The following is a 57263-nucleotide window of genomic DNA, read 5'->3' as shown; positions in this document are numbered from 1 at the left end:
TGGCGCTATCTGCGAAATGGTGGTCATCTGCGGCTTGGCGGCCTGGACCATTTCAGGGCAAGCCAGCGGTCAAACAGACCGTCGACAACACGACGCCTCCGAAGAACATGATAGATTCGAGAGTTTTCTTCCACCTTTGAGGGTTGAACACGTCGAGGATCAGGCCACCGCTGACGCCCGCAAACGCCGCGAACAGGAAGCCGACCAACGGGAGGCAGAAAATCTTGTCGTTCAGCAGAGCCTAGAAAAGTCGGCAAAAGCTACGAATGCTGCCACTGAGGACATGCGGGACTACGCGCTCTACTCTACATATCTCGTCGGCATCGGAACGGCTCTCCTCTTCTTGACCCTCGCGCTTACCTGGCAAGCTAACCGCGCAGCCATGACTGCAGTCGAGGTTACGCGAGATATCGGCAGAAGGCAGGTTAGGGCCTATGTTGGGGTGACGCACACAAAGGCCGAGCACCGGAGCGACGGCAAACAAGCCGAGGATATCAACTTCATCATCATCCTCACAAACGCCGGAGCAAGCCCGGCAAGCGACGTGTCCATATGGGGAACCTGCCTCTTTTGCGAGAACTTTCCCGAGGATTATTTGATCAAGGACGGTGAAGCGGGAAGCCAGAACTCGATAGCTTCCGGTGCCGAACTCAAGGTTGAATTCAGTACCTACGACAGGCACTGCCCTATCGAAGCGGTGCAGGCTCTCAGAGCCCGGACGACACGGCTTTGGGTGTGTGGGGTGGTTGAGTACGTTGACGTCTTTGGCTGTAAGCAGAACACTGGTTTTCGCTTTGAGGTCGAGCCCGGCCCGAGGAGATATCCAGCTTTGATACCATGCAGCCGCGGTAACTACTGCAGCTAGCGAGCATGAAGTAGGTAAGGAGCGATCAGCCTCCGTTCACGCTTTGCATCCCACACACAACGCCCGCCCCGCTGGCGGGCTTTTCCATGCCCGCGCAGAGCTCCACAGGACGGGACTTAGCGGCGCCGCAGCGTCGTGATCCATAAATAATGTACGTTAGTCGTTGACTATCCATTTTATGTGGTTCACAGATTGTCACACCCTGTTGGAGACAAAGCTGTGAAAATCTCGTTCGCGCCAGTCACACCGATCTCGCCGACGAAAGCACATCATCTTCCGCCCCTCGCCTCTGTGCGCCGTGCGAACTTCGAGCACCCGGCCCGCCGCGCCCTGGTGCCCTCGACTCTGACGAAGCGCAGCCACCCCGATCTGACCGGCTTCCTCGTCGGATGCGTCACGCTGCTGCTGGTTCTCTTCCTCGTCACTGCTGCCGGGAAGCACATCCAGGACCGCGCCGCGCAGACCGTGGCGCAGGGGTTGGCCATGCGCGGCATGTGACCCCCTTCCCATGTAAGGAACCCGATGAACGCCATCCCCTCCCTCCACACTCCATCGCGCGAAAGGAAGCCCATGGCTGGCGCTGAACTGAACTTCCTCGAATTCATCCAGAGCTTCCGCCGCGGCGAATTGCTGGCCGAGGGCGACAGTCTGCTCAACGAGCTGGTCGACGCGGTGAAGCTCACCGGCGGCAAGGGCGCCATCACATTGGTGCTTCCGCTGGTCATGAACAAGGCGGGGCAGCTCGAATGCCAGCCCACCATGACGGTGAAGAAGCCGCGCCGCGCGATCGGCACCGGCATCTACTACGCGACCGACGATGGCCGCCTGAGCCGCCGCGATCCGAACCAGCACGAGATGTTCGACGAGCTCGGCAACCGCCGGGACCGCGACGGCTGACCTCTTCAACAACTGGAGTGACCCATGAAATCCCCGACACCCTCGACCAACCCGTCGGCGCCTCCCGAGGTACTTGCCATGGCGGCTGATCCACGCGCAGCCCTCGATGCGGCAATCGACGGCGCGCGCCTCGCAAGCCCGGTGATCGTCGGCATCGACGGCCGCAACCACGTCATGCTGCCCAATGGCTACCAGCTGAAGGACATCACCGACCCGCACCGGGTGCTGCCGCGCCCCATGCAGCGCGTCACCGTCGACGATCGCGCCTCGCTCACCGCCTATGCCAACCGCTTCCGCACCGAGGCCTCGCTGATCGTCGCCGATTATGACGCCGGCACCATCTCGGTGCATGTCGACTGGCACCCGCACAACGAGCACGAGGACCATGGCTTTGCCGGACCGCTGAACCACACCTGCACGCTGAAGATCCTGCCGTCCGAGGAGTTCACGCGGTGGAACGCCTTCGAGGGCAAGTTGCACAGCCAGGCCGAGTTCGCCGCCTTCCTCGAGGAGAACTCGATCGACATCGCCTTCCCTGAGGCTGCGACGATGGTCGAGATCAGCCGCGATCTGGAAGCAACGCAGAGCCTGTCCTTCAAGAGCAGCACGAGGCTGGAGACCGGCGACCGGTCTTTCCGTTTCGAGACCGACACGCGCGTCGAGAACAATGTCGTCGTCCCGCGCGAGTTCATGCTGAACATCCCGCTCTTCAACGGCGAACGCCCTGTGGAGCTGAAGGCGGCCTTCCGCTTCCGCCCGACCGGCGCCGGGTTGCAGCTCGGCTTCGAGTGGCGCCGGGTCGAATACCAGCGCCGCGCCTACTTCGCCGAGATTGCCACGCTCGCATCCGACGAGACCGGCCTGCCAGTGATCATGGGCCGCGCCCACTGACGGCATCCCGGGCGCGGCGGGGCCTCCGCGCAACCTCCCCGTTGGAAACTACCCCGGCCAGCGCGCCGGGGGCTTTTCCCGCCCCATGACTTTTCGGACACGAGCCCTGCGCGGGCTGGCATCCCGAGAGCCACAGGAGACATTGATGTTTCACGCCACCCCCACCCCGCTCGACCGCGCCGACGAAGCCCTGCAGCAGCTCGCCGCTGCCTGGCGCGCACAGTCGCTTGGCCGGGACCGCGAGACGGACGAGGCAAAAGGATGACTTCAGTGGTGCAAGTATCCGGCCGCCGCAGCGCTCTTCAAGAAGGCCCATCGCGCGTCATCATGATCAATTCGCCCATGGGCCGCGTCGAGACACGCGAGAAGCCCGTCGCACAAAGGTCCCGAGACCTCATGAGCAAGAACAAAGTGAACAGCTTCCAGAGAAGAGCGAATAACGTAAATCACGCCCTCCCTGCCGACCTTGAGGGTAACAGAATTCGTCCAACGGCCCGGAAGAGAGAGATTTTTTGCCTTCATGGAACATTTGTAGAGCACTCAGTCTCAAACTCCACCATTCCAACCGGGCGCAGTGCCAAAATTTCGGCGCAGCCGCAGCGGGCCGTCGATGCATGACGCCCTCCACCCCGACCCGCGCCCGATGATCATCGACAGCTTCGCAGGCGGCGGCGGCGCCAGCACCGGGATCGAGCTAGCCCTCGGGCGGTCGCCCGATGTGGCGATCAATCACTCTGAAAAGGCGCTGGCTCTGCATGCCGCGAACCATCCCGAGACGTTGCACCTAGACAGCAACATCTGGGACGTGGACCCGCTCACCGTTACAGCAGGCTGCCCGGTCGGGCTGCTCTGGGCCTCGCCTGACTGCAAGCATTTCAGCAAGGCCAAGGGCGGCGCCCCGCGCGACCGCAACATCCGCGATCTGGCATGGGTGGTCGTTCGCTGGGCCGAGGATGTGAAGCCCGACGTGATCTGCATGGAGAACGTCGAGGAGTTCCCGACCTGGGGCCCGGTCGACAATGACGGCCAGCCGATCAAGGAGTTCGCCGGGCAGACCTATGAGCTCTGGCTGAAGCGGCTGCGCAAGGCGGGCTACCGCTGCCGGAGCCGCGAGCTGCGGGCCTGCGACTATGGCGCCCCGACGATCCGCAAGCGCTGGTTTTTCATCGCCCGCCGCGACGGGCGCCCGATCGTCTGGCCGAAGCCGACGCACGGCGATCCCAACAGTGCGGCGGTGAAGCGCGGCAAGCTGTTGCCGTGGCGCACTGCGGCGGAGTGCATTGACTGGTGGCTGCCCTGCCCCTCGATCTTCGACAGCTCGGCCGAGGTCATGGCGAAGCACGGGCTGCGCGCCATCCGCCCGCTGGCCGGGAACACGCTGGCCCGGGTGGCGCGCGGGATCTCCCGTTATGTACTGCAGGCCGACAGACCCTTCCTCGTCAATCTGACCCACGGCGCGCGGCTCGAGGATCTGGCTGACCCCTTCCGGACGATCACCGGCGCGCACCGCGGGGAAAAGGCGCTCGTCGCGCCATCCATCACACGCTTCAACAGCGGCGCGACTGGATCGGACTTGCGCGAGCCTGCTCCGACCGTGACGGCGAACAGCTACATCAAGCGCCCCGGCGGGGCGGCTCCGCTCGGCATCGTCGCGCCCTGTCTCGCCAGCCTCGCACACGGCGACAGCGGCGGGCGGCGGGAATACCCGCTATCCAAGAGCTTCGGCGTCGTCACCGCCGGCGGCGTCGCTCACGCCCTCGTCGCGCCGAACCTGATGAGCCTCAAGGGCACGGCGCGCCGCGACAGCGCCGCCAACGCGCCGCATCCGACCGTCCTCGCCGGCGGCGGGCACTCGGCCATCGTGGCGCCGGTGCTGACCTATGCGCAGCAGGGGGGCGGGGTGCGCTCGATCGAAGACCCGCACCACACGATCTGCGCAAGCCGCAAGGATCAGAACAGCATCTTCATCCCGACGCTGATCCAGACCGGCTACGGCGAGCGAGAGGGACAAGCACCGCGCGCCCTCGATCTGCACCAGCCTCTCGGCACCGTCGTCGCCGGCGGCGTGAAACACGCGACCGTCGCCGCATTCATCGCGCAGCACAATAACGACAGCCGCCGGATCGGGGGCGTGAACCCGGGCCGCCCGGCGACCGAGCCTTTAGCCACGATCACTGCGACCGGCAGTCACCAGATGCCCGTCGCCGCGTGGTTCGCAAAATACTACGGCACCGGCGACGGCGCCCGCACCGACGAGCCACTGCACACGGTGACGGTCAAGGATCGCATGGGGCACATGCAGGCGACGCTCGACGCCCCGCCCTTCGCCCCAGAGCACGAGGCCCGCGCGCGCGAGGTGGCCTCGTTCCTGCGCGAGCAGGGCGCCTGGGATGGCGGCGAGTTCGTTACGCTCGAGATCGACAGCGCGACCTTCGTGGTTGTCGACATCGGGATGCGGATGCTCAGCCCTCGCGAGCTTTTCAATGCGCAGGGCTTCCCCGCCGACTACGTGATCGACGGCGTCTGGGACAAGCGCGAGAGCGACTGGCACTGGCGCGGGTTCTCGAAGGACGTGCAGGTCAGCTGCTGCGGGAATTCTGTCTGTCCGCCGCTGGCCGAGGCGATCGTCACAGCCAACTGTAGGCATCTGGCGGTGGAATGCGCAGAGGCGGCGGCATGACCAACACCGCCGTCACCGCAGCGCCCGAGGCCAGCCCTGTTCAGGAAGCCTATAGTCCGTTTCCGAACCGGCTCTCGTACGGAGCAGATCGGGTGTTCATCCCGAACGTCCGCAGGCGAGCAGCATCCCCTCCCCATTTGATCTCGAGTGTCAGTCTTCGACCTCTGGGTGTTGCGGAGGCGTTCGCGCAGATAGTGAGCCGCTTTATCACGGCCTCGCCTTGCAGTCGGTCTGAGAAATTCGGCATCGTGGCGTCGAAGCCACTCAGCACCTTTTCGGTTATGCAGGTCACCTCGTGGAGCATTCCCGTTCTGAACGCTTCATTCGCCAATGCATCCGAACCCTGCCGCGGATGCCAATCGTCGCCACACCATAGGGCCGCCCGTCCGTCTGGATGTAGTGCCAGCAGATCTACGCCCTCAACGATAAAAAACCGCATTATGAGCCCCATCTTCTTTGCGTCGCGAGCTTTACCGTCAGCCTCCAATGGTGGCGCAAATAAGGCTGAAGCACGGAATTCGCTCATGTTGAGAAAATTTTGGGTGCAAGGCGTCGGTTTAGAAATCGCGCTGAGGCAAACGCGGTTAGAGAACCCTTATGCCAGCCTCGCGCGCAGCTTCTATAAACGCCAGTCGAGCGTCCGAGGGAGCCGCTTCTCCGCCGAGAACAGCCGCGATTATGGAAAGCGCCTCCGCCACCTTCGGACCTTTGACGTCAGCAGCCACCACGGCAAAAACCTGTGCAGCTTCGAACGCGGACTCGATTTCAAAAGGCAGGTCACGGCTCGTGATCTTAACCGTCACGGGATCCCCCCAGCAAATATTAGGCATCGGCCCTCCGACAGAACACACTTCACGTGGAAGCGAGCGCAGACAGGGTCTTTCGCTGGTGAGCAGCTCGCTGAGGATAAAGGACATCTACAACACGGATCTTCCTCCTCCTACGGAAAACTTCGTACCGGAGTTGAGATCTCGCAGCCTATAAAGCCCCGCCATGGCTTGGTCCGCTTGCCCTGCCGCCGCTGGGACGTGTCAGCAGGGGTCTGCAAATGTCCGATCTGGAGGGTCTGAGGATGGGAAATCAGCGCAGGATCGAGGTCACCGCCCTCCCCGCCGTCGTTGAGGCGCCCCCCAGGATCATCGCCTACGTCTCCTGCTCTCTGCTCTGCGAGATGCTGGACATAAGCAGCACGACAGCGTGGGAATGGGTGAAGAAAGGCCATCTTCCGAAGCCAGTGAAGATCGGCGGCTCCGCGCGCTGGAAGTGGGCAGATGTGGAAAAGCGGCTACAAGGAAGCTCGGGAGCGCCGGACGAGCCGGACGACCCGATTTTGAGGGCAAGCCGTGGCGGCTGATCTGAGGCTAGAACAATACGTGCAGCGCAAGCTGCGGCGCGCCCGGGAGTTTTTCTACTTCCGGGTGGTGCGCGATGGCCGCGAGATCAGGAAACCTCTTCCCCACCCATTCTCAGCGGAGTATCGCGAGGCCTATGACGCTGCCCACGCAGAGATCTTCGGCGTCCGACCAGGCGAAGCCACGAGCCCAACTGGCGTCGCTGAGCTGGTGCGGCAGCATCGTCTGAGTGAGAAGTACAAGCGCCTGCCCCCAGTCTCGAAATCCGGTCGCGAGCAAGCGCTCGAGCTGATGAAGAAACGATGGGGCCAGTTCGAGGCATCAGCCATTCGGCCCGTGCATGTGCAGGCTCTCTACGACAGCCTCTCAGAACGACCGGCGACAGCTAACCGCCGACTCGACGACATCAGCTCCGTGTTCAGCTGGGGGCGAACCCGCGGCTTTGCCGACGTCAACCCGTGCCGCAAGATCGAGCGGGTCACCAGCGAAGGATCGTACGAGCCTTGGCCGGAGGAGGCCCTGACGCAGCTGCTGGAGAAAGGCAAGCCGGAGATCGTCAAGGTAGCCTTGGTGGCCATCTACACGAGCCAAAGGCGCAGCGACTGCCTGCTGCAGCTGACCGACAGCGTCATCGATGGCGGTACATGGTATCTCAGCCAGGGAAAGACCGGCACATCGGTGCCGGTGCCCCTGCACCCGGTGGTGCTCGCGATCATTGACATGGAGCGCGCCGAGCGCAGGAAGGCGGGCATCGTGGACCCGCGCCGGCCGCTACTGACCAACTCCCGCGGGGCGACGTGGACGCCGAGCGGGTTCGGTGCGTCATGGCGCACTGAGATCATCCGGCTGAAGCTGCGCCCCGACACCGTAAGCGAATATGCCGAGGGAGCCTTCCGCCCCACTTTCCATGGCCTGCGCCACACCAATGCGACGATGATCGCCAATGCCGTGGCGCGAAACCCGGAAGTCTTTGGCGGCATCCAGCGGGTGAAATCCATGCTCGGTCACCTGTCCGAGAAGATGGCGAAGCACTATGCACGGCGAGCCGAGGCGGAGCACATGAACGCCGAAACGCTGCTGCTGATTCCGGAGATTGGGAACCGCCCGGCGTGGATTGGGAACCTTAACGACTAGCAGCCCGTAAGTGCTTGATTTTGGTGGGTCGTGACGGGATCGAACCGCCGACATTCTCGGTGTAAACGAGACGCTCTACCATCTGAGCTAACGACCCGGTGCGGGCGGGATAGCCGATCCGGGGCGGGCAGGCAAGACGGATTGCCGCTGCAGTCTGCCGCCGGATCCTGCGGCCCGGAGGGCTCGGAAAGGCTCGGGCGAGCGGGGCGGCAGGAAGGCCGGATGCCGCAGATGCCCGCTGTCTTCGGCTGTTGAGAGCAGCCCGACCGCAGCCATCATACGCCGTTTCGGGCCGAATGCGGGGCGTGTTCCCCGGCTCTGCCGTCGCAGTACCCGGCTGCGACGGCAGGAGCGCGAGCCGTCGAGACCCGAGCGCTCAGCTCTCCTGCAGCGCGGCGAGGCCTTTGCCGAGGATCGGCCCGGTCGGGCGCCCGGTGGGCGAGCCGCCCAGAGGCTCCAGCGTGATCTCGTAGAGCTGCTGACCGGCGGGGCGCGGCAGTGGCGGGCCCTCGAGCCGGGTGGCGGTGACGCCGGGCAGGACGCCAAGCGAGACCGGGCCCATCTCGGCAGAGGGCAGCGTCCAGACCTGCATCGTGCGGTCGGCGGGCACGGCGATATCGGCGAGGAAGCGCACCTCGGCCGTGTCATTGCCGTAATCCTCGACCACCGCCTGCGGCACGCCCTGATCGTCCATGAGCACGGCGATCACCACCGGCGCAGGGTCGGGCCGCTGCCAGCCGAGCACGGCTCCAGCCAAGAGCCCTACCGAGGCGGCCAGTGCCAGCGCGCCCCGCCGGAGCGGCGCGCCGGGCAGGTTCGCCGCCTGCGGCACGGCGGCGGCCTGCGGTTCGGCCGCGGATTGCGGTTCGGCGGCAATGGCAGCATGGACCCGCCGGGCAAAATCGGGCGGCAGCGCGGCTTCGGGGGCCGAGAGGTCGAGCGGCAGCAGCCGGTCGCGCGCCTGCGCCACCGCACGGGCGACACCCGGCTCCCGTGCCATGCGCGCCTCGAAGGCGGTCTCCTCCATGGGCTCCATCAGGCCGAGCACATAGTCGTCGGCCAGAGCGTCCAGTTCGCGCGGATCGAGGCTCATGACAGGCACTCCCGCAGCGAGGCAAGCCCGCGCCGGATCCAGGACTTCGCGGTGCCGAGCGGCACCTGCTGGCGTCCGGCGATCTCGCCATGGCTGAAGCCACCGACATGGGCCAGAAGGATCGCGTGGCGCGCCTCGTGATCGAGCCGCGAGAGGCAGTCGCGCAACCGGCCCGAGCCGGGCAGAAGCTCCCAGCCCTCCTGCGGCACGGCCTCCTGCCGCGCCTCCTGCAGGGCGGCGAGATCCTCGGGCGCGAGCGTGGTCAGCCGACGGCCGTCGCGCAGGATGTTGAGGCAGCGGTTGCGCAGCACGGCATAGATCCAGCCGCGCGCCGAGCCGTCCTCGGCCCGGAACTGCGCCGCCTTGCGCCAGATCTGCACTATCGCATCCTGGACCGCCTCCTCGGCCAGATCGCCGCGCCCCAGCATCCGCCGCGCCACGCCGAAGAGCCGCCCGCCTTCCAGCCGCAGGATCGTGTCGATCCCCTCCGCCTGCCCCGCCGCGCAGGCGGCGAGCGCCGATGTCAGCGCGCCCTGATCCTCGATGCGGTCGTGCTGCACCGTTCTTCGCCTCCCGTGCCGGTTCGTCCCCTGCATCGCATGCAATGCCGTCGCGGGTCCAGTTCGGTTCTGCATCGGATGCGCCTCATTGCCTCTTTCCCTGAAGACACCGGAGCGCAGCGAGCGGATGCAAAGTTTTTTTCGCCCCCGCTGCATCCAATGGCGGATCCGCCGTGTCTTCAGGTCATGACGGGCAGAAAGGCTGCCCCGAAAGCGATCAACCGAAAGGATTTTCGATGAAGACCCTCGCCCTGATGTCGACCGCCGCCCTGCTCTGCACCGCCCCTGCCGTTCTTGCCGCGCCTGCCGTCGCGCTGGTCGGAGACAAGACCCTCGTGATGTTCGACACCGAGACCCGCACCGTCTCGGGCAGCATGGACGTGACCGGCGTCGACAGCCTCGTCGGCATCGACCTGCGCCCCTCGAACAACACGCTGGTCGGCGTCACCCCCGAGAGCACCGTCGTCACCATCGACACGGGTACCGGGGCTGCGACCGAGCTGTCGAAGATGAACACGCCCCTGACCATCGGCGACGCGCCGGTTGTGGTCGACTTCAACCCGATGGCCGACCGTCTGCGCTACATGACCGGCACCACCAACCACCGGGTGAATGTCGACACCGGCGAAGTGACGGTCGATGGTAGCCTCGCCTTCAACGCGGCAGACATGCATGCGGGCGAGGCCCCGGCCATCGTCGCCGCCGCTTATATCAACAGCTACGGCAAGCCCGAGAAGACGGCGATGTATGACATCGACGCGACGATCTCGGCGCTGATCCAGCAGACCTCGCCCAATGACGGCACGCTGGCCGCCGTGGGCAAGCTGGGCCTTGCCGAGCCCGCCGGCACCTATGCCTTCGACATCCAGAGCAGCGAAGACCTGACCAACACTGCCTGGCTGGTGAATGGCGGCATGCTCTATACCGTCGATCTGGAAACCGGCGCCGCCACCGAGCAGGGCAGCATCGAAGGCCTCGACGGCGAGATCCGCGACATCGCGATCCTCCCCGCGATGTGATCCGGGGGGCGCGGGGAGAGGCCCCCTCTCCCCGCGCGACCCTGCCCTGAACAGCAAAACGCCCCGGTGATGAACCGGAGCGTTTTCTATGGATGGTGGGTGATAAGGGATTTGAACCCCTGACATCTTCGATGTGAACGAAGCGCTCTACCACTGAGCTAATCACCCGATGGCGGGGGGTTTAGCCTTAGTCTCGATCCTCTGCAAGAGGCTCTTTTGCAGCTTTTTGCTTCCCGGGCGACTTCGTTGCATCGGCCTTGGCCGACCCGCGCCGGAGCTTCAGCGTCATCATCTCGCCGCCGCTGCGTTCGTGCTGGCGATTGACCTTCAGCTTGCCGAAAGGCGGCAGGTTCAGCTCCTCGCCCTTCGACAGCGCCTCACCCAGAGCGATCAGCGTCGCCTCGACCACCTCGCGGATCTGCTTCTTGTTGCCGCCCGTCGCCTTGGCCACCCGCTCCAGCAATTGCTTCTTCTTCACCGTGGGGGCGATGACCTTCAGCGCAGGTGCGGCGGGCGGGGCCTTGGGAGCAGGCTGCGCAGCGGGCTCCGGCGCGGATGGCTCCGGTGCGACCGGCTCCGGCGGGGCGGGCGCCTTGGCAGCCTTTCGGCGGGCGGGTTTGGCGGAGGGGTCGGCCTTGAGCCCTGCGGCGCGCTTCTTGACCATGCGGCACTCCTGTTCTGCTGGCAGGCCGAGGCTAGGGCAGAACGTCAGGGCGCGGAAGCCGCCGGGGCAGCGGCAAATGGCGCAGCGGCGGCCATGAAAAAAGGCGCACCGGAGTGCGCCTTTTCCCGTCTCTCGATCCGGCTCAGTGGGCGGTCTGGCCGGCCGTGTTTTCCTGCTGCAGGCGGCGGGCGGCGGCGGCGGCTTCTTCGGCCGCCTCGTCCCATTCCACCGGCTCGGGCATGCGCACCAGAGCCTCGCGCAGCACCTCGCGGACGTGGCTGACCGGGATGATCTTCAACCCCTGCTTCACGTTGTCCGGGATCTCGGCCAGATCCTTGGCGTTCTCCTGCGGGATCAGCACAGTCTTGATGCCGCCCCGGAGCGCTGCCAGCAGCTTCTCCTTCAGCCCGCCGATCGGCAGCGCGTTGCCGCGCAGCGTCACCTCGCCGGTCATCGCGATGTCCTTGCGGACCGGGATGCCGGTCAGGACCGAGACGATGGAGGTCACCATCGCGAGGCCAGCCGAGGGACCGTCCTTCGGCGTCGCGCCTTCAGGAACGTGGACGTGGATGTCCAGCGTCTCGAAGCGCGGCGGCTTCACGCCAAGTTCCGGGCTGATCGAGCGGACGTAGGAGGCCGCGGCGTCGATGGATTCCTTCATCACATCGCCGAGTTTCCCCGTCGTCTTCATCCGGCCCTTGCCCGGCAGGCGCAGCGCCTCGATCGACAGAAGCTCACCCCCGACCGAGGTCCAGGCCAGCCCGGTGACGACACCGACCTGATCCTCCTGCTCCGCCAGACCGTAGCGGTAACGCTTGACCCCGAGGTAGCCTTCCAGCTGCTCGGTCGTCACGTCCACCGTCCGGGCCTTGCCCTTCACGATTTCGGTCACGGCCTTGCGGGCCAGCTTGGCAATCTCGCGCTCCAGATTCCGCACCCCCGCCTCGCGGGTATAGGTGCGGATCATCTCGGTCAGCGCCTCGTCGGTGATGCCGAACTCGCCCTTCTTCAGCGCGTGGTTCCCGATCTGCTTCGGGATCAGGTGCTGTTTGGCGATCTCGCGCTTCTCGTCCTCGGTGTAGCCCGAGAGCGGGATGATCTCCATCCGGTCAAGGAGCGGGCCCGGCATGTTGTAGCTGTTGGCCGTGGTCAGGAACATCACGTTGGACAGATCATATTCCACCTCGAGATAGTGGTCGACGAAGGTCGCGTTCTGTTCCGGGTCCAGCACCTCCAGCATCGCCGAAGCCGGGTCGCCGCGGAAATCCTGGCCCATCTTGTCGATCTCGTCGAGCAGGATCAGCGGGTTGGTGGTCTTGGCCTTCTTCAGCGCCTGGATGATCTTGCCGGGCATCGAACCGATGTAGGTCCGGCGGTGACCGCGGATCTCGGATTCGTCCCGCACGCCGCCGAGCGAGATGCGGATGAACTCGCGCCCCGTGGCCTTGGCGACGCTGCGCCCGAGCGAGGTCTTGCCGACGCCGGGAGGACCGACGAGGCAGAGGATCGGGCCCTTCAGCTTGGCCGACCGCGCCTGCACGGCGAGATATTCGACGATCCGCTCCTTGACCTTCTCGAGCCCGTGGTGATCGGCGTCGAGCACGGCCTGCGCCTTGCCCAGATCCTTCTTGGTGCGCGACTTCACGCCCCACGGCACGCCCAAGAGCCAGTCGAGATAGTTGCGCACGACGGTCGCCTCGGCGCTCATCGGCGACATGCTCTTGAGCTTCTTCAGCTCGGCATCGGCCTTGTCGCGCGCTTCCTTGGAAAGCTCGGTCTTGGCGATCCGCTCTTCCAGTTCGGCGATCTCGTTCTGGCCTTCCTCGCCGTCGCCCAGCTCCTTCTGAATGGCCTTCATCTGCTCATTCAGATAATATTCGCGCTGGGTGCGCTCCATCTGCGTCTTGACGCGGGTCTTGATCTTCTTCTCGACCTGCAGCACGGACATCTCGCCCTGCATGTGGCCATAGACCTTCTCCAGCCGCTCGGCGACGTCGAGCGTCTCCAAGAGCGCCTGCTTCTGCGCCACCTCGATGCCCAGATGCCCCGCGACGAGATCAGCCAGACGCGCCGATTCCTTGGTCTCGGAGACGGCCGAGAGCGCCTCTTCCGGGATGTTCTTCTTGATCTTGGCGTAGCGCTCGAACTCGTCGGCGACGGTGCGCAGCAGCGCCTCGACGGTTTCGGCATCGCCCGGCTGTTCGGTCAGCGGCGCGGCGGAGGCCTCGAAGAAGCGGTCGTTCGGCAGGAACTCGGTGATCGTCACCCGCGCCTTGCCCTCGACCAGCACCTTCACCGTGCCGTCGGGCAGCTTCAGCAGTTGCAGCACATTGGCCAGCACGCCGACGCGGTAGATCCCGTCGGTGGTCGGATCATCGACCGATGGATCGATCTGCGAAGAGAGCAGGATCTGCCGGTCTTCGGCCATGACCTCCTCAAGTGCGCGGACCGATTTCTCGCGGCCGACGAACAGCGGCACGATCATGTGCGGGAACACCACGATGTCGCGCAGCGGCAGCACGGGATAGCTGTTTGCGAGGGTCTCGTTCATGTCTTTTCCTTACTTGGCAGGAAGGCTCTGGCCCCGGTCATTCGGCAGCGCTCGGCCCTCCCCGGTCTTCGCTACAATATCTGGTATCGCGCCCTGGGAGTGTCAACCATGCCGTCGGCTTCGCGTTACAATCTGAACCTCGAGGCCCCGGTCGGCAAGCAGACAATAGTGTCATTCAGCGCGGATCGGCCCTCCGCCGCGCCGAAACCCGCGAGGGGCGCGGGACATCGTGCCCCGCCCCTCGCGGCATTCGCATCGCCTCAGTGGGCGTCTTCCATCGTCGGATAGTCGGTATAACCCGCCTCGCCGCCGCCATAGAGCCCTTCGGTGGGCAGCGGGTTCAGCGTCGCATCGGCCACCAGACGCTCGGCCAGATCGGGGTTGGAGATGTAGAGCTTGCCGAAGGCAACCAGGTCGGCCTCGCCCGCCTCAACTGCGGCGACGGCGGCAGCGCGGTCATAGCCGTTGTTGGCGACATAGGCGCCGTCGAACCGGCTGCGCAGCGTCTCGAGCGCACCCTCGGGCCATTCACGCGGCCCGCCGGTCTGACCTTCGACCATGTGGAGGAAGGCGAGCCCGTGCTTGTTGATCACGTCGATCGCCTTGGAGAACAGGCCCACGGTATCGCTGTCGATGCCGACGTTGTTGGCATTCGAGAAGGGGCTGAAGCGGATGCCCACGCGCCCTGCCCCGAGCACGCCCACCACGGCGCCCACGACCTCGTCGAGGAAGCGCACGCGGTTCTCCTGCGACCCGCCGTAACCATCGGTGCGGGTGTTGGAGGTGTCGCGCAGGAACTGGTCGATCAGGTAGCCATTGGCGGCATGGATCTCGACCGCGTCGAAACCGGCAGCCTTGGCGTTCTCCGCGGCCTTGCGGTAATCCTCGACCACACGGGCGATCTCGGCCTCTTCCAGCGCGCGCGGCACCGAGGTCTCGACGAACTGCGTGCCGTCGAAGGTCTTGCTGGCGGCACCGATGGCCGAGGGCGCAACCGGGGCGTCGCCGTTCAGCAGGCTCACATGGCTGATGCGTCCGACATGCCAGAGCTGGATGGCAATCTTACCGCCCTTGGCGTGGACAGCGTCAGTCACGGCTTTCCAGCCGGCCACCTGCGCCGCGGAATGGATGCCCGGGGTCCAGGCGTAGCCCTTGCCCTCGGGAGAAATCTGCGAGCCTTCGCTGATGATCAGCCCGGCACCGGCACGCTGCGCGTAATATTCGGCATGCAGCGCATAGGGCGTGTCATCTTCGGCCTTGGCCCGGTTCCGGGTCAGCGGAGCCATGACGACCCGGTTTTTCAGCGCCACATCGCCAACGGTGACGGGGGTGAACAGTTTATCGGTCATAGAAGGTGCCTCACTACGGGTTTGTCCGTCCGAAGTAAGGCTTGGCGCACGACGCACAAGACTGCATTTCTGCAGGCCTGCTACGGCAGAATTGCACAATCAGAGCGGCTCTATATCGCCCTCCGCCCGCCGGGCGTGGAAGCCCTGCACTAAGGCGGAAAGCTGGCCCGCCGCGATGGCGTCGCGCAGGCCCTGCATCAGCTCCTGATAGTAGTGGAGGTTGTGCCAGGTCAGCAGCATCGAGGCGATGATCTCCTGCGAGCGCAGGACGTGGTGCAGATAGGCGCGCGAGTAGCTGCGGCAGGTCGGGCAGCTGCAGGCCTCGTCCAGCGGGCGCGGGTCGTCCATGTGGCGGGCATTCTTCATGTTGACCTGCCCGCGCCGCGTCCACGCCTGCCCGGTGCGCCCCGAGCGCGAGGGCAGCACGCAATCCATCATGTCGATGCCCCGCTCGACCGCGCCGACAATGTCGTCGGGCTTGCCCACGCCCATCAGGTAGCGCGGCTTATCGGCGGGCAGCATGTCGGTAGCGTAGTCAAGCACGCCGAACATCGCCTCCTGCCCCTCGCCCACGGCCAGCCCGCCGACCGCATAGCCGTCGAAGCCGATGGCGGTCAGTGCGGCCGCGCTTTCCTCGCGCAGCTCTCGCGTCACCCCACCCTGCTGGATGCCGAACAGCGCATGGCCCGGCCGGTCGCCGAAGGCATCGCGCGACCGCAGCGCCCACCGCATCGACAGCCGCATGGATTTCGCCACCGACTCATCGGTCGCGGGCAGCGCCGGACACTCGTCGAAGCACATCACGATGTCGGAGCCGAGCAGCTTCTGGATCTCCATGCTGCGCTCGGGGCTGAGCATGTGCTTGGAACCGTCGATATGCGAGGAGAACTTCACCCCTTCCTCGGTCAGCTTCCGGAGTGCGGCAAGGCTCATCACCTGAAAGCCGCCCGAATCCGTCAGGATCGGCCGGTCCCAGTTCATGAACCTGTGCAGCCCGCCCAGCCGGGCGATGCGCTCGGCGGTCGGGCGCAGCATCAGGTGATAGGTGTTGCCCAGCAGGATGTCGGCGCCGGTCGCACGGACGTTTTCGGGCAGCATCGCCTTCACCGTCGCCGCAGTGCCCACCGGCATGAAGGCCGGGGTGCGGATCTCGCCGCGCGGGGTGGAGATCACGCCGGTGCGCGCGGCCCCGTCGGTTGCCGCCACTTCAAAGGAAAATCTGTCCACCATGCCCGTCCCTCCGTTCGACGCCCTTCTGCGACAAAGCCCCGCAAATGCCAAGGGCAGGCCCGGAGGCCTGCCCTGTCTGTTCCGCCCGAGCGATCCTCAGACCGAGGCGTCGCGCAGTGCCAGCATCTCGCGCTGCGCCTTGTAGGCGCGGTCCGGCTTGGAGATGAAGGTGTAGAACATCGGCACCACGAAGAGGGTGAAGAGCGTGCCGATGATCAGGCCGGTGAAGATCACCGTGCCCATCGCCGCGCGCGCCGCAGCCCCGGCACCGTCGGCGATGATCAGCGGCACCACCGCCAGCGCCATGGCCGCCGTCGTCATCAGGATCGGACGCAACCGGACCTTGGCCGCCGCCACGATCGCCTCGCGCCGGCCCAGACCATGCTCCTCGCGCTGCTGGTTGGCGAATTCCACCATCAGGATGCCGTGCTTGGTGATCAGGCCGATCAGCGTGATCAGACCCACCTGCGTGTAGATGTTCAGCGTCCCCAGCCCGAGGTTCAAGGGCAGGATTGCGCCGAAGATCGACAGCGGCACCGACATCAGGATGATGAGCGGATCGCGGAAGCTCTCGAACTGCGCGGCCAGCACCAGATAGATCACCAGAAGCGCCGCCCCGAAGGCCAGCAGGATCGTGTTGCCCTGCTCCACCTCCAGCCGCGACTGGCCGGAGTAGTCGAGGAAGAAGCCTTCCGGCATCACCTCGTTGGCGATGGAGACGAGCTCGGCCAGACCGTCGCCGGTCGAGACGCCGGGCAGCGGCAGCGCGGTCAGCGTGGCCGAGTTCAGCTGGTTGAACTGCTCGATCGAGGCCGCGGAGGTGCCGGTGGTGATGTTGACCAGCGAGGACAGCGGCACCATCTCGCCCGATTGGGCCCGGACGAAGAACCCGCCCAGAGCCTCGGGGTTGTCGCGCCACTCGCGCGGCACCTGGGTGATGATGTCGTAGCTGTTGGAATCGCGGTCGAACTGCGCCACGGCACCGCCGCCGACCAGAAGGCCCAGCGTGTTGCCGATCTCGGAGATCGACACGTTCAGCGAGGCTGCACGGTCGCGGTCGATCTGCACCGAGACCTCGGGCGCGTCGAAGGACAGCGAGTTCTGCACCGCGATGAAACGGCCCGTCGCCAGCGCCTTGTCGCGGATCTCGTCGGCAATCTCGGCCACGCGGTCGGGAGCATAGATCGACTGCACCACCATCGAGATCGGCAAACCGCCCCCCGTGCCCGGCAGGCTCGGCGGCGAGAAGACGAAACCCTGCAGACCCGGGACCGGATCGAGCAGCCCCTGCACCTCGGCCTGCACCTCGGCCTGACTGCGTTCGCGGTCGGCCCAGTCTTCCAGCGCCCAGATGTAGATGCCCGAGTTGGCCTGCCCGCCGAAGCCCGAGATCGAGAACTCGGTCTTCACCTCGGGGATGTCGCGGGTGATCTGCGAGATGTGGTCGGTGTAGAGCGTGGTATACTCCTTGGTCGCGTAGCGCGGCCCGGTCAGGAAGGCGAACATCGCCCCCTGATCCTCTTCCGGCGCAAGCTCGCTCGTCGTGTTCATGAACATGAACCCGGTCGCGCCAACCAGCGCCAGCACCATGATCAGCGTAACCGGACGGTAGTCGAGCGAGGAGGACACCCGGCGCTCGTACCAGTTCGACAGGCCTTCCAGCGTGCGGTCAACGATACGCTGGAAGCGGCTGCCGGCCCCTTCGTGCAGCAGACGTGCCGACATCATCGGCGTGATCGTCAGCGCGATCACCCCCGAGATGATGACCGACCCCGCCAGCGCGAAGGCGAACTCGCTGAAGAGCGAGCCGGTGAGCCCGCCTGAGAAGCCGAGCGGCGCCAGCACTGCGGCTAGGGTGATGGTCATGGCGATCACCGGCCCGGTGATCTCGCGCATGCCCTTCACGGCGGCGGCATAAGGTTTCATGCCCTCGTCGATATGGCGGTGGATGTTCTCCACCACGACGATGGCATCGTCCACCACCAGACCGATGGCCAGAACCATGGCGAGCAGCGACAGCAGGTTGATCGAATACCCCAGCGCCAGCAGCACGCCGCAGACGCCGACCAGCGACAAGGGAATGGTGACGATCGGCATCAGCACAGAGCGGAATGAGCCGAGGAACAGCAGGATCACCACGACCACGATGGCCACGGCCTCGGCCAGCGTCTTGAACACCTCGACGATGGATGCGGTGATCGTCTCGGTGGAGTCGTAGACGAGGTTGATCTCCATGCCCTCGGGCAGCGTATCGTTGATCGCCGGAAGCTCTTCGATCACCGCCGCCGCCGTGGTCAGCGGGTTGGCCGCCGGCGTCGGGAAGACGCCGATGAAGGTGCCCGGCTGGCCGTTGAAGGTCACGATGTTCTCGCGCTCTTCCGCCGCCAGCTGAACCTCGGCCACATCGCGCAGCCGCACCACATTGCCGTCGACCGAGCGCAGCGGCAGCGCGCCGAAGGCATCGGGCGTCTGCAGCGTCGACTCCAGCGTGATCGACTGGGCGTAATATTCGTTCTCGGTCTTGCCGGGCGCCGAGAGGAAGTTCGAGGCCCGGATCGCCGCCAGCACTTCCGAGGCCGTCACGTTGCGCGCCGCCAGCCGCAGCGGGTCGATCCAGACCCGCATGGCATAGTTCGAGGCACCGATGATCTGGATCTCCGCCACGCCCTCAATGGTGGACATGCGCGGCCGGATCACCCGCTCCAGATATTCGGTCATCTGCTCGGCGGTCATGTTGGGGTTCAGCGCCGCCAGATACATCAGCGCGAACTGGTCGCCCGTGCCCTTGACGATGATCGGGTCATCCGCCTCGTCTGGCAGCTGGCCACGGACCTGCTGCACCTTGGCCAGAACCTCGGTCAGCGCCACGTCGGGATTGGCGCCGAGCTGCATCTGCACCGAGACCACCGAGGCCGAAGGCCGGCTCTGGCTGGTGACGTAGTCGATGTTCTCGGTCGTCGCCACCGCGCGGGCGATGGGCGAGGTGATGAAGCCCTGGATCAGATCGGGCGCGGCGCCCGGATAGGTCGTGGTGATCGTCACCACGGTTTCCTCGACTTCCGGATACTGGCGCACCGGAAGGTTGAAGATGCTGTAGAACCCGACCAGCAGGATGAAGGCGCCGAGCACGGTGGACAACACCGGACGGCGGATGAAGATCTCCGAGATGTTCATGCCCGACCCTTACTCTGTCTCGGCTGCGACCGGCGCAACCGTGTTGTCGACCACCACCGCGGCCCCGCCCGAAAGCCGGTTCTGTCCGGCATTCACCACCTCGTCGCCGGGCTCCAGCCCCTTGGTGATCTCGATCATCTGGCCGCTGCGGCGACCCACGGTCACGAAGACCTGCTCGACCTTCTTGCTGTCGGCCTCCTCGCCGTCGCGTACGACATAGACGGAGTCGCCGTAGAGGCTGGTCGTCACCGCCGACTGCGGCACGGCGATCACGTTCTCTTCCGAGGGAAGCTCGACCGAAACGCGCAGGAACTGGCCCGGGTATAGTGTGCCTTCGGCGTTCTCGACCTCGGCCCGCACCGTCACGAGGCGCGAATTCGGGTCAACCTTGGGCTCGATTCCGGTGATGCTGCCGGTGGCGCGGTAATCGCCCACCTCGGTCGCGACCGAGAGCGGCAGACCGGCGCGGATCACGCTGATCCGCTGTTCGGGAAGCGCGAAATCGACCCGCATCGAGTCGAGATCCTGCAGCGTCACATAGACCTGCCCGACAGTCACATACTGGCCCTGCTCGACCTTCGGGATACCGACCACACCGTCGAAGGGTGCGCTCAGTTCCTTCTGCTCGAGGATCGCCGTCAGCTTTGCCACCTGGGCCCGCGCGGATTCCGCTTCCGAAAGCGCGACGTCGAGGTTGTTCGACGCCGAAACCCCGCGTTCCTGCAACTCGCGCGCGCGGTTCAGCTCGGTCGTGGCCAGCCCGAGGGCGGCTTCGGCGGCGGCAAGGTCGGCGCGTTCGGCCCGTTCGGAGATCTGCATCAGCACCTGGCCTGCGCTGACCCGGTCATTGGCGCGGAAGGCGATTTCCTGCACCGTGCCGCCTGCCTCGACCGATAGGTCGACACCGCGTGCGGCGCTTGCCGTGCCGATCGCCTCGATAGTCGGCTTCCAGGTGATCGCCTCGGCGGTGCTGGTGGAGACCGTCACGGCGGGCGGGGTGCGGCTGGCGAAGAAGTCGCCGATCGCCTTGGCACGGAACTGGTTGAAGCCGACGATGCCCCCCACGATCAACACCAGAAGGATCACCGCAATAAAAAGCCGTTTGACCATAATCGTCTCCATCTGACGTATCCGCTTCGCCGGCACTTGCGACACACGGAACCTTTCGCTCCAGCGACACTTCGTTTACCGTCCAGACGGTAAAGTCAAGTGGATCGGGAGTAGCATGTCGGAAGTAGAGCAACCTTCGCGAAAGAAAACCGCCCTCGCAACACGGCGGCGATTGCTGGATGCCGCGGAAATGCTCAGTTGCACCATCGGTCCGGCGCATATGTCGCTCGACGCGGTCGCAGCGGAGGCCGGCGTATCGAAGGGCGGGCTGCTCTATCACTTCCCGAGCAAGCACCATCTGCTGCGGGCGCTGGTCGACGACCACGTCCAGCACATGCGGGAGGCTATGCTGCGGCTCGCCCCCGACTGCTTCGATGCCGATCAGGGGCCGGAGCGGGCCCTGGCCGGGGCGCGGGCCTATCTGAAGATGATGCGCACCATGCTGAAGAAGAACGACACCCCCGCCTCTGGCGTCTTTGCCGCGCTGGCGGAGGACCCGCATTTCATCGGGCCGCTGCTCGCCTTCCGCGCCGATATCCGCCATCTCTTCCAGCGCTGCCCGGAGCCCGATTGCGCAGCGATCGTGCATCTGGCCTGCGAGGGTCTGGTGCATCAGCGTCTGACCGCGCCCGCCGACTGGCACAAGGCCGATGCCGAGGCGCATCTGGCGACGCTCGAAGGTCTGCTCGACGCGTCCTGAGCCTCATAGAGAGGCGGTCATGCTTTCGGAGTAGCCACCCAGCAGCGGGCGTTGGCGCAGAAGCGCACGGCAATCGAGCCAATTGGGCACCTTGGCTCCCGGGATCCAAGGCCAGGCTTCCTCGCCCGGACGGGTGACCCAGAGATGCAGTGCCCGCGTGCGGTCCATGATGATCAGCTTCTTGCGCTGGTCTGCCATAATGACGTCCTGTGCAATGGGCAGACCATATTCTGCCCGGTTTGCTTAATGAAACATGAAAAGGTTACTAGTTTCTTACGATCTACTTACGATCCGCCCAAGCGGCGGCACAGCGTCTTCCAACCCGCCGCGATCCGGTCTGCAAGATGGCGCTGACGCGCAGCCGTGCAAAGCCGTCTCGCAGCCTCCGTCCCCGCCCTTGGAGGACTTCCCGCAGAGACGCAACAAAAGGAATTGCCGCTGCGTCGCCTTCGACGCGCGGCTATCGCAGATTTATCACAGTCGGCGGCATTTCCGCCGCAAAAGACAGGGGCCGCCCGCTCGAGGCAGGGCGACCCATGCAGATTTGCGGACGCGGCAGCCCGCGCCGCGACTCAGCCCAGGCGGTAGTTCGGGCTCTCGCGGGTGATCTGCACGTCATGGACATGGCTTTCCTTCAGCCCTGCCCCGGTGATCCGCACGAAGGAGCAGCTCGAGCGCATCTCGGCAATCGTGCGGTTGCCGGTGTAGCCCATCGCCGCACGAAGGCCGCCGACCAGCTGGTGCACCACCGCTGCCGCCGAGCCCTTGTAGGGCACCTGCCCCTCGATCCCTTCCGGCACCAGCTTGTCGCTGGCCGCATCCTTCTGGAAATAACGGTCGGCCGAGCCGCGCGCCATGGCGCCGAGGCTGCCCATGCCGCGGTAGGATTTGAACGAGCGGCCCTGGTAGAGGATCACCTCGCCCGGGCTCTCGTCGGTGCCGGCGATGGCCGAGCCGACCATGGCGCAGGAGGCGCCTGCGGCGATCGCCTTGGCGAAATCGCCCGAATACTTGATGCCGCCATCGGCGATCACCGGGATGTCGCCCGCCGCCGTCGCGGAATCCATGATCGCGGTCAGCTGCGGCACGCCGACGCCCGCGACGATCCGCGTGGTGCAGATCGAGCCGGGGCCGATCCCCACCTTCACCGCATCCGCGCCCGAGCCGATCAGCGCCCGCGTCGCCTCGGAGGTGGCAACGTTGCCCGCCACGACCTGCACCTGATTGGAGAACTTCTTGATCCGCTCCACCGCGATGGCGACGCCTTCGGAATGGCCATGCGCGGTGTCGATCACCACCATGTCCACCCCGGCCTCGATCAGCGCCTGACTGCGCTCGTAGCCCGCATCGCCGACGGTCGAGGCGGCGGCGACGCGCAGGCGGCCAAGCTCGTCCTTGCAGGCATGCGGGTTGAGCACGGCCTTCTCGGTGTCCTTCAGCGTCAGGAGGCCGGTCAGCTTGCCCTTGCCGTCGGTCACCAGAAGCTTCTCGATCCGCCGTGCCTTCATCAGGCTGATCGCGGTCTCGCGGTCGGCAGGCTCGTGCAGGATCGCCAGATTGTCCGAGGTCATCATCACCGAAACCGGCGTGCGGTCGTCGGTCGCGAAGCGCATGTCGCGGTTGGTCACGATGCCGACCACCCGGCCCGCCTCGTCCACCACCGGAAAGCCCGTGACGTTGTAGCGGTCCTGCAGCGCCTTGGCATCGGCCAGCGTCTGGTCCGGGGTCAGGGTGATCGGCGCGTAGACGATGCCACTCTCGAAGCGCTTCACCCGGCGGACTTCGCGCGCCTGCTCTTCCGTGCCGAGATTGCGGTGGATCACCCCCATCCCGCCGGCCTGCGCCATGGCGATGGCCATGCGCGCCTCGGTCACGGTATCCATCGCCGAGGACAGCAGCGGTATGTTCAGCCGGATGGCCTTGGTGACGAAGGTCGAGGTGTCCGCATCCGAGGGCAGCACGTTGCTGGCCGCAGGCACAAGAAGCACGTCATCAAAGGTGAGAGCCTCGCGAATCTCCATGGGTGTCTCCTTGGGGGATGTCGTTTGGCGGTTCCCTGTTTCACGGGTTTTGCGCGAAGGCAAGGGCAAACCTGGCTTGTGGCTGCCCCAACGGCATGGTGAAGCTTGCCTCGTCGCGGAGCACTCCATGCGCGTCGCCATCATCGAGAATGCCCGCATCACCCAGCACGGCCAGATCGGAGTTGCCCTGCACGAGGCGGGGGCGCTGGGGCGGGCTGATCTAGGCGGTGGCGGCGTTGGTCTTGGCGGCCAGACTACCGCGCACCCAATGCTGCAAGATATGCAGCGCGATCGGCGGGATGACCGCCATCGCGACGCCCAGCAGCACCGCCCCGGCTAGCTGCCAGCCGACGCTCAGCAGAAGCCCGGCATAGGCGGCGGGCGGAAAGGTCAGCGCACCCCAGAGCGGCGAAATCCCTGCCACCAGAAGCCAGCGCAGCGAGACGACCAGCGCAAGCAAGATCAGCGCGCCGAGCGCGGCGAAGAGCTGTGCAAGCATCTCGAGCCCGCTCAGGCCAGCCACCAGACCGAAGAGCGCCGCCGGCGACAGGTGGATCGCCACCAGCGGACGCAGCGGCGCGGGCGGTATGCGCTCCACCAGTTGCTTGATGGAGACTGCCCAGATCAGCGCAGCCACCGGCGCCGTGCCGATCAGCAGCACCACCCCGAGATCGGACCAGCCGAGCGGCGCCGCCGAAAGCCCGCCGAGGATGAAGCCGACGAAGGTCAGATGCCAGACCGGCGTCACGTCGCGCGCCTCTTTCGGCCCGCGCAGCAGCACCAGAGCCACGAGGAACGCGAGAACCCCGTGCAGCGACAGACCCAGAACGAGCACGCCCCGCGCCAGCAGCGGCGCATAGGGCAGCAACACCACCGCCACCAGCAAGAGCCCCATGGTCGCCGCCGCGAGCCCTGCCCGGCCCGGCAGGATGCGCAGATCCTCGAGCACCACCCCGGGCCGCTGCCAGAGCTTGGCGAGATAGGCCAGCGCCGCAAAGAGCCAGAGCAGCGTCACCGCCCCGAGCAGCATCTCGGGGATGGCGGGCGACAGGGCGAAAAGCTCCGCCGCCTTGCGCAAGGCGAGCCCAAGGCCGAGCAGCCCCAGCACCGGCGGAAACACGGCGGGCGGCATCCGCTGGAACGGCCGGAGGCGAACCGGCGGGAATTGCGGCGGCGGATACAGCGGCGGGCGGGTCATGGCATGCTCCGGAGGACTCGTGATGGGAGATGGCGGGTTTTGCGGGGCCGTCACCCTGCAGGCAGATCGGGCCTCAGCCTATGTCCGCAATGATGACCCGGGAAGCGGCAAGATCGCGCGCCTTGGGCCGAGCGCGCCGCCGCGGGTTGGCAGCCGTGGGACGCCGAGCACGAGGTGCGGGCCGTCGGCGGGCATGACCTCGCGCCAAGCCGAATGGAAAGCCGCAGCGCGCTCACGCCGGAACTGCGGAGCGCCAGACAACCTTCAAAACTAAAAAAGATTTCCTGAACCCGTTCAGGAAATCTCACCGTCTCACTTGCCCTTCACCTTCTCTTGCGCCGCCTTCAGCCGCGCGGTGAGCGGGTTTTCATCGGGGGTAACCTTGGTCTTGTCCTTCTTGGGCTTCTTCACTTCCTTGTTCGACCGCATCTGTCCCTTGGCCACAGCGTCTCTCCTCCGGCAGCTTCGCCCCTGCCGACAGGCAGGGCACGCGGGCCGCGCGCCGGGCGCGGAACTCCGGACCCCGGTCTGCGCCCGACGTCCTTGCCTGTCAATCGCGATAAGCCGTGTCTCAGCGGTAGAGCAGCGAGCGGCCCTGATAGAAGAGATGCACCTTGCGCGGATCGGCCGATAGCCGGACCTCGCGGTGCCGCAGATCGCCATGGATGCCCGGCAGCTTCGCCACCACCTGCGCCGCCCCGTCCTGCCGCGCAAAATAGAGCAGCGTCACCTCGCCCAGAGCCTCGGTGATCTCGACCTCGCCGGCAAAGATCGCCTCGCCTTCGGCCGCGACCAGATCCTCGGGACGCACGCCGACATTGACCAGAAGCCCCATGTCCTCGGGCGCGGTGCGGATCGACGACAGCGCCACCCCGCCGTTGTCGAGCCGCACCCGGGTCTGCGCCCCGGTCTCCACCACCTCGCCCGGCATCAGGTTCATGGCGGGCGAGCCGATGAACTGGGCCACGAACTCGTTCTGCGGCCGCTCGTAGAGCTCGAGCGGCGTGCCGACTTGAGAGATCCCGCCCCCCGCCAGCACGACGATGCGGCTGGCCAGCGTCATCGCCTCGACCTGATCGTGGGTTACGTAGATCATGGTGCGATCGGGCATCTTCTCCTTCAGCTGGGCGATCTCCAGCCGTGTCGCCACCCGAAGTGCCGCGTCGAGGTTGGAGAGCGGCTCGTCGAAGAGATAGACCTTCGGGTCGCGCACGATGGCGCGCCCGATGGCAACGCGCTGGCGCTGCCCGCCCGAGAGCGCCTTGGGCAGGCGGTCGAGATAGGGCGTGAGCTGCAGGATACGGGCAGCGTTGCTCACCGCCTCGGCGATCTCGGTCTTGGTCTTCTTCGCGATCTTCATCGCGAATTCCATGTTCTGCCGCACCGTCATGTGCGGGTAGAGCGCATAGGACTGGAACACCATGGCGATGCCCCGCTGAGCGGGCGGGACGTCGTTGACCACGGTGCCGTCGATCTCCAGCGTGCCGCCGGTGATCCGTTCCAGCCCGGCGATCATGCGCAGCAGCGTGGACTTGCCGCAGCCGGAGGGGCCGACGAAGACGATGAGTTCGCCTTGCTGGATGTCGAGGTTGATGTCGCGGAGCACGCGCACATCCCCGTAAGCCTTTTCGACGTCCTTCAGTCTCAGATCGGCCATTCGCGTCCCTCCCGTTCTAGATCCTCTTTGCCAGACAGACCTGCCATGGACCCAAGGTCACCGTGTTGTCGGCCTGCGGCGGCGCCGCGCCGATCGCCTGCCCCAGCGCGGTCCAGCTGCCGCCGGGCAGCCTGGCCTGCACCGTGCCCTCGCCGAGGTTGAAGGCGCAGAAGATCGTCTCTTCGCCCGCGCGCAGGAACTGCACCAGATCTCCCGCGGCCCGCATCGCCTCGGTCGAGCCGTTGCGCAGCACCGGGTGGGCCCGGCGCAGGGCGATGGCGCGCTGGTAATGGCTCAGCATAGAGGTCGGATCGGCAGCCTGCGCGGCGACCGACAAACCGAGATGCGGCGTGGTCACCGGCAACCACGGCTTGCCCGACGAGAAGCCGCCGTTCAGGGTGTCGGTCTCCCAGACCATCGGCGTGCGGCAACCGTCGCGGCCCTTGAACTCCGGCCAGAACTCGATCCCATAGGGGTCGTGCAACTCGTCGAAGGCAAGCTCCGCCTCGGGCAGGCCAAGCTCCTCGCCTTGATAGAGGCAGACCGAGCCGCGCAGGCACTGCAGCAAGGTCGCGTAAGTCTTTGCCGCCTCGGTGGAAAGATGCCAACGGGTGACATGGCGGACCGTGTCGTGGTTGGAATAGCTCCAGCAGGGCCATGCCCCGGGGGCAGCGGCCTGCAGGCGACCGAAGACATCGGCCAAGCCCTGCGCTGTCAGGAGCTTCGGCTGCAGCATCTCGAAGGGGTAGCACATCTGCACCTTGTCGCCGCCCGAGGTATACTCGGCCATGATCTCCAGACCGAACTGCGCATCGCCCACCTCCCCCACGGCGGCAGCGCCGTAAGGGTCCAGGACGGCGCGGAATTTCCGCAGGAACTCAAGGTTCTCCGGCTGGTTCTTGTCGAACATGTGCAGCTGGTGGTTATAGGGGTTCACGCTGGGTGCGATGGAGTCATTCCGCAGCTCACGCGGCAGGCGCGGATTGTCGCGCAAGTACTTGTCAGCAAAGTGGAAATTGATCGTGTCGAGCCGGAATCCGTCCACCCCGCGCTCCAGCCAGAAGCGCGCGACGTCGAGCAGCGCCTCCTGCACCGCAGGCTCGTGGAAGTTCAGGTCGGGCTGCGAGCCGAGGAAGTTGTGCAGGTAATACTGCTCGCGCCGCCCCTCCCATTTCCAGGCGGGGCCGCCGAAGATCGACAGCCAGTTGTTCGGCGGCGTGCCGTCGCCCTTGGGGTCGGCCCAGACATACCAGTCGGCCTTGGGGTTGATCCTGTTCTTGCGGCTCTCGATGAACCAGGGATGCTGGTTCGATGTATGCGACAGAACGAGGTCGATCATCACCCGCAACCCGAGCCCATGCGCCCGCGCCACCAGCCGATCGAAATCGCCCAGCGTGCCGAACATCGGATCGACCGCACAGTAGTCGCTGACATCATAGCCGTAATCCTTCATCGGCGAGGTGAAGAACGGGCTGATCCAGATCGCATCGGCGCCAAGCTCGGCGATATGCGGCAGGCGGGTCATGATGCCGGCCAGGTCGCCGACGCCATCGCCGCTGCTGTCCTGAAAGCTGCGCGGGTAGATCTGGTAGATCACCGCGCCCCGCCACCAGTCGGGATCGGAGGCCAGGATGTTGGACTCCACTGTGTCGATAAGGGTCATCTCGGTTCCACTATTTCACTGAGCCGGCCAGAAGGCCGCGCACCAGATACTTCTGCATGGAGAAAAATACCACCAGTGGAACGAAGATGGACACAAATGCCGACGCGGCAAGGATTTCCCAGTCACCCCCGCGCGAGCCCAGAAGCTCGCGCAGAACGCCGGTCATCACCAGTTGGTCCTGCGTGTTGCCCAGAAAGACCGTGGCGATCAGAAGGTCGTTCCAGGTCCAGAGGAACTGAAAGATGGCGAAGCTCGCCAGCGCCGGGAAGGACAGGGGCAGGATGATCTTGAGGAAGATCTGGAAGTCCGTGGCCCCGTCGACCCGCGCGCTCTCGATGATCTCGCGCGGCAGGCCGACCATGTAATTTCGCAAGAGGTAGATGGCGAGCGGCAGGCCGAAGGCGGAATGCGCGAGCCAGATGCCGAGGTAATCCTTGCCGATGCCGATGGCGTTGTGGAGCTGCAAGAGCGGGATCAGCGCCAGTTGCAGCGGCACGACCAGCAGGCCGACGACCGAGGCGATCAGCAGCGAGCGGCCGGGAAACTCCATCCAGGCCAGCGCATAGGCCGCAAACGCGGCGACGAGGATCGGGATGACGGTGGCCGGGATGGTCACCGTCATGGTGTTGAGGAAGGCGCGGCCGAGGCCTTGCGCGAAGAGCACGCGGTCGTAGTTTTCCAGCGTGAAGCGCGGTGGGGTGACCGAAGTCACGAAGAGCCGCGGGCTGCGGCCCTCGAAGGCGGTGGGCGAGGTGACGCGGTAGCTGCCGTCCTCGTTCACCGTGCCGCTGACGCCATCGCCGAGATCGACCACCTCTCCCGGCTCATGCGCGGCGGGCTCGCGGTTCGAGGTGCCGAAGGCCTTCACCGTGCCGCCCGCCTCGAAGACCGAGCCGTCGATCACGTAAAGGTCGCCCTCCTGCCGCTGGGTCTCGGCATCGCCGACGCGGAAGCGCAGGCTGGCCTCATGCGGGAAGAGCGAGGACCACCAGCCGGTGGTGGCGATCTGGTCGCGGTCGCGGAAGGACGAGACCAGAAGCCCGAAGGTCGGGATGGTCCACAGGAGCACCAGCACGACGACGGCGATGTTGACCGTCCAGACGAGGCTCGACTTCGTGCCCGCGATATTGTCCATCAGCGCATCTCCTTGCGGGCGTTGCGGATGTTCCAGATCATGATCGGCGTCACCAGCAGCATGATGACCAGCGCGATGGCAGAGGCCCGCCCGGAATCGTTGCCGCGGAACATCCAGTCGAACATCATGTTGGCCAGCACCTGCGTGCCCCACTGGCCGTTGGTCATGGCCAGCACGATGTCGAAGACCTTCAGCACCAGGATGGTGATCGTGGTCCAGACCACGGCGATGGTGCCCCAGATCTGCGGCACCTTGATCTTCATGAAGATCTGGAAGGGCGAGGCACCGTCGAGGATGGCGGCTTCGATGGTTTCCTCGGGGATGCCGCGCAGTGCGGCGGAGAGGATCACCATGGCGAAGCCGGTCTGAATCCAGACCAGCACCGCCATCAGGAAGAAGTTGTTCCACGGCTCCAGCGTCAGCCAGGTCTGCGCCGTCCCGCCGAAAGCCTCCACCACCGCGTTCAGCAGGCCGATCTCGGTCTGGCCGTCGCCGCGGTAGTCGTAGATGAACTTCCAGATCACCGAGGCGCCGATGAAGGAGATCGCCATCGGCATGAAGATCATCGCCTTGGCGAAATTGCCCCAGCGGATGCGGTCGGTCAACGCCGCCGCAATGAGACCGAAAAAGGTGGCGCCGCCCGGCACGACCAAGAGCCAGAGGAAGTTGTTGCGGATCGACTCCTGGAATTTCCGGTCCTGCAGCAGCCAGAGGTAGTTGTCGGCACCGACGAAGCTCTGCCCGGTGTTGTCGTGCAGCGAGAGCCAGATCGACACGAAGACCGGGTAGACCAGATAGAGCCCGAGGAGCGCAATGGCGGGAAGCAGGAAGAGCCAAGGCCGGATCATCCCCGCGCGCAGGATGTTGCGGCCTGCCTGAGGGCCGCGCGGCGGATAGACCGCGTCGAGGATCATGTTCGAGAGGAAGAAATAGGCCACGCAGCCGAAGACGCCGATCACGACGGTGCCGCCTGCCATCAGAAGCTGATCCATCCGCGTCCCCTCCCAGAGCTGCCAAGGATGCCTGCCCGCAGGGGCGGACAGGCCTGTTGGTTCGGAAGGTTACTTCAGCGTGTCCCAGGTCTTCTGGATCTCGCCCGCCACGGTGGCCGCCTCCTTGCCGCCAACGAAATCGACCATCCCGGTCCAGAACACACCGGCGCCCACCGCGCCCGGCATGAGGTCGGAGCCGTCGAAGCGGAAGGTATCGGCCTGAAGCAGGATGTCGCCCATCTTCTTCAGCGTCGGGTCGCCGTAGACCTCGGTGTTGACCCCCTTGTGCGGGGTCAGGAAGCCAGTCTGCGCCATCCAGATCTCGTGCGCGATCGGGGTCTGCAGGAACTCGAGGAAGGCCTGCGCCACCGGGCTGTCCTGGGTGATGACGAAGAGCGTGCCCGCGCCGAGCACCGGCTTGCCCAAGTCCTTCTCGGCATAGGAGGGGAAGTAGAAGAAGTCGATGTCTTCGCCCACCACGGTGCCTTCGGGGAAGAAGGACGGGATGAAGGACGCCTGATGATGCATGTAGCACTGCGCCGGCGAGGAGAAGAGCCCCTTCGGGCTGTCGCGGAAGTCGGTGGAGCCCACGGCCGCCGCGCCGCCCGCCACGAAGTCGTCGTTCTTGGCGAACCAGCCGAACTCGTCGATGGCAGCGACGACCTTGGGATCGTCGAAGGCAAGCGCGTTGGTCGTCCAGGCGTCGTAATCCTCGGGCGTGTTGACCCGCAGCATCATGTCCTCGACCCAGTCGGTCGCGGGCCAGCCCGTCGCAGGACCCGAGCCCAGACCGATGCACCACGGTGTCTCGCCATCCTCGACGATCTGCTCGGTCAGCGCCTTCAGGTCCTCCATGGTCTCGGGCACTTCATAGCCCATGTCCTCGAAGTTCTCCGGCGAATACCAGACCAGCGATTTCACATCGACCTTGTAGAAGAAGCCGTAGAGCGCCTCGCCCCCATCGGCGCCCGCGAAGGTGCCCAGATCGACCCAGGACTCGCCCGCGGCGTAGTTCTCGCGCAGCCAGTCGGCGGTCGCGGCGGGCAGCGGCGAGAGCTTGCCGCGCCGCGCCAGTTCCAGCGCGAGACCGGGCTGCGGCACCACGGCGATGCCCGGAGGCGAGCCCGCCTCGACGTCGATCATCACCCGCTGCTCGAAACCGTCGCCGCCGGAATATTCCACATCCGCCCCGGTCGCCGCCTCGAAATAGGCTACCACCGTCTCGAACAGCGCCTTGTCCACTCCGCCCCAGGGGCCGTCGATCTTCAGCGACTGGCCGGAGAGATCCTGCTTGAAGCTCTCGTAACTGTCCCAGTTGAACCGGCTGTCCTCGCCCGGCGCGAATTTAAGATCCTGAGCGGCGGCGGCGCCGGACAGGAGCGCGATTGCGGCCGCACTCGCCAAGAATTTCGATGTCATGTGGTCCTCCCGGTTACCGCGCACATGGCTGCGATGTCGAACGGCAAACCTCCTCCGCCATCCGTCGCCCTCCCCCTGACGATTGCCTGTTTGACTTGACCTGTCAATCTGCGGAAGCGCCGCTAGGCAATTGGATTTGTTCGCGGTTGCAGCATCCCTTGGCTTGCCCTCGCGGAAGGGATTTGACCAACTTCAAATGCAGGATATGGTTCCGTCCCACGGGGGCGGCAGGCCCTTCGGGCGGGGAACCGCGCTGCCGCGCCGTCCGTTTCTGCGACACCACCCTGCCAGAAAGGATGCCCGCATGACCTTCAGCCGCGCCGATTTCCCCCCCGGCTTCCTGTTCGGAACCGCGACCTCGGCCTATCAGATCGAAGGCCATCAGTTCGGCGGCGCCGGGCGCACCCAATGGGACGATTTCGCGGCCACCCCGGGCAATGTCGTGCGCGGCGAGAACGGGGCGCGGGCCTGTGACCACTACCACCGGATGGACGAGGATCTGGACCTGCTGAAGGCAGGCAATTTCGACGTCTACCGCTTCTCGACCTCCTGGGCGCGGGTGATGCCCGAGGGGCGCGGCGCGGTGAATGCCGAGGGGCTGGATTTCTATGACCGGCTGGTGGATGGGCTCTTGGAACGCGGGGTGAAACCGGCGGCGACGCTCTATCACTGGGAGCTGCCCTCGGCGCTGCAGGACATGGGCGGCTGGCGCAACCGCGACATCGCCGACTGGTTCGCCGATTACACCGAGGTGGTGATGCGCCGGATCGGCGACCGGGTCTGGTCGGCGGCGCCGATCAACGAGCCCTGGTGCGTGGCGTGGCTGTCGCATTTCCTCGGGCTGCATGCGCCGGGGCTGCGCGACATCCGCGCGGCGACGCGGGCGATGCATCACGTGCTCCTGGCGCATGGCCGGTCGATCCAGGCGATGCGGGGCCTCGGGATGCAGAACCTTGGCGCGGTCTGCAACTTCGAGCATGCAGCACCCGCCGATGGCGGCGAGGCTTCGGGCAAGGCGGCGCGGCTCTATGACGGGATCTACAACCGCTGGTTCCTCTCGGCGATGTTCAACAAGGAATATCCGGCGGAGGTGCTGGAGGCGCTCTTGCCGCATATGCCGATGGGCTGGGAACAGGATTTCGAGGTGATCGGCGCGCCCGTCGACTGGTGCGGGCTGAACTACTACACCCGCAAGCTGATCGCCGCCGACGACGGCCCCTGGCCCGGGCTGCACGAGGTTGAGGGGCCGTTGCCCAAGACCCAGATGGGCTGGGAGATCTATCCCGAGGGGCTGGAGTTTTTCCTCAAGCGGACCCACGAGGGCTACACCCGCGGCCTGCCGCTCTACGTGACCGAGAACGGCATGGCCAATGCCGATGTGCTGCGGGCGGGCGAGGTGCAGGACCCGGAGCGCAGCCGCTATATCGAGGCGCATCTGGCCGCGGTGCGCCGGGCGATCGGGGCGGGCGTTCCGGTGGCGGGGTATTACGTCTGGTCGCTCTTGGACAATTACGAATGGTCGCTCGGCTATGACAAGCGCTTCGGTCTGGTGCATGTCGATTTCCAGAGCTTGCAGCGCACCCCGAAAGCATCCTATCACGCCTTGGCCCGCGCCCTGGCGCGTTGAGCTTCCCCTGAGATCCGGAGAGACCGATGACCGCTGCCCCCCTTTCGCTGGTTGCCGACATCGGCGGGACCAACACCCGCGTGGCGCTGGCGCAGGGCACCGTGCTGCTGCCCGAAAGCGTCCGCCGCTTTTCCAACGCCGCTTACGCAGGGCTGGAGGATGTGCTGCGGCAGTTCCTGTCCGAGGCGGGCGATCCGCAGGTCGGCGGCGCCTGCGTGGCGGCGGCGGGGCCGGTGCGCGACGGGGTGGCGACGCTGACCAATCTCGACTGGACCATCGACGGCGCGGCGCTGGCCCGCTCCACCGGGGCGGCGACCGTGGCGATCCTGAACGACCTGCAGGCGCAGGGCCATGCCCTGGGCCATATCGCGGCGGAGAACCTGCGCGTGGTGATCGAGGGGCCGAAGGCGGCGCCGGGGGCCTCAATGCTGGTGATCGGCGTCGGCACCGGCTTCAACGCGGCGCCGGTGCATGACACGCCCTGGGGCCGGGTGGTGGCGCCCTCGGAATGCGGCCATGCCGGCATGCCGGTGACGACGCCGCGCGATCTGGCATTGGCCGAGGCCGTGGCCACGGCGCATGGCTATGCCGGCGTGGAGGACGTGCTGTCGGGCCGCGGGCTGGAGCGGGTCTTCGCCTTCACCTCGGCCGAGGCCGGGACGGCGGGCGATCTGACAGCTGCTGAGATCATGGCGGCGAGCGGCGCGCCCGGACCGGCGCAGGAGGCGGCGCGGCTCTTCGTGCGGCTCCTGGGCGCCGAGGCGGGCAATCTCGCGCTGATCCACCTGCCCTTCGGCGGCGTCTTCCTTTGCGGCGGCGTGGCGCGGGCCTTCACCGAGCTCTTGGGCCCGATGGGCTTTGCCGAGGCTTTCCGCGACAAGGGCCGGTTCTCGGAGTTCATGGGCAGTTTCGCCGTCTCCATCGTCGAGGACGATTACGCCGCCCTCACCGGCTGCGCCACCTACCTGTCGCAGGGCGCGCGCGGCTGAGAACCTCTGCGGGGCGCAAAAGGCCAGCCCGCCCCTTACGGGACGGGCTGGCCTTCGGCGAGGATATTTGGAGCGGGAGAGGGTCAGGCGGCGGTTACAGCGCGGCCGGTCAGCACTTTCACCAGAGCGGCGCGATACTCTTTCGAGCCGTGCAGATCGGCGATCATGCCCTCGGCAGGGACGCTGAGGCCTTCAAGCGCCGCCGGGCTGAAGTTCGATGACAGCGCCGCCTCGGCCTCCGCCCAGCGGAACACACCTTCCTCCGAGGCCCCGGTGACCGCCACCCGCACGCCCTCGGGGTATTTCGCCACGAAGACCCCCACCAGCGCGAAGCGCGAGGCGGGTTGGGCGAATTTCACATAGGCGGCCTTCTCCGGGATGGGGAAGATCACCGAGGTGATGATCTCGCCCTCGTCCAGCGCCGTGGTGAACATGCCCTGGAAGTAATCGTCCGCCGCGATCTCGCGCTGGTTGGTGACGATGGTCGCCCCCGAGGCCAGCGCCGCCGACGGGTAGCAGGCCGAGGGGTCGTTGTTGGCGAGGCTGCCGCCGATGGTGCCCCGGTTGCGCACCGCCGGGTCGCCGATATGCGAGGCCTGATCGGCCAGCGCCGGATAATGGGCGCGGGCCTCGGTCGCGATGGTGGCATGAGTGGTGGCCCCGCCGATGGCAAGGCCGCGGTCACCGAGGCAGATGCCCCGCATCTCGGCGATACCGGTCAGGCTGACCAGCACATCCGGCGCGGCCAGCCGCTGCTTCATCGAAGGCAGCAGGGTCTGCCCGCCGGAGAGCGCCTGCGCCCCCTCCGCCGCCAGAGCCGCGACCGCATCCTGAACCGTCGAGGGTTTCACCAGTTCGAAGTTGTGCATCCTATCCCCCTCAGCCGTTGATTGCCGCCCAGACGCGCGAGGGCGTCAGGGGCATGTCGATATGGGTCACATGGGTGATCCCGCCGCGATGCAGCGCGTCGAGCACCGCATTCACCACCGCGGGCGGCGAGCCGATGGCCCCTGCCTCGCCGCAGCCCTTCACCCCCAGCGGGTTGTGGGTGCAGGGCGTGGCGCAGGAATGGTCCACCGTGATGTTGGGCAGATCATCGGCGCGCGGCATGGCGTAATCCATGTAGCTGCCGGTCAGCAGCTGCCCGTCCTCGTTGTAGCGCACCGATTCCATCAGCGCCTGACCGATGCCCTGCGCCACACCGCCATGCACCTGACCCTCGACGATCATCGGGTTGATGACATTGCCGAAATCGTCGGCGCAGGTGAAGCTGACGATCTCCACCCGACCGGTCTCGGCATCCACCTCGACCTCGCAGCCATAGGCGCCCGCGGGATAGGTGAAGTTCGACGGGTCGTAGAAGGCGGTTTCCTCCAGCCCCGGCTCCAGCGTCTCCAAGGGATAGTTGTGCGGGACATAGGCCGAGAAGGCGATCTCGCCGAAGGTCTTCTGCTTGTCAGTCCCGGTGACGCTGAAGGCGCCATCCTCGAAGACGATGTCATCTTCCGAGGCCTCCAGCATATGCGCGGCGATCTTCTTGCCCTTGGCGATGATCTTGTCCGCCGCCTTCACCATGGCTGAGCCGCAGACCGCGAGGCTGCGCGAGCCGTAGGTGCCCATGCCGAAGGGGATCTTCGAGGTGTCGCCATGCACGATCTCGATGCTGGACGCCGGAACCCCCAGCTTGTCGGAGATCACCTGCGCGAAGACCGTCTCGTGCCCCTGCCCGTGGCTGTGCGCGCCGACCAGCACCGAGATGTTGCCGGTGGCGTTCACCCGCACGGTGGCGCTGTCGAAGAGCCCGACCCGCGCGCCCAGCACGCCGACGAGGTTCGACGGCGCGATGCCGCAGGCCTCGATCCAGGTGGAGAGGCCGAAGCCGCGCAGCTTGCCGCGCGCGCGGCTCTCGGCCACCCGCGCCTCGAAGCCGTTGCGATCGATCATCTCGCCCAGCTTGTCGAGCGTGGCGTGGTAGTTGCCGGTGTCATAGACCAGCCCGACCGGCGTGGTGTAGGGAAACTGGTCGGTGGTGAGGAAGTTCTTCGCCCTGAGCTCCCAAGGGTCGAGCCCCAGCTCGCGCGCCGCCTTGTCGATGACCCGCTCGATGGAATAGGTCGCCTCGGGGCGGCCCGCACCGCGATAGGCGTCGACCGGCACAGTGTTGGTGAAGACCGCCTTCACGTTCACATAGACATGCGGCGTCTTGTACGGCCCGGCCATCAGCGTGCCATGCAGGAAGGTCGGCGTGCAGGTGGCGAAGTTCGAGAGATAGGCGCCGACATTGGCCAGAGTCTCGGTGCGCAGCGCGAGGAAGTTGCCCTCCATGTCGGTGGCCAGTTCGATCTTCGTGACGTGATCGCGGCCATGCGCGTCGGTCATAAAGGCTTCGGAGCGGTCGCAGACCCATTTCACCGGGCGGTTCAGGAGCTTCGAGGCGGCCAGCACCGCCGCTTCCTCGCCGTAGTGGTAGATCTTCGACCCGAAGCCGCCGCCCACGTCGGGGGCGATCACCGTCAGCTTGTTCTCGGGGATGCCCATAACGAAGGCCGAGATCAGGAGCCGCGACAGATGCGGGTTCTGCGAGGTGGTGTAGAGCTTGTAATCGCCAATGCCGGGATCGAAATCGCCAATCGAGGCGCGGGGCTCCATCGGGTTGGGTGACAGGCGGTTGTTCACCAGCTCCAGCGAGGTGACATGCGGGGCTGCGGCGAAGGCCGCATCGACAGCGGCGCGGTTGTCCTCGATCCAGCCCCAGTCGAAGACAATGTTGTCGGAAATCTCGTCATGCACCCGGTTCGAGGCATCGGCCACGGCGGCGGCCATGTCGACGATGGCGGGCAGCTCCTCGATATCGGCGGTGATGGCGTCGCAGGCGTCCTGCGCCTGCTCGAAGGTCTCGGCGATCACCATGGCATAGGCGTCGCCGACATGGCGCACCTTGCCATGCGCCAGAACCGGGCGCTTGGGCTCCTTCATCGTCTCGCCGTTGCGGCTCTGGACCAGCCAGCCGGTCGGGTTGCCGCCGACCTCCTTGAAATCCTCACCAGTCAGGATCGCCAGCACACCGGGCATCTCCGCTGCCGCGCTGGTGTCGATGCCGTTGATCCGGCCATGCGCCACGTCCGAGCGCAGGAAGCAGGCGAAGGCCTGACCACGCAGGTTGATGTCGGCGGTGTAGCGTCCCTTGCCGGTCAGGAACCGGATATCCTCGCGCCGCTTTGTGCTGGCGCCGATGCCACCGTCTTTCGGCATGTTTTTCTCCCCTGATGCGCTGCGTGAAGAACGCGCGCCAAATGATTGATTACTCGGCCGCCAGGTGCTGCTCGCCCTGCCCGGAGGCCGCCATCACCGCCTTGACGATGTTGTGGTAGCCGGTGCAGCGGCAGATGTTGCCCTCGAGATAGACGCGCACCTCGGCCTCGGTCGGGGTCGGGTTCTCGGCCAGCAGGGCGGCGGAAGACATCACCATGCCGGGGGTGCAGAAGCCGCATTGCAGGCCGTGATGATCCTGGAAGGCCTGCTGGATCACCGAGAGCGAGCCGTCCTTGTTCGCCATGCCCTCGATGGTGCGGACCTCGGCCCCGGCCACGTCCTGCGCCAGCACGGTGCAGCTTTTCACCGGCTTGCCGTCGACATGCACCACGCAGGCGCCGCATTGGGTCGTGTCGCAGCCGACATGGGTGCCGGTCAGCCCCAGCCCGTCGCGCAGCCAGGACGACAGCAAGGTGCGCCCCTCGGTCTCGGCCGACATGGCCTTGCCGTTCACGGTCATCGTGACTTTCATCAATTCCCTCCCTCACTCATTCCCCGGCCTCAGCGCGAGACGATGCGCTTGAACCAGCCCTTCTTCTCGGTCGCGGGGGCCTCCGCCCCGGGCTCGGCTTCCGCCAGCTCGATCTCCTCCTCCGGCCCCTCGACCGCCTGCTGGAAGCGTTCGAAGAACTGGTCGGCCATCTTGCGGGTGAAGCTGTCGATGATCCGGCTGCCAAGCTGCGCCAGCTTGCCGCCGACATGCGCATCGACGGCGTAGGTCAGGAGCGTGCCCTCGCCCTCGCGCGCCATTGTCACCTGCGCCGAGCCCTTGGCGAAGCCCGCAGGCCCGCCCTTGCCCTCGCCGGTGATCTTCAGCCCCTCCTCGGGAACCATCTCGGACAGCGTGACCTGGCCGGTGAACCGCGCCTTCACCGGACCGACCTTCTGCACCACGACGGCCTCGAACCCGTCCTGCGGGTTGCCGGAAATGCTCTCGCAGCCCGGGATGCAGGCCTTGAGCACCTCGGGGTCGAGGATCGCCGCCCAGACGGTCGCCGGGTCGGCCTTGATCGATCTCTGATCTGAAAGTTGCATGAAGAGCCCCCCTGTTGCCCAGACTTTAGGGCGAAAGCCGAGGCTGCGGCTATGTGACCTTGGTCGTATTGCCGCGCGGGGTCAGAGGTCGGCCAGAAACTCCTCCAGCACCCGGGCGTCGATCGGCTTCTGGATCAGCCGGATGTCGGAGGCGGCGCAGAGGGCGGCGACCTCGGGGCGGCGGTTGGCGGTGACGATGCAGGCGGGCACCGGGCCATGGGCGGCGCGCATCCGGCGGATGAACTCGACGCCGGTCATGCCCGGGCCAAGCTGATGGTCGACGAGGAAGAAATCCGGCAGGATGCCGATCTCCTCGATCAGCGCCAGCGCCTCCTCGCCCGTCGCCACGTCGAGCACGCTCATGCCCCACTTCTCCAGCAGGAGGCCCATCGCCCGGCGCAGGTCTTCGTCGTTCTCCACCAGAAAGGCGATCTTGTCCTGCGCCGCGACCATGGTCTGCTGGCGCAGGTCGGTCGCCGCCTGACCGTGGGCGGCGGGCAGCGCCCCGCCCTCGGCGCGCGGCACCTGCAGCATGAAGCAGGTGCCGCGCCCGACGACCGAGTTCAGCCCGAGCGGGTGGCCCAGAAGACCGCAGGCGCGCTCGACGATGGCGAGGCCCAGCCCCATCCCCTCCGAAGCTGAGGCCGGGGCGTGCAGGCGGTGGAACTCCTTGAAGATGTTCTCCTGATCCGCCTCGGGAATGCCCGGCCCGGTATCCCAGACCTCGAGCCGCACCATGCCGCGCTTGGGCCTTGCGCCGACCAGCACCCGACCCGTCGTCGTGTAGCGAATGGCGTTGCCGATCAGGTTCTGCAGGATGCGCCTGAGGTAGGTCGGGTCCGACAGCACCACCGCGCTGGAGGGCAGCAGTTCCAGCCGCAGCCCCTTGGCGGCGGCAAGCGGCGCGAATTCGTCACGCAGCTGCGTCATCAGCCGGTCGAGCCGCACCGGCCCGACCGACACCGCCGCCCTGCCCGATTCCAGCTTCGAGATGTCCAGCAGTGCGCCGAGGATGCCCTCGACCGAGTCGAGCGCGTTCTGCGCCTTGGCCAGCGCCTCGCGGCTCTGCGGCGCCACGGCCTCGTCGCCGATCGACGCGATGAACAGCTTGGCGGCGGAGAGCGGTTGCAGGAGGTCATGGCTCGCCGCGGCGACGAAGCGCGAGCGGCTGGCATTGGCGCGCTCGGCATGGGCCAGCGCATCCTCCAGCTCCAGCGTGCGCGCCATCACCCGCGCCTCCAGCGTCTCGTTGGCGCGGCTGAGCGCGGCGATGGCGGCGCGTTCGGCGGTGGCGTCGGTGAAGCTCATCACGAAGCCACGGTCGGGCATCTCCTGCGCGAAGACATCGAGGATCATGTCGGCCCCGCGCCGGAGCTCGAAGTTCAGCGGCGCGCGGCCGTTGTGGGCCCGCACCCAGGCCTCCAGCCCCTCCGGGGTGATGCCGTCGAAGGCGATCTCGGACTGGAACCGCTCCATCAGCGACTCGAAGCTGGCGCCCAGCCGGAAGCGCGCCAGCGGGATCGCCAGCAGCGCGCCGAGCCGCTGGTTCCAACCGACGAGCCGGCCCTCGGCGTCGAAGATGCAAACCCCCTGATTGATGTGGTCGAGCGTGGCGCGGATCACCCGCGCCTGATCGTCCAGCATCTTGCCGCGCTCCAGCCGCTCCAGCCGGATGATGTCGGTGACGTCGGTCTGCAGGATCACCGTGCCGCCATCCGCGGTGCGATGCTCGGACACCTGCAGCCAGCGGTCCCAGATCATGCGGACGTTGAAGATCACATGCCGGTCCTGATGCCGGCGCCGGCGGCGGATGGCCCAATCCTCCGGCGTCTCGGCATCGGGCAGCGCAAGGTAACGCGAGCGGCTGACCAGCTCGATATAGCCGTCAAAGCTCAGGCCGGGCTTCAGGTGGTCCTTGATGTCGAGAAGATGCAGCCCGAAGCGCGAGTTGCAGAGCACCAGCACGTCGGTTGCATCGAAAAGCGCGAAGCCCTCCTGCACCGTCTCGATCGCATTGGCGAGGTTCTGCCGCGCCGCCTCGGTCGCGCGGTTCGCCTCGGCCAGACGGTCGTTCGACAGGTTCAGAAGGTCCAGCGTGCGCTCCAGATCGGCGGTGCGTTCGCGCACCTGATCCTCCAGCATGGCGGCGCGCTGGAACTGGGCATAGGCGGCACCGCCGTCGTCGGTGATCCGCTCCACCCGCGCCATCAGCACGCGGGCGATCTGCAGGAGCTTGTCGCGCTGACGCTCGATCGGGTCGGCGGGGTCGACCAGCGCGTCGATCATCGCGGCGCCTCCGGCGGATAGATCGCGACGCCAGTCATGGTCTGGTTCACATGCATGCCGTTCAACTGCTCGCCATAGGTCGAGAATCCCACCACGCGGTGATCACGCAGCAGGCCCGAGACGGCGCCGAGGCTCTGATTGTCCAGCGCCTCCATCCGCCGCAGGATGCAGTCGCAGGCGAGGATCGCCGCAGGCGCCCCGCCGCGTGACAGGGAAGCCAGCTCGCCGCGCAGATGCGCCACCATGTCCTGCGGCTCGGCCAGCGTCAGCACGAGGCCTTCGTCGATGGCGGAGAAGAAGATCAGGTCGCCATTCTCGGCCACCTGCCGGATGGCGCGCACATGGTGCTTGCCGCCGATCCGCACCACGACCGGATGGGCGGCGAAGGTGAAGCTGGTCAACTGGCCCGGGTCCTTGCCCAGGAGTCGGGCATATTCCAGCGCGGCAGGCTCGGCGTTGATGCGCCGCACGATGCGGTTCTTCGGGTCGGCCTCGGTCACCACCATGCGCCGCTCGGTCGGGGTGAAATGGTCGAGGTTGAACACCTTCACCCGGCAGTCGCTGCGCAGGAGCGCCAGCACGGCGGCATCGCGCAGAACCTCGCCACCATGCAGCACGAAGGTCTCGCGGAAGCGCGTGCCATCCGCCGCCGACCCGCCGAACAGCGGCACCGGGCCGAGACCCGAGGCCAGCGCCGAGGCCAGCTCGTCCTCGCGGATCGACAGGCCATCGACCATCAGGAAGGCGAATTCGTGGCCCCAGTCGGGCCGCTGCCGCGCCAGCCCGGCCCGCGCCCGGATCAGCCGCCCGATCAGCGCCTCGGAATCGAGCGCCCCCAGATCGCGGATCAGCATCGGCGACACCGCGAAATGCGCCGCCGACAGCCCGACCGCGACGATCTCGCCCTCAGTGTAGCCCGCAGACGAGATCTCTCCCGCCGTGGTGCAGCCGATCACCGGCGTGTCGGGAAAGGCCTGCGCCGCCTCGGCCGCAAGGCGGGGAATATCGGCCTCGGGAGCCACGAAGAGGATGACCAGCGCAAAGGGGCCCGCCCCCAGCCTGCGCCGCAGCACAGCCGCCGCATCGGGCGTCTCCGCTCCGACATGGGCTGTCGCGACCAGCGGCAGCGAGTCCACCGGCACGCCGCGCAGGGCTTCGCCCAAATCGGTCATCGCAGTCCTCCTCCGGGATGAGCCTATGCCCCGTCACCGCAGGCTGTCCAGCGGCTCAGCTGTTCTCGGGCATCAGCGAGGCGAAACTCGCCTCCTGCACGATCAGCACCGCCTGCGTCCGGCTCTGCACTCCGAGCTTGCGCATGATCGCGGTGACATGCGCCTTCACCGTGGTCTCGGCGATGGTCAGGTCATAGGCGATCTGCTTGTTCAGCCGCCCCTCGCAGATCAATTGCAGGATCTTGGCCTGCTGCCGGGTCAGGAGCGCCAACCGGGCGATGGCGTCCTCGCGCTGGGTGGTGGGCGCCGCCGGGTCGGATTGCGGGGTGTAGCCCTCGGGGACATAGCCGCGCCCCTCGCGCACCGCCTCGAAGGCGGCGCGGAACACCTCGCGGCGGGAGTGTTTCGGCACGAAGCCCGCCGCCCCCGCCTTCAGCGCCGCGCCGATCACCCGGTTGTCGGCCAGCGACGAGACCACCACCACCGGCACCGTCCCCAGACTGGCCCGCAACCGGATCAGACCGTCTAGCCCGTTCACATCCGGCAGGTTCAGATCCAGCACCACCACATCGAAGCCCGGCGTCAGGTCCAGCCGGTGCAGCGCGGTCTCGAGCCGGTCGGCGGTTTCGATCTGGGTGATGCCCGCCACCGCCTTCAGCGTCATCGACAGCGCATCGCAGAACAGCGGATGGTCGTCGATGATCAGCGCGGAATGCAGCGGGCGGAAATGCGGTTCGGTCATGCGGGGCCTGCGGTTCTTTGCCTTACGCTAGCATCCGCCCGGCCCCGCAGGAACCCATCCCAAGGTCGGGGATCAGGTGATCACGTCGGGCTCCTTGCGCCCGGTGTGACGGGTGATCCCTGCGATCTCGTGCGCCGCCTCGATCACCGGACGCAGCGCCTGCTGCGGATCGTGGTCCAATCCCTCCGGCCCCGGCGCGTAGCGCTCGAGGTAGAGCCGCAGCGTCGCGCCCTCGGTCCCGGTGCCCGACAGGCGCATCACGATGCGGCTGCCGTCCTGGAACAGGATGCGCACGCCCTGCTTCTGGCTGACCGAGCCATCGACCGGATCGGTATAGGCAAAGTCGTCCGCCTCGGCGATCTTGAGGTGATGGTCGAAGGCGACACCGGTCAGGCCCTTCAGCTTGCCGCGCAGCTCGGCCATCATCGCATCGGCCTTTGCCGACTCGATCGCCTCGAAGTCGTGGCGCGAATAGTAGTTGCGCCCGAACTTCTCCCAATGCTGTTTCAGGATCTCGGCCACGCTCTCCTTGCGGACGGCGAGGATGTTGAGCCACAGCAGCACCGCCCAGAGCCCGTCCTTCTCGCGCACATGGTCCGATCCGGTGCCGAAACTTTCCTCGCCGCAAATGGTGACGCAGCCCTCGTCCAGAAGGTTGCCGAAGAACTTCCAGCCGGTCGGCGTCTCGTAATCCTTGATGCCGAGAAACTCCGCCACCCGGTCCACCGCCGCCGACGTGGGCATGGAGCGCGCCACACCCTTCAGCCCGCCGGCATAGGCCGGGGCCAGATGCGCATTGGCTGCCAGCACCGCGAGGCTGTCGGAGGGCGAGACATAGATGCCCTTGCCCACCACCATGTTGCGGTCGCCGTCGCCATCTGAGGCTGCGCCGAAGGCGGGGGCGTCGGGGCCGAACATCTCGTCCATCAGCGCCTTGGCCCAGGTCGGGTTCGGGTCGGGGTGCATGCCGCCGAAATCTGGCAAGGGCCTGCCGTTGACCACGGTGCCCGGGGCCGCGCCCAGACGGTTCTCGAGGATCTCCCTCGCGTAGGGCCCGGTCACGGCGCACATCGCGTCGAAGCGCATGGTGAAGCCCGCGGTGAACATCGCCCGGATCGCGCCGAAGTCGAAGAGGCTCTCCATCAGCGTGGCGTAATCGGCCACCGGATCGACCACATCGACCTGCATGCCGCCCACGTCCACCCGACCGATGGCGGAAAGATCGATGTCGGGCGTGTCCAGCGTCTTGTATTCGGTGAGCGTCTTCGTCGCGGCATACATCGCCTCGGTCACCGCCTCGGGGGCCGGGCCGCCGTTCGGCATGTTGAACTTGACGCCGAAATCCTCCTCCGGTCCGCCAGGATTGTGGCTGGCCGACATGATGATGCCGCCGTCGGTCTTGTAGAGCCGGATCAGATGCGAGGCGGCAGGGGTGGAGAGCACCGCATTCTGCCCCACGATCACCCGCTTCGCCCCGTTGGCCGCCGCCATGCGCAGGATGGTCTGCGCGGCGGTGTCGTTGAAATACCGCCCATCGCCGCCCAGAACCAGCGTCTTGCCGGTGGCGCCACCGATGGCGGTGAAGATGGATTGCACGAAATTCTCGAGGTAATTCGGTTGCATGAAGACCGGGGTCTTCTTGCGCAGGCCGGAGGTGCCGGGTTTCTGGTCGTCAAAGGCTTTTGTGGAAATGGTCTTGATCGTCATGGGGTCTCTCCCGTTGCGGCTGGTGCGAAGACCAACACGGAATGCGCCGGAGCTTCAAGCCCCGGCAAAGCGGTCTCGGCCCCGCAGTCGGGCCGCGTGGTGTCGAGGATCAGTTGCCAGCCGCCGGGGCTGTCGGGCAGCGCGAGCGGCAGGGCGGGCCCGCAGTTCAGCACGGCGAAGACCGGGCTCTCGCCATGGTCCTCACCCTCGGCGGCCATGCGCAGCTCCATGCAGAGACAGCGGAAGGCCGGGTCGTGCCAATCCTCAGGGCTGGGCGAGGCACCGTCGGCGCGCCGCCAGATCACGTCGGGCAGCCCGTCGGCCTCGCGCCGGCGGGCATGCAGGAAGCGCTTCTGGCGCAGCACCGGATAGGCGCGGCGCAGCGCGATCAGCCGCGCGACGAAATCCTGCATCTCGCGATCGGCGTTCGGCCAGTCCACCCAGCCGATCTCGTTGTCCTGGGCATAGGCATTGTTGTTGCCGCCCTGCCCGTTGCCGATCTCGTCGCCGCCGAGGATCATCGGCGTGCCCTGGCTCAGCATCAGCGTGGCGAGCATGTTGCGCCGCCGCAGCGCCCGGGCGGCCCGCAGCGCCGGATCGTCGCTCGGCCCCTCGGCTCCCATGTTGTCGGAATGGTTGTCGTCATGGCCGTCGCGGTTGTCCTCGCCATTGGCGAAGTTGCGCTTGACCGAGAAGCTGACGAGATCGGCCAGGGTGAAGCCGTCATGCGCGGTGATCATGTTGACCGAGGTGGTGGCTGCGCGCGCGCCATGATCGAACCGCTCCGCCGAACCGAGCAGCCGCTGCGCCAGATCCGGCGTCACCCCGGCGTCGCCGCGCCAGAAGCGCCGGACGCTGTCGCGGAACTTGTCGTTCCACTCGAGGAAGGGATGCGGGAAGGCGCCGAGCTGATAGCCGCCCGGCCCGATGTCCCAGGGCTCGGCGATCAGCTTCACCCGGCTCAGCACCGGGTCCTGGCGGATCGCGTCGAAGAAGCCGCCCTGCGGATCGAAGCCCGAGGCTTCGCGCCCCAGCACCGAGGCGAGGTCGAAGCGGAAGCCGTCGACATGCATCACCTCGACCCAGTAGCGCAGGGAATCCAGCACCATGCGCAGCACCATCGGATGCGCGAGATCCAGCGTGTTGCCGGTGCCCGTGTCATTGGCATAGCGCCGCCCGCCCTCGGTCAGCTTGTAATAGCTGCGATTGTCGAGCCCGCGGAAGGACAGCGTCGGCCCCAGTTCGTCGCTCTCGCCGGAATGGTTGTAGACCACGTCCAGCAGCACCTCGATCCCGGCGGTGTGGAAGCGCCGCACCATGGTCTGGAACTCCCAGAGCGCGGATTTGGTCAGATAGCGCGGCTCGGGCGCGAAGAAACCGATGGTCTGGTAGCCCCAGTAGTTGCTGAGCCCCTTGTTCACCAGGAAGCGGTCGTCGAGGAAGGCCTGCACCGGCAGCAGCTCGATCGTGGTGATGCCGAGCTTCACCAGATGGTCGAGCACCGCATCAGAGGCGAGGCCGAGGAAGGTGCCGCGCAGGCCCGGGTCCACCTCGGGATGCAGCGCGGTCAGCCCCTTCACATGCGCCTCATAGATCACCGTGCGGTCCAGCGGCACGGCGGGCGAGACATCGTTGCCCCAGTTGAAATTGCTCTCCAGCGCCACCACCGATTTCGGCACGGCGAAGGCGGAATCGCGGGTGTCGATCGACAGATCGCCGCGCGGGCTGCCGACCTTGTAGCCCATCAGCGCATCCGACCATTTCAGCCGCCCGGAGAGCTTGCGCGCATAGGGGTCGATCAGCAGCTTGGCCGGGTTAAAGCGATGCCCCGCGTCGGGCTGGTAGGGCCCGTGCACCCGGTAGCCGTAGAGCGTGTTCGGGACCACGCCGCCGACATGGATGTGCCAGACATCACCGTAGCGTTCGCGCAGCGGCAGGCGGCACAGCTCCTTGCGGCCATCGGGCGAGAAGAGGCAGAGCTCCACCTTCTCGGCATGGGCCGAGAAGACCGCGAAATTCACCCCGTCGCCGTCGAAGCTGGCCCCCATCGGCCAGGGGCGGCCCGGCCCGATCGCGTGACCGGACAGCCGGGCGGGCGGCGGCTCGGACGGCGCTGTCACGCGAGCAGGCTCTGATAGAGGGCGGCATATTCCGCCGCCGAGCTCTCCCATCCCACCGGATGCTTCATGGCGTTGCGCTGCACCTGGGTCCAGCAGCTCTGGTCGCCGTAAAGCGCCACCAGCCGCCGCAGCGCCTGTGCTAAGGCCGGAGCCTCGGTCGGGTGGAAGGTGATGCCCGTCGCCACCCCCGCCGCCATCGCCGCCGGATTGGCGTCGATCACCGTATCGGCCAGCCCGCCGGTCAGCGCCACCACCGGCAGCGCGCCATAGCGCAGCCCGTACATCTGCGTCAGCCCGCAGGGCTCGAAGCGCGAGGGCACCAGCACCGCGTCGCCGCCGGCGAACATCAGATGGCTCAGCCCCTCGTCATAGCCGATCCGCACCCCGACCCGGCCCGGGAAGCGCACCTCCAACTCGCGCATCGCCGATTCCAGCGCCGCGTCGCCCGAGCCGAGCACGGCCAGCCCGCCGCCTTGCGCCACGAAATCGGGCAGCACGGAGGGAATGAGGTCGATCCCCTTCTGGTCGGTCAGCCGGCTGACGAGGATCGCCAGCGGCCCCGGCACGTCGAGCTTGAAGGCGCCGCTCAGCACCTGACGGCTCTCGGCCTTGCGCTTCAGCGTGCGGGCGGAATAGGGCCGCTCCTCGACCTCGGGCGACCAGATGTCGGTATCGACGCCGTTGAGAATGCCGCTGACCCGGTCGGCCCGGGCGGCGATGACGCCCTGCAGCCCCATGCCGAACTCTGGCCGCCGCAGCTCGGCGGCATAGGTCGGCGAGACGGTGGTGATCCGGTCGGCGGTGATCAGCCCGGCCTTCAGCGAGGAAAGCCCGCCGTAATATTCCAAGGCCCCCGGATGGAACTCCTGCGCCGGCAGCCGCAGCTCGTTCAGCATACCGGCGGGCGCCCAGCCCTGGAAAGCGATGTTGTGCACGGTCAGCACAGACTTCACCCCGTTCGCCCCGCCATAGGCGAGATAGGCCGGGGCCAACGCCGCCTGCCAGTCATGCGCATGCAGCACGTCGGGGCGCCAGCCGTCGCCCATTCCCTCGCGGGCGATGCGCGCGGCCATCCAGCTCAGCGCGGCGAAGCGCTGCGCGTTGTCGCCCCAGTCGCCCTGCGGCCCGGAATAGGGCCCGCCCTCGCGGTCGTAGAGATGCGGCGCGTCAAGAAGCAGCATCTGCCGTCCGGCCACCTCGCCCGCCATCACCCGGCCGCGACCGCCGAAAAGATTGTCCTCGGCAAAGACCTCGACCATCCCCTCCAGCCGCCATTGCAGCGCCCGGTAGCAGGGGATCAGCACCCGCATCTCCCAGCCCTGCGCGGCAAGGGCCGCAGGCAGCGCGCCGACCACATCGGCAAGGCCCCCGGTCTTGAGCAAGGGCACGCATTCCGACGCAACCGACAAAACCCGCCCGAGCGTCCCCATTCCTGCCTGCCTTCCTGCTTCTTCTCTGCTCAAATATCCCGCGGGGGTCCGGGGGCGCGAAGCCCCCGGTCCTGCCCTCAACCCAGCTGTGCCGCCCGAGCGTCGAGCATGTCCTGCGTCACCAGCACGATGCCGGAGTCGGTACGGCGGAACCACTTCGCATCTTCCATCGGATCCTGCCCGACCACCAGCCCTTCCGGGATGATGACGCCGCGATCAAGGATACAATTTGTCAGGTCTGCCTTGCGGTTGACCACCACCTGCGGCAACGCCACCACATATTGCAGACTGGAATAGCTGTGCGTCCGGCAGCCGGTGAAGAGCAGCGAATTGCTGATCTCGGACCCCGAGACGATGCAATCCCCCGCCACCAGCGACGACACCGCCGAGCCGCGGCGGCCTTCGGTATTGTGAATGAACTTCGCGGGCGGCACGATCTCGGAATAGGTCCAGATCGGCCAGTCGGTGTCGTAGATGTCGAGCTTCGGCACGAAATCGGTCAGGTCGATGTTGGCTTGCCAGAAGGCGTCGAGCGTGCCCACGTCGCGCCAGTAGGGCTCGGTCTCCAGCCCGCTCTTGACGCAGCTGTCCGAGAAGCGATGCGCCATCGCCTTCCCGTTCTTAACGATCTGCGGAATGATGTCGTTGCCGAAATCGTGGCTCGAATTCGGGTCGGCGGCATCGCGGATCAAAAGGTCGCGCAGCAGATCCCAAGTGAAGATGTAGATCCCCATCGAGGCCAGCGCATTGTCCGGATCGCCGGGGATCGAGGGCGGATCGGCAGGCTTCTCCAGGAAATCGGTCACGCGCATCTCGGCATCCACATGCATGACGCCGAAGGCGGTCGCCTCCATCCGCGGCACGGTGAGACAGCCGATGGTCACGTCGGCCTGCGTCTCGCAATGCTGACGCAGCATGATCTCGTAATCCATCTTGTAGACATGGTCGCCCGCCAGCACGACGACATATTTGATGCCGTAGCTGTCGACGATGTCGATGTTCTGCGTCACCGCGTCGGCCGTGCCCAGATACCACTGGCTCTCGCTGACCCGCTGCGAGGCCGGCAGGATGTCGAGATATTCGTTGCGCTCGGCGCGGAAGAATGCCCAGCCGCGCTGGCAATGCCGGATCAGGCTGTGGGCCTTGTATTGCGTGGCGATCGCCATCTTGCGGATTCCCGAGTTCAGCGCGTTGGACAGCGCGAAGTCGATGATCCGGGTCTTGCCGCCGAAATAGACCGCAGGCTTGGCGCGCCGGTCGGTCAGTTCCTTGAGGCGGCTGCCGCGCCCGCCGGCCAGCACGAAGGCCATGGCCTGCGACGAGAGCCGCGTATTTGGTCCGGTCTGCATTCTTCCCTCCCTAGTCACGGGCTTGCTGCCCGCCTTTTACCGTCCCGTGGCCTCGCCCTGCCGGAAGATCACGGCCGACAGGGGCGGCAGCGTCACGAGTGCCGACTGTTCCTGCCCGTGCCATCCGACCGCCTCGGTCACGACTCCTCCCAGATTGCCGCGGTTCAACCCTCCGTAGATCGCCGCGTCGCTGTTGAGCACCTCATCCCACTGCCCGCCCGCCGGGAACCCCAGCCGATACCGCCGCTCCACCGGCGCCATGTTCAGCGCGACCACCACCATCGGCTCCTCCGCCCGGCCCTTGCGGGCATAGGCGAAGACCGACTGGTCGGCATCATTCGCCTCCAGCCACTGAAACCCCTCAGGGCGCGAGTCGTTCCGGTAAAGGGCCGGAGTTTCGCGATAAATCCGGTTCAGGTCGTGGACGAGCCGCTGCACCCCGCGATGCGACGGATCGTCGAGCAGGTGCCAGTCGAGGCTCTGGTTGTGGTTCCACTCGCGGGCCTGCGCGAACTCGCAGCCCATGAAGATCAGCTTCTTGCCGGGATGGGTCCACATGTAGCCGTAATAGGCCCGCAGATTGGCGAATTTCTCCGGCCCCTCGCCCGGCATCTTCTGCAGCATCGAACCCTTGCCATGCACCACCTCGTCATGGCTGATCGGCAGCAGGTAATTCTCCGACCAGGCGTAATGCAGGCTGAAGGTCATCTGGTGGTGATGGTGGCGGCGGTGGATCGGGTCCTTCTCCATGTAGGAGAGGGTGTCGTTCATCCAGCCCATGTTCCACTTGAAGCCGAAGCCGAGCCCGCCATGATTCACCGGGCGCGACACCCCCGGAAAGGCGGTGCTCTCCTCGGCTACCGTCACCACGCCGGGGTCTTCGCCATAGGCGGTGACGTTCACCCGCTTCAACAGGTCGATCGCCTCGTAATTCTCGCGCCCGCCGTCCTTGTTCGGCACCCACTCGCCAGCCTTGCGCGAATAGTCGCGGTAGAGCATCGAGGCCACCGCATCGACGCGCAGCCCGTCGATATGGTATTCCTCCAGCCAGTAGAGCGCGTTGGAGGTGAGGAAGTTCGACACCTCGATGCGGCCGTAATTGTAGATCAGCGTGTTCCAGTCCTGGTGGAACCCCTCGCGCGGGTCGGCGTGCTCGTAGAGCGGCGTGCCGTCGAAGCGGCCCAGCCCATGCGCGTCGGCCGGGAAATGGCCCGGCACCCAGTCGATCAGCACGCCGAGCCCCTTGCGATGCGCCGCGTCGACCAGCGCGCGGAATTCGTTCGGCGTGCCGTGGCGGATGGTGGGCGCGTAGAGCCCTACCGGCTGATAGCCCCAGGAGCCGTCGAAGGGGAACTCCGACACCGGCATCAGCTCGATATGGGTGAAGCCCATCCCGGCGGCGTAATCCACCAACTGCTCGGCCAGCTCGAGATAGGAGAGCATCCGGTCGCCCGGCGCGCGTTTCCAGCTGCCGAGATGCACCTCATAGACCGAGATCGGCGCGTCGATGCCCTGCCGCGGCCCACGCTCCGCCATCCAGTCGGCGTCGGACCAGCACGGCTCGCGGATGTCGCGCACGACGGAAGCATTTTTCGGCGCATGTTCCGAGCCGAAGCCCACCGGGTCGGCCTTCAGCGGCAGCAGCACGCCGCCCGGCGCGCGCAGCTCGTATTTGTAGGCGGTGCCCTCGCCGATCCCGGGGATGAAGGTCTCCCAGACCCCGGTCATGCCCCGACGGCGCATCGGGTGGCGGCGCCCGTCCCAGAGGTTGAAATCGCCCACCACCGAAACCCGCTCGGCATTCGGCGCCCAGACGGCGAAGGTGGTGCCCTCGACGCCCTCATGCGTCATCGGATGGGCGCCCAGCACCTGCCAGATGCGTTTGTGCGTGCCCTCGCCCAGCAAATACTCGTCCATCTCGCCGAGGATCGGGCCGAAGCGGAAGGCGTCGTCGAACTCCCATGTCGCGCCATGCCCCTCGGCCCGCAGCCGGTAGGGCTCGCGCCGCTGCATCGGAGCTACGAAGAGGCCGGGGAAGTCGGGGACCGGTGTCGCCTCGACCTCGGCGCTTGCCAGCACCAGCAGCCGGTCGGCGCCGGGAACGAAGGCGGTCAGGGTCAGCTGACCGCCTTTCTCATGCAGACCAAGAACGGAAAACGGATCCCCATGCGCGCCCTCGACAATGGCCCGCGCAACCTGCGGGTCAATCAGCGTTTCCGAAGGCTTGGCCATGGTTTCTCATCCTTGCAGGGCCGACTCGACCGACCATATGTCCGTCATGTAACCACGGATCGTACGGTCCGACGAGAAAAAGCCCGACCGTGCCGTATTCATCGCGGCCATGGTCAGCCAGCGGTTGCGATCGGCATAGGCCGCATCGGTTTCGGCCTGCGCTGCAACGAATGCGTCGAAGTCCGAGGCCACGAGGAAGTAGTCGTGGTGCCAGACCCGGTGGACGAGGCCGTGGTAGCGGTCCTTCTGGCTCGGGCTGAACACGCCCTCGGCGATGTTCTGCAGCACGTCCTGCAGCACCTGACTGGCCTCGATCGCCTTCTTCGCGTGATCGGGGTCCTCGCGCCGCGTCACCACCTCTTCGGCGGTCAGGCCGAACAGGAAGAAGTTCTCGCGCCCGACTTCCTGCAGGATCTCCACATTGGCCCCGTCCAGCGTGCCGATGGTCGGCGCGCCGTTGATCATGAACTTCATGTTGCCGGTGCCCGAGGCTTCCTTGCCCGCGGTCGAGATCTGTTCGCTGAGGTCGGCGGCCGGCACCAGACGCTCGGCCATCGAGACGTTGTAGTTCGCCGGATAGACCACCTTCAGCCGGTCGCCCACCACCGGGTCGGCGTTGATCGTGGCACCGACGTCATTGATCAGGTGGATGATCTCCTTGGCCACCACATAGCCCGGCGCCGACTTGCCGCCGAAGATCTTCACCCGCGGCACCCAGTTCGCCGTCGGATTGGCGCGGATCGCCTGCCAGCGGGCGACGGTCTCGAGGATGTTGAGAAGCTGGCGCTTGTATTCGTGGATGCGCTTGATCTGCACGTCAAAGAGCGCGTCTGGGCTGACGCTGACGCCGAGATCCGCCTTCAGCCAGTTCGCCAGCGCCACCTTGTTCTGCCGCTTGGCCGCGTCGAAGGCGGTCAGGAAGCCTTGATCCGGCACATGCGGCTCCAGCTCCTTCAGCCGGTCGAGATCGGCCTCCCAGCCCTCGCCGATCGTCTCGGTGATCAGGCCCGAGAGCGGGCGGTTGGCCATCTTCAGCCAGCGCCGCGGGGTGACGCCGTTGGTCTGGTTGATGATCCGCCCCGGATGCAGCTTGTCGAGCTCGGGGAAGAGGTTCTTCTTCACCAGATCCGAATGCAGCGCCGAGACGCCGTTGACCTTGTGCGACATGATGAAGGCCAGCTCGCCCATCCGCACCTCATGGTGCTTGACGATGCCGACGTAATGCGGCCGCCCCGGATAGCTGCGGCGGTGCCAGCTGTCGATCTGCTCGACGATCTGCATGTGGCGCGGCAGCACGTTGCCGAAGGTGAAGGTCGCCCAGCGCTCCAGCGCCTCGGGCAGCAGCGTGTGGTTGGTGTAGCCAAGGCAGGCCTGCGCGATCTCCAGCGCCTCCTCGAATTCCAGCCCATGCTCGTCGACCAGAAGCCGGATCAGCTCCGGCCCGGCGATGGCGGGGTGGGTGTCGTTCATCTGGATCGCCACATGCGCCGGCAGCTTGCGCAGGTCGCCATGCGACGAGGCGAAGCGGCGCAGGATGTCCTGCAGCGCGGCGGAGGTCAGGAAGAACTCCTGCTTCAGCCGCAGCTCCTTGCCCTGATAGGTCGTGTCGTCGGGATAGAGCACCCGGCTCAGCGTCCGCGCCAGCGTCTCGGGTTCGGCGGCGGCGGCATAGTCGCCGCGGTTGAACCGGTCGAGGTCGAACATTGTCGTCGGCTTGGCACCCCAGAGCCGCAGCGTGTTGGCCCAGCGGCCCTTCCAGCCGATCACCGGCGTGTCATGGCCCATGGCGAAGACCGTCTCGCCCGGGGTCCAGACCTCCTTGCCGTCGCGCGACACGACCTCGCCCTTGAAGCCGATGGTATAGGTCGCCTCGGGGCGGTCGAATTCCCACGGGTTGCGCTGGTTCAGCCAGTCCTCCGGCGTCTCGACCTGCTGGCCCTGCTCGAAGCGCTGGCGGAAGAGCCCGTGCTCGTAGCGGATGCCGTAGCCGTAGGCGGGGCAGCCGAGCGTCGCCATCGACTCCATGAAGCAGGCGGCCAGCCGGCCCAGCCCGCCGTTGCCCAGCGCGGCATCGGGCTCGTTGCCGATGATTTCGCGGAAGTCTTGGCCCAGATCGGCCATGGTCTTTTCCGCGACCTCGTGCAGGCCGAGGTTGATCGTGGCGTCTTCCAGAAGCCGCCCGATCAGGAATTCCATCGACAGGTAATAGACCCGCTTGCGGTCCTCCGCCCAGGTGCGGCGGGTGGAGGCGAACCACGGCTCCATGATCCGGTCGCGGATGGCATAGGACAGCGCCATGCGCCAGTCGTAGACGCTGGCATGCGGGGCATCCTTGCCCAGCGTGAAGGTCAGGTGCCGCAGGACATCGGATTTCAGCAGGTTCGGGGTCAGGCTCTGATCGGTCACAACTCTGGTCCGTTCATGGGTCCGACGTGCGGACAGTGGGCGGTTTCGGTGTGCCGCGCCGCCGCGGGGGCGGGTCGAGGCGAGGGCCATGTCGGGCTACACGGTGAGTGAGGCGAAAATGCGCCGTGGGTTACCCGTCCTCTGGCGCGCTCGGGAGGGCACACACTACGATTGACGGGAGGATTATGGATTTCTTGTGCCCGGACAGGAACCCCCGCCTGCGGCGATGTGGCGAAGCATTGCCCAGTCACTGAGCGATTGTTCACCGACTGCGCCCGTTGCGCCACAGAAGGCTCCTCCGCCGCGGCGCAGAACTGCATGGAAAAACGGCAGACGCCGGTCGATGGAGGCCCGCCGCAGGGGGTGCGGCGAAATGCGGCCTGACAGATGTCGCTTTCCGCGCCCCGGGCCGGGGCAATCTGATCTGGATCATGTCGCGCCCGATTCCCGGGGTGGAAAACGGATGTCAGGGCCCGGGGATGGCCTGTTGACACGTGGAGGCAGGCAATGAGACTGACGACCCGCACCAATCTGGCGATGCGAACCCTGATGTTCTGCGCGATCAACGACGGCCGCGTGGTGCGCAAGGCCGAGGTCGCCGCCGCCTGCAACGCCTCCGAGAACCATCTGGCGCAGGTGATCCACGGGCTGGCGCAGAAGGGCTTCCTGCGCACCGTGCGCGGGCGCTGCGGCGGTCTGGCGCTCGGGCGCCCCGCCGAGAAGATCTGCGTCGGCGATGTGTTCCGCACCTTCGAGGGCAACCTGCCCTTCACCGAGTGCTTCTCGATCCGCGAGAACCATTGCCCGCTCAGCGCCTCCTGTCGGCTGAAATGCGCGCTGAGCGATGCGCTGGCGGCCTTCTATGGCTCGCTCGACAAGCTCTCGCTCCGCGACATGGTGTCGGAGAATGCCGAGCTGCAGGATCTCCTGCGCGTCGCCTGAGACTCAGCTGCCCCAGCTGCGCCGCAGCACCGCCAGCCAGTTGCGCCAGCACAGCTTCTCCAGCAGCGCGTCGTCATAGCCATGCTGGCGCAGCGCCTGCTGCAGCGCTGCAAGCCCGGTCACGTCGCCGATCCCCTCGGGCACCGTCGCCCCGTCGAAATCCGACCCGAAGCCGACATGATCCTCGCCCAGCCGCGAAATCAGGTGGTCGAGATGCCGCAGCACCGGCTCCCAGCCGATCTCGGGCGCCCGCTTGCCATCCTCGCGCAGGAAGACCGTCGCGAAGTTCAGCCCGACGATGCCCCCCGTCTCGCGGATTGCCGCCAGCTGCCGGTCGGTCAGGTTGCGGCTGGAGGGGGTGACGGCGTGGGCGTTGGAATGGCTCGCCACCAGCGGCGCATCGCTCAGCGAGGCCACGTCGTCGAAGCCCGCCTCGTTCAGATGCGAAAGGTCGATGACGATGCCCAGCGCGTTGCATTCCCGGACCAGCCGCCGGCCCGCCTCGGTCAGCCCCGGCCCGGTGTCGGGGCTCGATGGATAGCGGAACGGCACGCCATGGCCGAAGATCGTCGGGCGGCTCCACACCGGGCCGAGCGAGCGCAGCCCCATGGCGTGGAAGGCATGCAGCGCGAGCAGGTCAGGGTCGATGGCCTCGGCCCCCTCCAGATGCATCACCCCGGCGATCACGTTGCCCGCCCGCGCAGCTTCGATCTCGGCCATGGTGCGGCAGATGCGGAAGGCGCCGCGGCTGCTCTCCTGCATCCACATCATGTGGGCAGCCATCGCCAGCACCGCCGATTGCGCCTCGCCCTGCGGCACCGGGGCGGGCAAGGGCAGATCATAGGGCGGCGCATCCATCAACGCCTCGAAATTGCCCACGGTCGCGTCGCGCGGCGAGGGCACGTAGATCGCGAACAGGCCGCCGACGAAGCCGCCGATCCGCATCCGCGGCAGGTCGAGATGGCCACGCCCCTCGCCGCTCAGCCAGATCCTCTCGCGCCGGTGCGGAGCCAGATAGAGGCGCAACAGGATGTCGTTGTGACCGTCGAACACAGGGATCGGTCGGGCTTGGGACATGCAATGCTCCGGCGCTTCGCGGCGAGGGTGCCACGCGCCGCAAGGGAAGGCCAGAGCGCTCAGCCCTTGCAAGCCTGCTGCGACAAGCCGTCAAGGATCGGACAATCGGGCCGGGCATCGCCTGCACAGGCGCTGACCAGATCCGACAGGGTTGCCTGCATGGCGCGCAGTTCGGCAATCTTTGCCTCGATCTGCTCCAGATGCCGCAGCGCCACCTGCTTCACGTCGGCGCTCGCGCGGCTGCGGTCCTCGTAGAGCGCCAGCAGCGTGCGGCATTCCTCAATGGAAAAGCCGAGCGAGCGGGCGCGGGCGAGGAAGGCCAGCTTGTGCAGGTCGCTCTCGCGGAAGCTGCGATAGCCGTTCTGGCCGCGCAGGGGCCGGATCAGCCCGATCTCCTCATAATAGCGGATGGTCTTGGCGGGCAGCCCCGCGCGGCCGGCGACTTCCGAGATGTTCATGGCTGCTCCTTCACCGCCGCCACCCGACGCAGGCGCAGCGCATTCGACAAGACGAAGACGGAGGAGAAGGCCATCGCCCCCGCCGCCAGCATCGGTGACAGCTGCGGCCCGCCGAAGGGCACCAGCAGCCCCGCCGCCACCGGAATCAGCGCGGCGTTGTAGCCGAAGGCCCAGAGCAGGTTCTGGCGGATGTTGCGCATGGTGGCGCGGCTCAGCCGCACCGCATTGGCCACACCCAGCGGATCGCCCGAGATCAGCACCACATCCGCCGCCTCGATCGCCACATCGGTGCCGGTGCCGATGGCGATACCGACCTCCGCCGCCGCCAGCGCCGGGGCATCGTTGATCCCGTCACCGACGAAGGCGACGCGGCCCAGCCGCTCCACCTCGGCCACCTTGCCGCCGGGCAGGATGCCGGCGCGGATGCCGTCGATCCCAAGCTCGGCCCCGATGGCCCGCGCCACGCCCTCGGCGTCGCCTGTCACCATGGTGGCGCCGAGCCCCATCCGCCCCAGCGCCGCCACCGCGGCTTTCGCTGTCGGCCGCACCCGGTCGGCGATGCCGATCACACCCGTGAGCGCCCCGTCGATGCCGACGAAGACCGCCGTTCGCCCCTGCGCCTCGATCCGCGCCGCCTCCAGCGCGAGCCCCCGCGCCTCTCCGATCAAACGGGCGCTGCCCACCTGCACCCGACACCCCTCGACCTGCGCCTCGGCGCCCTGCCCCGGCGTGGCGGCAAAGCCCGCAGCCTCCGGCAGTTCCAGCCCGCGTGCTTCCGCCGCCCGCAGGATCGCGCCGGCCAGCGGATGCTCCGACCGCGCCTCCACCGCCGCGGCCATGCGCAACAGCTCCGCCTCGGTGACAGCCTCCGCCGTCACCAGATCGGTCACCTCCGGCTGGCCCAGCGTCAGCGTGCCGGTCTTGTCGAAGGCAACGCCCTCGACCTCGGCCAGCCGCTGCAGCGCATCGCCGCGACGGATCAGCACGCCGAGCTCCGCCGCGCGCCCGGTGCCCACCATGATCGA

General features: G+C 66.6%; 46 protein-coding genes and 2 tRNA genes (2 of these 48 cut by a window edge). 12 read left to right on the top strand and 36 right to left on the bottom strand.

The window, feature by feature from the left end; all coding sequences use genetic code 11:
* From AC3A5Z_RS09675 to AC3A5Z_RS09655, 5 genes are all read left to right on the top strand, one after another.
* Positions 1 to 865 carry the 3' portion of a hypothetical protein gene (locus AC3A5Z_RS09675; RefSeq protein WP_487519145.1) on the top strand. The gene continues 23 nt to the left of window position 1, outside the view, so the window shows 865 of its 888 coding nt (coding positions 24-888); the start codon falls outside the window, past its left edge; its stop codon occupies positions 863 to 865.
* Between the two features lie 333 nt (positions 866 to 1198).
* Entirely contained in the window at positions 1199 to 1363 is a 165-nt protein-coding gene (locus tag AC3A5Z_RS09670; protein WP_487519144.1) for a hypothetical protein, read from the top strand.
* 72 nt (positions 1364 to 1435) lie between these two features.
* On the top strand, positions 1436 to 1762 hold the full coding sequence (locus AC3A5Z_RS09665; RefSeq protein ID WP_487519143.1) for a hypothetical protein: 327 nt from the start codon (positions 1436 to 1438) through the stop codon (positions 1760 to 1762).
* A 24-nt stretch (positions 1763 to 1786) separates the two neighbouring features.
* Complete coding sequence (locus AC3A5Z_RS09660; protein ID WP_487519142.1) at positions 1787 to 2653, top strand: DUF2303 family protein; 867 nt, start codon at positions 1787 to 1789, stop codon at positions 2651 to 2653.
* A 610-nt stretch (positions 2654 to 3263) separates the two neighbouring features.
* A complete protein-coding gene (locus AC3A5Z_RS09655) occupies positions 3264 to 5333 on the top strand; it encodes a DNA cytosine methyltransferase (protein WP_487519141.1) in 2070 nt (689 codons plus the stop codon).
* A 584-nt stretch (positions 5334 to 5917) separates the two neighbouring features.
* Here AC3A5Z_RS09655 and AC3A5Z_RS09650 read toward each other — a convergent pair.
* A complete protein-coding gene (locus AC3A5Z_RS09650; RefSeq protein WP_487519140.1) occupies positions 5918 to 6136 on the bottom strand; it encodes a DUF982 domain-containing protein in 219 nt (72 codons plus the stop codon).
* A 245-nt stretch (positions 6137 to 6381) separates the two neighbouring features.
* On the opposite strand from AC3A5Z_RS09650, the gene AC3A5Z_RS09645 reads away from it, so the two are divergent.
* Entirely contained in the window at positions 6382 to 6687 is a 306-nt protein-coding gene (locus tag AC3A5Z_RS09645; RefSeq protein ID WP_487519139.1) for a helix-turn-helix transcriptional regulator, read from the top strand.
* Positions 6677 to 7819 (top strand): tyrosine-type recombinase/integrase, encoded by a 1143-nt coding sequence (locus AC3A5Z_RS09640; protein WP_487519138.1) that lies wholly within the window; start codon positions 6677 to 6679, stop codon positions 7817 to 7819. The genes AC3A5Z_RS09645 and AC3A5Z_RS09640 overlap by 11 nt, the downstream gene beginning before the upstream one ends.
* 21 nt (positions 7820 to 7840) lie before the next feature.
* Here AC3A5Z_RS09640 and AC3A5Z_RS09635 read toward each other — a convergent pair.
* From AC3A5Z_RS09635 to AC3A5Z_RS09625, 3 genes are all read right to left on the bottom strand, one after another.
* A tRNA-Val gene (locus AC3A5Z_RS09635) sits at positions 7841 to 7916 on the bottom strand.
* A 279-nt stretch (positions 7917 to 8195) separates the two neighbouring features.
* Positions 8196 to 8912, bottom strand: a complete 717-nt coding sequence (locus tag AC3A5Z_RS09630; protein ID WP_487519137.1) for an anti-sigma factor — start codon at positions 8910 to 8912, stop codon at positions 8196 to 8198.
* The gene (locus AC3A5Z_RS09625) at positions 8909 to 9472 is read right to left on the bottom strand and encodes a sigma-70 family RNA polymerase sigma factor (RefSeq protein ID WP_487519136.1); all 564 of its coding nucleotides are present in this window, start codon (positions 9470 to 9472) and stop codon (positions 8909 to 8911) included. Before AC3A5Z_RS09625 ends, AC3A5Z_RS09630 begins: the two co-directional genes overlap by 4 nt.
* 236 nt (positions 9473 to 9708) lie before the next feature.
* On the opposite strand from AC3A5Z_RS09625, the gene AC3A5Z_RS09620 reads away from it, so the two are divergent.
* Positions 9709 to 10491 carry a DUF4394 domain-containing protein gene (locus AC3A5Z_RS09620; RefSeq protein ID WP_487519135.1) on the top strand — a complete coding sequence of 261 codons (783 nt, stop codon included), beginning with the start codon at positions 9709 to 9711 and terminating at the stop codon, positions 10489 to 10491.
* Between the two features lie 93 nt (positions 10492 to 10584).
* Here AC3A5Z_RS09620 and AC3A5Z_RS09615 read toward each other — a convergent pair.
* The 7 genes from AC3A5Z_RS09615 to AC3A5Z_RS09585 form a co-directional block, all read right to left on the bottom strand.
* A tRNA-Val gene (locus tag AC3A5Z_RS09615) sits at positions 10585 to 10659 on the bottom strand.
* Positions 10660 to 10678: 19 nt separating this feature from the next.
* Positions 10679 to 11155: an HU family DNA-binding protein gene (locus AC3A5Z_RS09610; RefSeq protein WP_487519134.1), complete on the bottom strand. Its 477-nt coding sequence runs from the start codon at positions 11153 to 11155 to the stop codon at positions 10679 to 10681.
* Positions 11156 to 11297: 142 nt separating this feature from the next.
* A complete protein-coding gene (lon, locus tag AC3A5Z_RS09605) occupies positions 11298 to 13706 on the bottom strand; it encodes an endopeptidase La (protein ID WP_487519133.1) in 2409 nt (802 codons plus the stop codon).
* A gap of 260 nt (positions 13707 to 13966) precedes the next feature.
* Positions 13967 to 15055, bottom strand: coding sequence for an alkene reductase (locus tag AC3A5Z_RS09600; protein WP_487519132.1), 1089 nt, complete (start codon positions 15053 to 15055; stop codon positions 13967 to 13969).
* Positions 15056 to 15154: 99 nt separating this feature from the next.
* Positions 15155 to 16285 (bottom strand): tRNA guanosine(34) transglycosylase Tgt, encoded by a 1131-nt coding sequence (tgt, locus tag AC3A5Z_RS09595; RefSeq protein ID WP_487519131.1) that lies wholly within the window; start codon positions 16283 to 16285, stop codon positions 15155 to 15157.
* A 96-nt stretch (positions 16286 to 16381) separates the two neighbouring features.
* Positions 16382 to 19459, bottom strand: a complete 3078-nt coding sequence (locus AC3A5Z_RS09590) for an efflux RND transporter permease subunit (protein WP_487519130.1) — start codon at positions 19457 to 19459, stop codon at positions 16382 to 16384.
* Between the two features lie 9 nt (positions 19460 to 19468).
* Positions 19469 to 20569, bottom strand: a complete 1101-nt coding sequence (locus AC3A5Z_RS09585; protein ID WP_487519129.1) for an efflux RND transporter periplasmic adaptor subunit — start codon at positions 20567 to 20569, stop codon at positions 19469 to 19471.
* A gap of 115 nt (positions 20570 to 20684) precedes the next feature.
* Here AC3A5Z_RS09585 and AC3A5Z_RS09580 point away from each other — a divergent pair, with 115 nt between their 5' ends.
* Complete coding sequence (locus tag AC3A5Z_RS09580; protein ID WP_487519128.1) at positions 20685 to 21269, top strand: TetR/AcrR family transcriptional regulator; 585 nt, start codon at positions 20685 to 20687, stop codon at positions 21267 to 21269.
* Positions 21270 to 21272: 3 nt separating this feature from the next.
* Here AC3A5Z_RS09580 and AC3A5Z_RS09575 read toward each other — a convergent pair whose 3' ends face one another.
* From AC3A5Z_RS09575 to AC3A5Z_RS09535, 9 genes are all read right to left on the bottom strand, one after another.
* Positions 21273 to 21467, bottom strand: a complete 195-nt coding sequence (locus AC3A5Z_RS09575) for a hypothetical protein (protein WP_487519127.1) — start codon at positions 21465 to 21467, stop codon at positions 21273 to 21275.
* A gap of 374 nt (positions 21468 to 21841) precedes the next feature.
* Complete coding sequence (gene guaB / locus AC3A5Z_RS09570; RefSeq protein WP_487519126.1) at positions 21842 to 23290, bottom strand: IMP dehydrogenase; 1449 nt, start codon at positions 23288 to 23290, stop codon at positions 21842 to 21844.
* Between the two features lie 220 nt (positions 23291 to 23510).
* Positions 23511 to 24488, bottom strand: coding sequence for a TDT family transporter (locus AC3A5Z_RS09565; RefSeq protein WP_487519125.1), 978 nt, complete (start codon positions 24486 to 24488; stop codon positions 23511 to 23513).
* Positions 24489 to 24800: 312 nt separating this feature from the next.
* A complete protein-coding gene (locus tag AC3A5Z_RS09560; protein ID WP_487519124.1) occupies positions 24801 to 24932 on the bottom strand; it encodes a hypothetical protein in 132 nt (43 codons plus the stop codon).
* Between the two features lie 127 nt (positions 24933 to 25059).
* Positions 25060 to 26145, bottom strand: coding sequence for an ABC transporter ATP-binding protein (locus tag AC3A5Z_RS09555; RefSeq protein WP_487519123.1), 1086 nt, complete (start codon positions 26143 to 26145; stop codon positions 25060 to 25062).
* Positions 26146 to 26161: 16 nt separating this feature from the next.
* Positions 26162 to 27808 (bottom strand): alpha-amylase family glycosyl hydrolase, encoded by a 1647-nt coding sequence (locus tag AC3A5Z_RS09550; RefSeq protein ID WP_487519122.1) that lies wholly within the window; start codon positions 27806 to 27808, stop codon positions 26162 to 26164.
* Between the two features lie 10 nt (positions 27809 to 27818).
* Complete coding sequence (locus tag AC3A5Z_RS09545; RefSeq protein ID WP_487519121.1) at positions 27819 to 28943, bottom strand: carbohydrate ABC transporter permease; 1125 nt, start codon at positions 28941 to 28943, stop codon at positions 27819 to 27821.
* On the bottom strand, positions 28943 to 29935 hold the full coding sequence (locus AC3A5Z_RS09540) for a carbohydrate ABC transporter permease (RefSeq protein WP_487519120.1): 993 nt from the start codon (positions 29933 to 29935) through the stop codon (positions 28943 to 28945). The genes AC3A5Z_RS09545 and AC3A5Z_RS09540 overlap by 1 nt, the downstream gene beginning before the upstream one ends.
* 69 nt (positions 29936 to 30004) lie before the next feature.
* Positions 30005 to 31354 carry an ABC transporter substrate-binding protein gene (locus AC3A5Z_RS09535; RefSeq protein WP_487519119.1) on the bottom strand — a complete coding sequence of 450 codons (1350 nt, stop codon included), beginning with the start codon at positions 31352 to 31354 and terminating at the stop codon, positions 30005 to 30007.
* A 304-nt stretch (positions 31355 to 31658) separates the two neighbouring features.
* Here AC3A5Z_RS09535 and AC3A5Z_RS09530 point away from each other — a divergent pair, with 304 nt between their 5' ends.
* Positions 31659 to 32981 carry a GH1 family beta-glucosidase gene (locus AC3A5Z_RS09530; protein WP_487519118.1) on the top strand — a complete coding sequence of 441 codons (1323 nt, stop codon included), beginning with the start codon at positions 31659 to 31661 and terminating at the stop codon, positions 32979 to 32981.
* Positions 32982 to 33007: 26 nt separating this feature from the next.
* Positions 33008 to 33970: a glucokinase gene (locus tag AC3A5Z_RS09525; RefSeq protein WP_487519117.1), complete on the top strand. Its 963-nt coding sequence runs from the start codon at positions 33008 to 33010 to the stop codon at positions 33968 to 33970.
* Between the two features lie 83 nt (positions 33971 to 34053).
* On the opposite strand, the gene AC3A5Z_RS09520 is transcribed toward AC3A5Z_RS09525, so the two are convergent.
* The 13 genes from AC3A5Z_RS09520 to AC3A5Z_RS09460 all read right to left on the bottom strand — a co-directional run bounded on the left by AC3A5Z_RS09520 (position 34054) and on the right by AC3A5Z_RS09460 (position 53761).
* Positions 34054 to 34839 (bottom strand): FAD binding domain-containing protein, encoded by a 786-nt coding sequence (locus AC3A5Z_RS09520; RefSeq protein WP_487519116.1) that lies wholly within the window; start codon positions 34837 to 34839, stop codon positions 34054 to 34056.
* Positions 34840 to 34849: 10 nt separating this feature from the next.
* Entirely contained in the window at positions 34850 to 37222 is a 2373-nt protein-coding gene (locus tag AC3A5Z_RS09515) for a xanthine dehydrogenase family protein molybdopterin-binding subunit (RefSeq protein ID WP_487519115.1), read from the bottom strand.
* Between the two features lie 49 nt (positions 37223 to 37271).
* Positions 37272 to 37754 carry a (2Fe-2S)-binding protein gene (locus tag AC3A5Z_RS09510; protein WP_487519114.1) on the bottom strand — a complete coding sequence of 161 codons (483 nt, stop codon included), beginning with the start codon at positions 37752 to 37754 and terminating at the stop codon, positions 37272 to 37274.
* A 29-nt stretch (positions 37755 to 37783) separates the two neighbouring features.
* Entirely contained in the window at positions 37784 to 38317 is a 534-nt protein-coding gene (locus AC3A5Z_RS09505) for an SRPBCC family protein (RefSeq protein WP_487519113.1), read from the bottom strand.
* A gap of 81 nt (positions 38318 to 38398) precedes the next feature.
* Positions 38399 to 40603, bottom strand: a complete 2205-nt coding sequence (locus AC3A5Z_RS09500) for a hybrid sensor histidine kinase/response regulator (RefSeq protein WP_487519112.1) — start codon at positions 40601 to 40603, stop codon at positions 38399 to 38401.
* Entirely contained in the window at positions 40600 to 41775 is a 1176-nt protein-coding gene (locus AC3A5Z_RS09495; RefSeq protein WP_487519111.1) for an FIST N-terminal domain-containing protein, read from the bottom strand. Before AC3A5Z_RS09495 ends, AC3A5Z_RS09500 begins: the two co-directional genes overlap by 4 nt.
* A 55-nt stretch (positions 41776 to 41830) precedes the next feature.
* On the bottom strand, positions 41831 to 42517 hold the full coding sequence (locus AC3A5Z_RS09490) for a response regulator transcription factor (RefSeq protein WP_444666165.1): 687 nt from the start codon (positions 42515 to 42517) through the stop codon (positions 41831 to 41833).
* Positions 42518 to 42589: 72 nt separating this feature from the next.
* Complete coding sequence (locus AC3A5Z_RS09485) at positions 42590 to 44224, bottom strand: alpha-D-glucose phosphate-specific phosphoglucomutase (RefSeq protein ID WP_487519110.1); 1635 nt, start codon at positions 44222 to 44224, stop codon at positions 42590 to 42592.
* On the bottom strand, positions 44221 to 46344 hold the full coding sequence (glgX, locus tag AC3A5Z_RS09480) for a glycogen debranching protein GlgX (RefSeq protein ID WP_487519109.1): 2124 nt from the start codon (positions 46342 to 46344) through the stop codon (positions 44221 to 44223). The genes AC3A5Z_RS09485 and glgX overlap by 4 nt, the downstream gene beginning before the upstream one ends.
* On the bottom strand, positions 46341 to 47774 hold the full coding sequence (glgA, locus tag AC3A5Z_RS09475; RefSeq protein WP_487519108.1) for a glycogen synthase GlgA: 1434 nt from the start codon (positions 47772 to 47774) through the stop codon (positions 46341 to 46343). The genes glgX and glgA overlap by 4 nt, the downstream gene beginning before the upstream one ends.
* A gap of 77 nt (positions 47775 to 47851) precedes the next feature.
* Positions 47852 to 49123, bottom strand: a complete 1272-nt coding sequence (gene glgC / locus AC3A5Z_RS09470) for a glucose-1-phosphate adenylyltransferase (RefSeq protein WP_487519107.1) — start codon at positions 49121 to 49123, stop codon at positions 47852 to 47854.
* A gap of 36 nt (positions 49124 to 49159) precedes the next feature.
* A complete protein-coding gene (gene glgB, locus AC3A5Z_RS09465; RefSeq protein ID WP_487519106.1) occupies positions 49160 to 51355 on the bottom strand; it encodes a 1,4-alpha-glucan branching protein GlgB in 2196 nt (731 codons plus the stop codon).
* Between the two features lie 6 nt (positions 51356 to 51361).
* Entirely contained in the window at positions 51362 to 53761 is a 2400-nt protein-coding gene (locus AC3A5Z_RS09460; protein WP_487519105.1) for a glycogen/starch/alpha-glucan phosphorylase, read from the bottom strand.
* 507 nt (positions 53762 to 54268) lie between these two features.
* Between AC3A5Z_RS09460 and AC3A5Z_RS09455 the strand changes: the two genes are divergently transcribed.
* Entirely contained in the window at positions 54269 to 54703 is a 435-nt protein-coding gene (locus tag AC3A5Z_RS09455) for an RrF2 family transcriptional regulator (RefSeq protein WP_487519104.1), read from the top strand.
* Positions 54704 to 54706: 3 nt separating this feature from the next.
* On the opposite strand, the gene AC3A5Z_RS09450 is transcribed toward AC3A5Z_RS09455, so the two are convergent.
* The 3 genes in view from AC3A5Z_RS09450 to AC3A5Z_RS09440 are tightly spaced (at most 59 nt apart) and all read right to left on the bottom strand, a layout consistent with a single transcriptional unit that may run on beyond the window.
* Positions 54707 to 55780: a dipeptidase gene (locus AC3A5Z_RS09450; RefSeq protein ID WP_487519103.1), complete on the bottom strand. Its 1074-nt coding sequence runs from the start codon at positions 55778 to 55780 to the stop codon at positions 54707 to 54709.
* Positions 55781 to 55839: 59 nt separating this feature from the next.
* The gene (gene cueR, locus AC3A5Z_RS09445) at positions 55840 to 56238 is read right to left on the bottom strand and encodes a Cu(I)-responsive transcriptional regulator (protein ID WP_107665360.1); all 399 of its coding nucleotides are present in this window, start codon (positions 56236 to 56238) and stop codon (positions 55840 to 55842) included.
* A protein-coding gene (locus tag AC3A5Z_RS09440; protein WP_487519102.1) for a heavy metal translocating P-type ATPase crosses the window boundary here: on the bottom strand, positions 56235 to 57263 show its final stretch. It continues 1407 nt past the right edge of the window; the window shows 1029 of its 2436 coding nt (coding positions 1408-2436); its start codon lies beyond the right edge, outside the window — the gene reads right to left on this strand; it ends in the stop codon at positions 56235 to 56237. Before AC3A5Z_RS09440 ends, cueR begins: the two co-directional genes overlap by 4 nt.

The sequence above is a fragment of the Cereibacter sp. Soil_C_27 genome (assembly GCF_057657095.1).
The sequence above is the reverse complement of the archived record's forward strand: the minus strand, read 5'-3'. Positions and strand labels throughout refer to the sequence as shown.

Excerpts from the sequence above, each read along its gene's own strand:
- AC3A5Z_RS09665 (WP_487519143.1), top strand. The coding sequence starts at position 1,436 with ATGGCTGGCGCTGAACTGAACTTCCTCGAATTCATCCAGAGCTTCCGC.
- AC3A5Z_RS09660 (WP_487519142.1), top strand. The coding sequence starts at position 1,787 with ATGAAATCCCCGACACCCTCGACCAACCCGTCGGCGCCTCCCGAGGTA.
- AC3A5Z_RS09655 (WP_487519141.1), top strand. The coding sequence starts at position 3,264 with ATGCATGACGCCCTCCACCCCGACCCGCGCCCGATGATCATCGACAGC.
- AC3A5Z_RS09645 (WP_487519139.1), top strand. The coding sequence starts at position 6,382 with ATGTCCGATCTGGAGGGTCTGAGGATGGGAAATCAGCGCAGGATCGAG.
- AC3A5Z_RS09630 (WP_487519137.1), bottom strand. The coding sequence starts at position 8,912 with ATGAGCCTCGATCCGCGCGAACTGGACGCTCTGGCCGACGACTATGTG.
- AC3A5Z_RS09620 (WP_487519135.1), top strand. The coding sequence starts at position 9,709 with ATGAAGACCCTCGCCCTGATGTCGACCGCCGCCCTGCTCTGCACCGCC.
- AC3A5Z_RS09610 (WP_487519134.1), bottom strand. The coding sequence starts at position 11,155 with ATGGTCAAGAAGCGCGCCGCAGGGCTCAAGGCCGACCCCTCCGCCAAA.
- lon (WP_487519133.1), bottom strand. The coding sequence starts at position 13,706 with ATGAACGAGACCCTCGCAAACAGCTATCCCGTGCTGCCGCTGCGCGAC.
- AC3A5Z_RS09600 (WP_487519132.1), bottom strand. The coding sequence starts at position 15,055 with ATGACCGATAAACTGTTCACCCCCGTCACCGTTGGCGATGTGGCGCTG.
- tgt (WP_487519131.1), bottom strand. The coding sequence starts at position 16,285 with ATGGTGGACAGATTTTCCTTTGAAGTGGCGGCAACCGACGGGGCCGCG.
- AC3A5Z_RS09590 (WP_487519130.1), bottom strand. The coding sequence starts at position 19,459 with ATGAACATCTCGGAGATCTTCATCCGCCGTCCGGTGTTGTCCACCGTG.
- AC3A5Z_RS09585 (WP_487519129.1), bottom strand. The coding sequence starts at position 20,569 with ATGGTCAAACGGCTTTTTATTGCGGTGATCCTTCTGGTGTTGATCGTG.
- AC3A5Z_RS09580 (WP_487519128.1), top strand. The coding sequence starts at position 20,685 with ATGTCGGAAGTAGAGCAACCTTCGCGAAAGAAAACCGCCCTCGCAACA.
- AC3A5Z_RS09575 (WP_487519127.1), bottom strand. The coding sequence starts at position 21,467 with ATGGCAGACCAGCGCAAGAAGCTGATCATCATGGACCGCACGCGGGCA.
- guaB (WP_487519126.1), bottom strand. The coding sequence starts at position 23,290 with ATGGAGATTCGCGAGGCTCTCACCTTTGATGACGTGCTTCTTGTGCCT.
- AC3A5Z_RS09565 (WP_487519125.1), bottom strand. The coding sequence starts at position 24,488 with ATGACCCGCCCGCCGCTGTATCCGCCGCCGCAATTCCCGCCGGTTCGC.
- AC3A5Z_RS09555 (WP_487519123.1), bottom strand. The coding sequence starts at position 26,145 with ATGGCCGATCTGAGACTGAAGGACGTCGAAAAGGCTTACGGGGATGTG.
- AC3A5Z_RS09550 (WP_487519122.1), bottom strand. The coding sequence starts at position 27,808 with ATGACCCTTATCGACACAGTGGAGTCCAACATCCTGGCCTCCGATCCC.
- AC3A5Z_RS09545 (WP_487519121.1), bottom strand. The coding sequence starts at position 28,943 with ATGGACAATATCGCGGGCACGAAGTCGAGCCTCGTCTGGACGGTCAAC.
- AC3A5Z_RS09540 (WP_487519120.1), bottom strand. The coding sequence starts at position 29,935 with ATGGATCAGCTTCTGATGGCAGGCGGCACCGTCGTGATCGGCGTCTTC.
- AC3A5Z_RS09535 (WP_487519119.1), bottom strand. The coding sequence starts at position 31,354 with ATGACATCGAAATTCTTGGCGAGTGCGGCCGCAATCGCGCTCCTGTCC.
- AC3A5Z_RS09530 (WP_487519118.1), top strand. The coding sequence starts at position 31,659 with ATGACCTTCAGCCGCGCCGATTTCCCCCCCGGCTTCCTGTTCGGAACC.
- AC3A5Z_RS09525 (WP_487519117.1), top strand. The coding sequence starts at position 33,008 with ATGACCGCTGCCCCCCTTTCGCTGGTTGCCGACATCGGCGGGACCAAC.
- AC3A5Z_RS09520 (WP_487519116.1), bottom strand. The coding sequence starts at position 34,839 with ATGCACAACTTCGAACTGGTGAAACCCTCGACGGTTCAGGATGCGGTC.
- AC3A5Z_RS09515 (WP_487519115.1), bottom strand. The coding sequence starts at position 37,222 with ATGCCGAAAGACGGTGGCATCGGCGCCAGCACAAAGCGGCGCGAGGAT.
- AC3A5Z_RS09510 (WP_487519114.1), bottom strand. The coding sequence starts at position 37,754 with ATGAAAGTCACGATGACCGTGAACGGCAAGGCCATGTCGGCCGAGACC.
- AC3A5Z_RS09505 (WP_487519113.1), bottom strand. The coding sequence starts at position 38,317 with ATGCAACTTTCAGATCAGAGATCGATCAAGGCCGACCCGGCGACCGTC.
- AC3A5Z_RS09500 (WP_487519112.1), bottom strand. The coding sequence starts at position 40,603 with ATGATCGACGCGCTGGTCGACCCCGCCGACCCGATCGAGCGTCAGCGC.
- AC3A5Z_RS09495 (WP_487519111.1), bottom strand. The coding sequence starts at position 41,775 with ATGACCGATTTGGGCGAAGCCCTGCGCGGCGTGCCGGTGGACTCGCTG.
- AC3A5Z_RS09490 (WP_444666165.1), bottom strand. The coding sequence starts at position 42,517 with ATGACCGAACCGCATTTCCGCCCGCTGCATTCCGCGCTGATCATCGAC.
- AC3A5Z_RS09485 (WP_487519110.1), bottom strand. The coding sequence starts at position 44,224 with ATGACGATCAAGACCATTTCCACAAAAGCCTTTGACGACCAGAAACCC.
- glgA (WP_487519108.1), bottom strand. The coding sequence starts at position 47,774 with ATGGGGACGCTCGGGCGGGTTTTGTCGGTTGCGTCGGAATGCGTGCCC.
- glgC (WP_487519107.1), bottom strand. The coding sequence starts at position 49,123 with ATGCAGACCGGACCAAATACGCGGCTCTCGTCGCAGGCCATGGCCTTC.
- glgB (WP_487519106.1), bottom strand. The coding sequence starts at position 51,355 with ATGGCCAAGCCTTCGGAAACGCTGATTGACCCGCAGGTTGCGCGGGCC.
- AC3A5Z_RS09455 (WP_487519104.1), top strand. The coding sequence starts at position 54,269 with ATGAGACTGACGACCCGCACCAATCTGGCGATGCGAACCCTGATGTTC.
- AC3A5Z_RS09450 (WP_487519103.1), bottom strand. The coding sequence starts at position 55,780 with ATGTCCCAAGCCCGACCGATCCCTGTGTTCGACGGTCACAACGACATC.
- cueR (WP_107665360.1), bottom strand. The coding sequence starts at position 56,238 with ATGAACATCTCGGAAGTCGCCGGCCGCGCGGGGCTGCCCGCCAAGACC.